Source organism: Pseudomonas vlassakiae (assembly GCF_014269035.2).
GTDB classification, from domain to species: domain Bacteria; phylum Pseudomonadota; class Gammaproteobacteria; order Pseudomonadales; family Pseudomonadaceae; genus Aquipseudomonas; species Aquipseudomonas vlassakiae.
This window is the reverse complement of record NZ_JABWRP020000008.1, coordinates 111,172-166,180: the sequence shown is the minus strand read 5'-3', so window position 1 is coordinate 166,180 and position 55,009 is coordinate 111,172. Positions and strand designations below refer to the sequence as shown.

Here is a 55,009-nt window from a genome sequence, read left to right as displayed (position 1 = left end):
CTTGCAACAGTTCGGTGAGGCTGCGCTCCAGCGCCACTTCAAAGCTTGGGTGCGCGCCGAACGAGGCGAACACGCCGCCCGTGCGCGGGTTCATCAAGGTCACGCACATCACCGGGAACTCACCGCCCAGCGAGGCGTCCTTGACCAGCACCGGGAAGCCCTGCTCTTCCAGGCCCTGGATGCCGGCGAGAATGCCTGGGTACTTGGCCAGCACCTCCTGGGGGACATCCGGCAGGGCCAGCTCGCCTTCGAGGATTTCGCGTTTCACCGCGCGCTCGAAGATTTCCGACAGGCACTGTACCTGGGCTTCGGCCAGGGTATTGCCGGCGCTCATGCCGTTGCTGAGGAACAGGTTCTCGATCAGGTTGGACGGGAAGTACACCACCTGGCCATCGGACTGGCGCACGAACGGCAGCGAGCAGATGCCGCGCTCGGTGTTGCCCGAGTTGGTGTCGTACAGGTGCGAACCGCGCAATTCGCCGTCCGCGTTGTAGATCGCCAGGCAGTGTTGGTCGAGGATCCCGGCCGGCAGTTCGTCCTTCGGCCCTGGCTTGAACCACTGCTCGTTCGGGTAATGTACGAACGGCGCGTTGGCAATGTCTTCGCCCCAGAACTGGTCGTTGTAGAAGAAGTTGCAGTTCAGCCGCTCGATGAACTCACCCAGCGCCGAAGCCAGTGCGGCTTCCTTGGTCGAACCCTTGCCGTTGGTGAAGCACATGGGCGACTGCGCGTCGCGCACGTGCAGCGACCAGACGTTGGGCACGATGTTGCGCCACGAGGCGATCTCGATCTTCATGCCCAGGCCGGCAAGGATGCCGGACATGTTGGCGATGGTCTGCTCCAGCGGCAGGTCCTTGCCGGGGATGTAGGTGGTGGTGTCGGCCACCGGCATCAGCAGGCCCTGGGCATCGGCGTCGAGGTTGTCGACTTCCTCGATGATGAACTCGGGGCCGGTCTGCACCACTTTCTTCACGGTGCAGCGGTCGATGGAGCGCAGGATGCCCTGGCGGTCTTTCTCGGAAATATCCTCGGGCAATTCGACCTGGATCTTGAAGATCTGGTTGTAGCGGTTCTCCGGGTCGACGATGTTGTTCTGCGACAGGCGGATATTCTCGGTGGGGATATCGCGGGTCTGGCAGTACAGCTTGACGAAGTACGCCGCACACAGGGCCGACGAGGCCAGGAAATAGTCGAACGGGCCCGGGGCCGAACCGTCGCCCTTGTAGCGGATCGGCTGGTCGGCGATCACCGTGAAGTCGTCGAACTTGGCTTCAAGACGAAGGTTGTCGAGAAAATTGACCTTGATTTCCATGCGGGGATTACCGTGATTTAAGCGTGCAAAACGAAATTGGCCGGCATTATCCGGGTTTTCGCCGCGGAAGTCCTGTTTGTCTGTGCTGCCCCGTGGCCAGGGCTGGCTTGCGCATTCCGCCGGATTGCTTGCCTGATCCTCTGAACCTGCGCCTGCCACGGGCCCCGTGCGGGGCCCCCTGTGCTAGCGTTTCTGGATCGGGGAACAACGGACTCCCCGGCAGACAATAAAACGCCATCAACCGATGATCAGCAGGTAAGCCATGGAACTTCATATCAACCAGAAGACCTACCAGGTCGACGCCGATGCCGACACGCCCCTGCTGTGGGTGCTGCGTGACGACCTGGGCATGACCGGCACCAAGTATGGCTGTGGCCTGGCCCAGTGCGGCGCCTGCTCGGTGCTGGTGGATGGCAATGTCGTACGCGCCTGCGTCACTCCCGTGGCCGGCGTGGTCGGGCGGGAGGTGACCACCATCGAAGCGGTCGAGGCCGACGCGGTGGGCAAGCGTGTGGTGGCGGCCTGGGTCGAGCACCAGGTGGCCCAATGCGGCTACTGCCAGTCCGGCCAGGTGATGGCGGCCACGGCGCTGCTCAAGCACACCCCCAAGCCCAGCGATGAACAGATCAGCGCGGCGATGGTCAACCTTTGCCGCTGCGGCACCTACAACGCCATCCATGCCGCCGTGCATGCGCTGGCCCAAGGGGAGCAGGCCTGATGAACACGCCCGTCGACACCCCCGCAGAACTGCTCAGGCTGCAACTGGGCGAAACCGTCAACCTGTCGCGCCGACGCTTTCTGGCCAGCACCGCGGTCGGTGCCCTGGTGCTGGGTTTCGGCCTGCCGATGGGCGCGCCCCGCGCGCAGGCAGCGGCGGCAGCCACCCCTGAGCGCGGCACCCAGGTGCCGGCATTTCTGGAGATCCGCCCGGACGGCACGGTGCGCCTGCTCAGCCCGTTCATGGAAGGTGGCCAAGGCCCGTTCACGGCCATGGCCCAGATCGTCGGTGAAGAACTCGACGTCGACCCCGCCAGCTTCCTGGTGGAAAGCGCGCCGCCCGGTGAAGCCTACGTGGTGATGGAGAACGGCATGCGCATTACCGGTGGCAGCATGTCGGTGCGCATGAGCTACCCGACCATGCGCCGCCTCGGCGGCCTGGCCCGTGCCATGTTGCTGCAGGCAGCGGCCGAACAATGGGGGGTACCGGTCGGCGAGCTGTCCACCGAGCCTGGCAAGGTCATTCACGCCGCCTCGGGCCGTTCGCTGGCCTATGGCGAGCTGGCCAGCCGTGCCATGGACCTGCCAGTACCGGACCCTGCCAGCATCAAGCTGCGCGACCCCAGCCAGTTCCGCTGGATCGGCAAACCGGTGCGGCGCCTGGACGCCTATGACAAATCCACCGGCAGGGCCCAATACTGCATCGACCTCAAGGTCGACGGCATGCTCCACGCCGCCGTGCAGCACGCGCCCCGCCTGGGCATGACCGTGGGCAGCCTGCGCAACGAGGAGCAGGTCAAGGGCATGAAAGGGGTGCACTCGGTGCATCAGTTGCCGGGCGCGGTGGCCGTGGTAGCCGAACGCTGGTGGCACGCCAAGCGCGCAGTGGAAGCGATCCAGGTGGACTGGAAAGAACCGGGCGCCGACAGCAAGGTCCGGCCGATGCCGGCAGATTTTTCCAGCGACGGCTGGCGCGAGCACCTGGCCAGCGTTGAAGGGCCGGCCCGCGACGAAGAAAACCAAGGCGACATCGCCGGTGCCCTGGCCAATGCCAAGACCAAGGTCGAGGCCAGCTACCACAACCAGTACCTCAACCATGCCCAGCTGGAGCCGCCGTCTGCCCTCGCTCGCTTCAACCCGGACGGCACCCTGGAGGTCTGGCTGCCCAACCAGGCGCCAGACATGTTCCGCGACGACATCGCCAGGCGCACCGGCCTGGACGCCGCGCAAATCACCCTGCACTCGCCGCTGCTCGGCGGCTTCTTCGGCCGCCATTTCCTCTATGACTCGGCCAACCCGTATCCCCAGGCCATCGCCCTGGCCAAGGCCGTCGGCCGCCCGGTCAAGCTGATCTGGAGCCGCGAAGAGGAGTTCCTGCGCGACGTGCTGCGCCCCGTCGCGGTGGTCAAGTTCCGCGCCGGGCTGGATGCCGACGGCCTGCCGGTGGCCATCGAAGCGGTAAGCGCCACCGAAGGCCCGACCGAAGCCCTGGCCGGCAAGCAAGGCGACAAGATCGACCCCACGGCGCTCGAGGGGCTGTCGGGCAAGTCCTACGCCATAGCCAACAAACGCATCGCCCAGATCTACGTCAAAGGCCCGGCCATGCTTGGCTACTGGCGCTCGGTAGGCAATTCGCTGAACGACTTCTTCTATGAGTCGTTCCTTGACGAGCTGGCCGACAAGGGTGGCAAGGACCCCTACGAACTGCGCCTGCACCTGCTGCGTGACAATCAGCGCCTGACCAACCTGCTGCATGCGGTGGCCGAGTTGTCTGGCGGCTGGAAGCGCGGGCCGTTCACCGCAGAAGACGGCAGCAAGCGCGCCCGGGGCATTGCCATGGCCTCGCCGTTCGGCTCCGAGGCCGCGGCAATCGCCGAAGTGTCGATCGACAATGGCCAGGTCAAAGTGCACGACATCTGGCAGGCGATCGATCCTGGCAGCATCGTCAACCCGGCGATCATCGAGCATCAGGTCAACGGTGCGGTAGCCCTGGGCCTGTCGCAGACATTGGTGGAAGAAGCGGTGTTCATCGACGGCAAGCCGCGCGCGCGCAACTATGACCTGTACCCGATCCTGCCGCCCTCGCGCATGGCCCGGGTGCATGTGCGCATCGTCGAGAGCGGGGCGAAGATGGGCGGTATCGGCGAGCCGCCGTTGCCCGCGGTAGCGCCTGCCGTGGCCAACGCCGTGGCGCAGCTCACCGGCCAGCGCGTGCGTAGCCTGCCGCTTAGCCGCCACACCTTCAGCTGACCGGACAAGGACTGCCCCATGACCCACAGCCGTTTTGCCCGCACTGCGGGCTGGCTGGCCGTGCCGTGCCTGGTCGCGGCCGGCCTGCTGGCCTGGTACGTGACCCGCGAACCCGCCTCGCCATTCGCTGCCGAACAGCCCCCCGGCCTTGACCCCGCATTGGTCAGCCAGGGCGAATATGTCGCCCGCCTCAGCGACTGCGTAGCCTGCCACAGCCTGCCCGACGGCAAGCCGTTTGCGGGCGGCCTGCAGATGGCCACGCCGCTGGGAACGATCCACGCCACCAACGTCACGCCCGACCGCGAGACTGGCATCGGCAACTACAGCTTGGCCGACTTCGACCGCGCCGTACGCCATGGCGTCGCGCCGGGTGGCCGACGCTTGTACCCGGCAATGCCCTACCCTTCGTACGCCAAGCTCAGCGATGACGATGTGAAGGCGCTGTACGCCTTCTTCATGAAGGGTGTACAGCCGGTACAACAGCCGAACATCCCCAGCGATATTCCCTGGCCGCTGAACCTGCGCTGGCCCATCGCATTGTGGAACGGCGTGTTTGCCGCCGACACGCCTTATGCGCCCAAGGCCGGCCAGGACGCGTCGTGGAACCGCGGCGCCTATATCGTCCAGGGGCCTGGCCATTGCGGCAGCTGCCATACGCCACGGGGCCTGGCCTTCAACGAGAAAGCCCTGGATGAGGCCGGGGCGCCATTCCTCGCCGGCGCCCTGCTCGATGGCTGGTACGCGCCCAGCCTGCGCAGTGACCCTAACACCGGGCTTGGCCGCTGGAGCGAGGCCGAGATCGTCCAGTTCCTCAAGACCGGGCGCAACCAGCACGCCGTGGTGTATGGGTCGATGACCGAGGCCTTCAACAACTCCACGCAGTTCATGAGCGATGACGACCTGAGCGCCATTGCCCGCTACCTCAAGTCGCTGCCCGGAGATCCACAGCGTGACGGTGCGCCCTGGCAGTACCAGGCGCTTTCCGCGGCAACGCGCCCGGACAGCCCTGGCGCTCATATCTACGTCACCCGCTGCGCCAGTTGCCACGGCCTGGACGGCAAGGGCCAGGCCGAATGGATGCCCCCGCTGGCCGGTGCCACCTCGGCATTGGCCAGGGAAGACGCCTCGGCGATCAACATTACCCTCAATGGTTCGCAGCGCATCGTCGCCGCCGGCCAGCCGGATGCCTACCGCATGCCAGCGTTCCGCGAACAGCTGTCGGACCAGGAAATCGCTGATGTGCTGAGTTTCGTGCGCAGCACCTGGGGCAATACGAGCGCCGCGGTGGATGCGCAAGCGGTCGGCAAACTGCGCGGGCACACCGACCCGGCCAGCAGCAGCCCGATCATCTTGCACATGCGGTAAATGATGGTGCCTGTACTGGCCTCTTCGCGGCCAAAGCCGCTCCTACAGGGGCATCACAAGGCTCAAGTGCTGCACTGTACCTCTGCGAGCGGCTTTAGCCGCGAACAGGCCGGCGCAGGTATCAACCGAATCTGGATTTTCAAGAGGCTCCCATGGAAAGCATCGACCTGTTGGTCTTGCGCACCGCCCGTGACTGGCTGTTGGCCGGGCAACGGGTTCTGCTGGCCACCGTGGCTCGCACCTGGGGTTCATCACCGCGGCCCGTGGGTTCGATGATGGCCCTGCGCGGCGACGGCCGGGTGGTCGGCAGCGTCTCCGGCGGCTGCATCGAGGACGACCTCATCCACCGCTACACCACGGCCTATCAGGGCGGCGGCATGCCGCATGGCCTGCCGCACGTGGTGCAATATGGCGTCAGCGCCGATGAAGCGCAGCGCTTCGGCCTGCCCTGCGGCGGCACCCTCGAGCTGATCCTCGAATTCGAACCGGCGCTGGCAAGCCTGGAGCAACTGCTGCCCCTGCTGGACAGCGGCAACCTGGTGCGCCGCGAACTGGACCTGGACAACGGCCAGGTTCACCTGACCACCACCGGCGCACCGGAGCAGTTCGGTTTCGATGGCCGGCACATGCTCAATACCTTGGGCCCGGGTTATCGCATGCTGCTGATCGGCGCCGGGGTGCTGGCCGAGTACCTGGCGACCATGGCCCTGTTCAATGGCTTCAAGGTGGCAGTCTGCGACCCGCGCCCCGAATACATGGATGGCTGGAACGTGGCGGGCGTGGAGAAGATCGTCGGCATGCCGGATGACGTGGTGCGTGGGTTCGCCCCGGACCTGCGCAGCTGCATCGTCGGCCTCAGCCACGACCCCAAGCTGGACGACCTGGCCCTGCTCGAAGCCTTGCACAGCCCGGCGTTCTACATCGGCGTGATCGGTTCGCGGCGCAATAACCAGTCGCGCCGGGAGCGCCTGATCGAGCACTTCGGGGTAAGCGAGGCCTCGTTACGACGCTTGCACGGGCCGATCGGGATCTATATCGGCAGCAAGACGCCGGCAGAAATTGCCGTCAGTGTCATGGCCGAGATCCTGGCGACCAAGAACGGCGTCGCCTTGCCGGGTGAGGTCAGCGTGAGCGAGGCCAAGCGGGCGCTGGAGGTTGATGGGTAAGCGGGTGGGGTTCGCCTTGAGGTTTTTGGCGCCTGTGGGATCGAGCGCGGCGCTCGGTCCCACAGGCGCTAAGGCTGCCCCACTGCCTGCTGCTGCCTCCATAATTCCAGATTCTTTTCAACCAGTTGCTCCGGCACCGGCCCGGCAACCAGCGCTTTCATCGCCTGCGCCAACCGCTCGCGCAGCTCTGGCCGATTGCACGTCGATTGATGCGACAGCGCCAGATACAATCCCTCGCTGGACACTGGCGGGTCGAGCAGCTTCAACTGCGTATCCCAACCCTGCGTGCGCGCCAGGGCCATGCCGGGGTACTGCTCGTAGATCAGGTAATCATTGCGCTTGAGCAACAGTTTTTCGAACGCCTGCCTGGCGCTAGGCACCGCTTCGAGCTGGAGGTTGGTCCTGGCGTAATCGTCGAACTGCTGGCCGTGACTGTTACCGACCAGCGTCCCGCCGTTGCGGCCCTTGAGGTCCGCCCAACCCTGATAGGCAAATGCACCGTCCTGGCGGACCCAGACCACACTGCGGGTCCGCAGGAACGGCGGGCTGATGAAGTCCATCCGCTGCTGACGCTCCTGGGTCATGAAGTACCCCGCCATCAGGTCGATACGCCCGGTACGCACCTCTTCCTGAGCCCTTGACCAAGGCCCGCCATAGACCACCTTCACCTCCAGCCCCAGTGCCTTGCCGACTTCCTTGAGCAAGTCGGCATTGGCTCCGATCAGTTGCTCAGGGTTGCTCGGGTCACGCCAGAGATACGGCGGGTATTCCGGATTGCCAGTCGCAGTCAGCTGGCCGCACGACGGCTCTGCCAGCGCGAGGTCGGGCAGCAGGAGCATCAACAGCGGCAACAGCCAAGACTGGCAACGACAACGCTCGACCATCGACCCCCTCCTGGGCTGATCACTCGGCAGGCTGGTACACGCAGACCCGTCCGCGCTCACGCTTGGCCTCGTACATCGCCTGATCGGCTGCCTTGATCAGGGCATCCACCTCGCTGGCATGGGCAGGCGCAAAGGCAACGCCGATGCTTGGCGTGACGAAATCGATGCTCACACCCCTGACGCTGACCGGCTCGCCCAACACCTTGAGCAAGCGCTGGGCCAGCGCGCTGGCCGCCTGGCACCCGGGTGCCGGGACAATCACGGTGAATTCGTCTCCGCCCAAACGATAGGCCTTGTTCGGTTGACGCAGCGCATTGCGAAGGCGCTCGGCCATGCACGCCAGCAAGGCATCACCGACGTCGTGGCCAAAGCGGTCATTGACCTGCTTGAAACGGTCCAGATCGAGAAAGATCAGCGCCAGCGGCATGCTGGCGCTGTGCAGGTACCGGGCAAGGTCCTCATGAAACGCCTTGCGATTGCCCAACCCGGTCAGGGCATCCTGATAGGCCAGGTCAAAGAGTTGCTGTTGATGCAGCACATGCTCGCTGACGTCATGCAGGATGCCGCGGTAGCCGATCAGCCGCCCCCCGGCGTTGTGGCGCCTGGAGATCTGCGTCTCGAAGTGACCGATGCTACCGTCGGCACGCCGCAGGCGAGCCGAAAGTGGCGCGCCGGGCTCGGTTTCGGCGATCACCGGTTCTGTCGTCGTGGTGGGCGCTGGTTGTGCCTGCAGCGATGCAAAGGTGCGTCCCAGCACCTGCGCCGCCGAATACCCAAGCAGCCTGCAGAAAGCCGGGTTGACCGACTCGATCCTGGCCTGATCGTCGAGTTCGAAGTAGCCGTCCTCAATGGCATCGAGGATCGCCCGGTCACGCGTTTCGCTCTGCTCCAGGCGGTCAAGCGCACGGTTTGCCTCGCGCGCCAGTTGGCCCAGCTCATCACGGCCGTCATCGGTCAGGCGCCGCCCTGCCGCCGCCGGGCCAATGGCCAGAAGCTCGTGATGCAAGCGGGCAATGCGCCGCAGCAAGGTGACGTCCAGGGCGAGGTAGATCAGCAGCCAGGCCAGGCCGATGAGCCCGCCGGTCACGCCGAGGAATACAGCGAGCTGCTGTTCGCCTTCGAGGTACAGATGGCGCTCGCGGGTCAGTTGCAGGCGCAGCTGAGGCTCGCCCAGGCTGTCCTGGAACAGCAGGTCGATACTCTGAAGGCGGGCATCGACCACCCGACGGTTGCCGATGCTCATCAGTTCAGCCTGCAGTACCGGCCGCTCCTGCCCGCTGGTCGACGGCAACCAGGTGAGCTCACCGCCCAGCTGTTGCTGCAACATGGCGATGCGCTTGCTGTCAAGGAAGGTGCCCGCCAGCAGCACACCGCTGGCCCTGTCGCCGCTGCGCGCGGTATCCACGGCGACCAGAATCAGCGGCACCCTGAGCACGGCCAGCAGTTGCGCAGGCGGCGCCACATCCTGAGGCTGCAGCAGGCGCGCCAATTGCTGGGCAACGCCGTCATGCAGCGCCTTCAGGTTCAGCGCCGGCGCGCCGGCCGGGCGCTCAAGCGCTGCGAGGTCCAGCGGACGCCAGCTCACCCGCTGCTCACCATTGGCAAAGTACAGGATGAAGTCGAAGCCGCTGCGGCCCAGCGTGGCGGCATCGAGCGGAAAAGCCGACGGTACCGTACCCGGCATCGCCTGGGCCCATTGCCGCAGGCGGTTGGCGTCGCGCTCGAAGCTGTTGCCCAGCAAGGCACGCAGGCGCTCGGCCTCGGCCACCAGCAGCCGCTCGTCCTGCTTGTCCAGCCGTGCCAGCAGCATGCCCTGGGCTGCGAAGTAGACAAGCGACAACACCAGCAGCAACGGCGGTACGAACAGCCAGAGCAATCTCGTGCGTAACGTCATGCGGGCTCCCCGTACCCGTATTCACCTGCATCAGGTGGTTGGGCAGGGCCTGCCTGGCGCCGCCGTTGCGCGCACCGCTTCGGCCAGCTTGCGCAAGTTGGCCTGGTGGGCGTTGACCAGGTTGTTGATGCTGTTGTCGGCGGCGGTCTGCACCGACGTCCGGCAGGTGATTGCGGGCTCGCCTGGCCGTTTCAGGCGCCACAAGGTATCGAGCGAGGCGTATTGGCCGGGCACACTGTCGAAGCGCTGCACCTCGACCCTCAACACAGTGCCGGGCCCAGACACCGGGCCGCCCAGCATGTCCTGCAGGGCACTGCGAAACTCGTCCACCAGGTTGGCGCCCCACCACTCCGTTTCCAGGATGGCCAGGCCGCTGCTGCCCTGGCGCACCACCAGTTGCGGACGGTCCACTTGCGGTGGCAGGCTGACCCGGCTCACCAGCACATGCTGGCTACCCCCTTGAACCGGCTGGGCCGGGACCAGGGTGTGGTAGTTGTTCGGGGTACTGCTGCAGCCGCTCAGCCAGATCAGCAGGCTGGCCCCACACAGGTTGCGCACTCGATGCATCAGCTGACACTCCTTTGGCCTGCCAGTTTCAAGGTCTCAAGTCTTGCGCCCCGGCCGCCTTCGGCCGGCCTTGAATCAGCGACTCGGGGTGGCGCCCCAGGTAGTCGGTCAGGTCGCGCAGCGAACGCGACATGCGTTCCAGCTCGTCCAGTGTTTCACCCAGCCGTTCGCGCTCCGGTGAGTTGTCGGCAATGGTCGCGTTGGCCGTCTTCAAGGTTTGCTGCATATCGTCGAGGGTGGCTTTCACCCCAGGCAGCGTCTGGCTGTTGAATGTCTTGAGGTTGGCGCGCAGGTCGCGCAGGGTGCCATCGAGGTTGCTGGCAATGCTCTCCAACGGCAACTTGCCGATGCGCTCGACGAAATGCTGCAACTGCTCCTGCAGCATCTCCAGGCTGCCGGGCATCGTCGGGATGACGATAGGGTTGGCCTCCCGGTCGAACGCGACCTTGGGCGCGTTCGGGTAGAAGTCCAGGGAGACGAACATCTGCCCGGTGATCAGGTTGCCACTGCGCGCCTGCGCCCGCAGACCATGCTCGACGAAGGTACCAATCAACTGCCGGGCACCATTGAGGTCACCCTCGGTGTGCTTGAACACTGCCAGCATCTTCTGATGCACAGGGCCCAGGCGTTGCGGGTAGACCACTGCATCCACCACCACCGGGAATATCTGCTTCACCGGGTCGTAATCCAGCTTGATCGCCGTGACCCGGCCAAACTCGACGCCCTTGAATTCCACCGGGGCTCCCACCGACATACCGCGCATGGACTGGTCGAACCGCAGCTGCAGGTACTGGCCCTTGCCGAAAGGCGGTGCCAGGGCAGCGTCGCGGTCGGCGAACAGTTGGAAGCGTGCCTGGTCTGCGGCCGGCTGAGCATCGGCGCTGAAGTCCGGTGAACCGAATGCCAGCCCGCCCACCAGGATGGACGACAGCGACTCGGTATCGACCTTCAGGCCATTGGCGCCGATCTGCATGTCGACGCCGCTGGCATTCCAGAACCGGGTATCGCCAGTGACGAAGTTGTCGTAGGGCGACTGCACGAATATGCCGATATCCACGCCCTTGCCATCATCCTGCAACGCATAGGACACCACCTCACCCACCGGGATCTTGCGGTAATAGATGGAGGCGCCGATATCCAGCGAACCGAGGTCATCGGCGCTGAGCATAAAACGCTTGCCCTTCTCGCCATAGGTGATCGCCGGTGGCAGTTCCAGGCCCGTAAAGTTCTTTTCAGCGCCTTTCGATTCACCGGCATCGGCGCCGATGAAGCTGCCAGAGAGCAAGGTGTCGACCCCGGATACCCCGCCCGCGCCGATCCGCGGGCGGACTACCCAGAAGCGCGCGCCCTGGGTGGCGAACGAACGCGCGTCATTGGACAGCTGCACCTTGACGATGACGCTGTTGTGGTCCTCGGCAAGGTCCACGGTGGTCACTTCGCCAATCACCACGCTGCGGTACTTGACCTGTGTCTTGTGCGCCACCAGCCCTTCACCGGAACGAAAGGAAATCGAGATCACCGGCCCCTGCTGCATCCAGTTGCGTACCACCAGCGATGCCCCGACCAGGATCGCCAGGATCGGCACGATCCACACCAGTGAAACATTCCAGCGCCGGGTGCGTACATCTGCCTGCCCGGCGCCATTTCGCGCGTCACTCGCTTGCGCCATCGGTGCGGCCTCCCTCATTGCCAGGGTGATCCCAGATCAAGCGTGGGTCGAAGCTCATTGCCGAAAACATGGTCAGCACCACGACCATGCCGAAAAACAGGATGCCCGGGCGCGGCTCGATGGTGCCCAGCCCGCGCAGCTGCACCAACGCGGCCACCAGTGCGACGACGATGACATCGAGCATCGACCAGTAGCCGATCAGCTCGACGCCGCGATACAGTTGCGAGCGCTGCCGGCGGGCCCAGCTTGAACGGCGCTGGGCGGTATACAGCAGCAGGCCGAGGGAAAAGAACTTGATGGCCGGTACGCCCATGCTGGCGATGAAGATGATCAGGGCGATGTCCCAGGCACCGTGTTCCCAGAATTCCACCACGCCGCCACCGATGGTGCTGTCGCTGCCACTGCCCAGCATTTCGGTATGCATCACCGGCAGCAGGTTGGCCGGCACGTAGAACACCAGCGCGGCCACCAGAAAGGCCCAGCCACGGGCGATGGCATTGGTCTTGCGCCGGTGCAGGGGCGCGCCGCAGCGCGCGCAGGTGTGCACATGACCGCCGTGCTCGCAGGCATACCCGCAGCCATGGCACAGGCACAGGCCCAGTTCGTCTGCCAGCGCGGGCGAACTCATAGCGGGTCCCACAGGTCGCGGATATCGCGCCCGGCAATGTAGATGATCAGCATGCTCAGCGCTGCCAATGCGATCAGGCCGATGCCCGGGATCACTTCGAGCAGGCCGGCCAGCTTGATCACCGCCACCAGTGCGCCCAGCAGGCCGACTTCCAGCATGCTCCAGGGCCGCAGCCCTTCCAGGCAGCGCATGCACATGGCAAAGCCAGGCGCCCGCTGCCCGGCCAGGGCGAAGCTCAGCACCCAGCAAAGCAAGGCAATCTGCAGGACTGGCGCGAAGATGATGGCCAAGGCCATGACCAGGGCAATGAAGGTGATGCTGCCGCTGCTGAGGATCAGCACCGAATCCCAGAGCGTCGCAGAGTTGGTCAGCCCCTGCATGCCAATGGTCATGACCGGATAGGCATTGGCGAATATCAACAGAATCGCGCCGGTGACACTGAGCGCCAGACGCTGCTGGATGGTCAGACTTGCATGGCGATACAGTACGCCGCCACAACGCACGCACAATGCACGTTGATGTTTGTGCACCGGCGTACGTTCATACACCGCGTCGCAGTATTCACAGATGATCAGTGTCTGGCTCTGGCTCATGGTCTTCCCCAAAGGCCCGCGTCACTCCATGCCGTCACTCAAAGCCACTACTCGATGCGCGTGATACATGAAGATTTGACCGCAGCGCCTCTCCAGTAAAGTCGATAAACGGCGGATGCGCTCGTCTTCATCGGAAGGGAAAAGCCTGTTTCGAAAGTTCGGCCCTGGCGGCTTACCTGGTTGACCCTGAAGGTTTTTTTGCGCGGTTCTGCCGCCGGTCGCGACAGCGCTTGAAAAACAGGAAGTTAGCCAATGACATAAGGCATTGGCGAGAAAGCCATAGCCTTTGAGTCATGTATGCGCAGGTTGCCGCTATCCATTGCGAAGAGCGGCAAGGTCAATAAAGCGGTAGTTACCTGCACATACGCTTGATCGCGCGCTCCGCTGCGGCCTGGAACACTCGGCGCAGTGCTTCCAGTTGCTCCTGGGTAAGTGCCTTGGCGCAGGTCAGCCCCTGCAGAAAACCGATCCCCCAGCCTTTGGTTTCAGCCAGTTCCTGACGGTTCTCGGCGTCAGCGATATCACCCAGGTGCAGGGCGGCGGGATGTTCATAGCGGTCTTCGAGCGCCAGTTTACGCAGCTCCTCCAGAGCCACCTTGAACTCGGCAGCGGCAACATCGTCCAGGCCCAGGTGCTCGTACTGCAGCAGGCTCAGACGGTCGGTGGCGGTCATCTTCGAATCTCCGTTTCACAGTAAAAGGAGCAGGTGCAAGGGAATCACCAGCCAGCCGCGACGCATCCGGGCGCCTGCGAAGCTGGTGTCAACTAGCGTGTTGTACCACAACTGAGGGCGCTCTCCCTAGTGGCGTGCGCCATCCGGGCGCAGTGCAGCGACACCTTCTGTCGGCCGCCCGTGGCAATCATTAAATTTAAATTGAATTTAGATTCAGCCTGAATCAGGCTGACTGCCATTCCACCGATCCGAGCCCCCGCCCATGGCCATTACTCAACGTGAACCGCGCAAGGACGGCGAAGCGACTCGCACGCGCATCCTCCAGGCCGCCGGCGAGCTGTTCGCCGCTGTGGGTTATGCCGAGGCCAGCAACAAAGCCGTCGCTGCCAAGGCCGAGGTCGACCTGGCCTCGATCAACTACCACTTCGGTAGCCGCAGTGGCTTGTACCTGGCCGTGCTCGATGAAGCGCGGCGGCGCTTTCTGGACATCAGCGACCTGCAACGGATCACCGCCGGCGAGCAACCGGCAGCGCAGAAGCTGCGGGCACTGGTCGAACTGGTCGTACGCAAGGCCACGCAGCGCCGCGACATCTGGCACCTGCGGGTGCTGGCGGCGGAAATCCTCGCCCCCAGCCCGCACGGCCAGGCGCACCTGCAGGCCGAGGCACCGCTGAAGCTGTCGCTGCTCAAGGGCCTGTTCAGCGAAATCACAGGCATCCCCCAGAGCGACCCGGCACTGACCCGCTGCATCCTCTGTGTCACTGCGCCTTGGGCGATGCTGTTGATCGGCCCGCGCGGGTCCACCGGGACCCTGCACGAAATACTTGGCATGCCAGCCGCAGACGTGTCTGCCCAGCTGTTCAGCTTCGCCCTGGCCGGCCTGCAGGAAGCCGGCCGCCAGCATGCCCAGGGCAAAGGCTGCTGACGCCCATGGACACTCAGTCGCCCTCACCGGCTCAAGGCAACCGCATGCAACCGACATCTGCTGACGCGCCCTCCTCCGTACAGGCCGAACCCGGCACTCAAGCCTCCATCCCGCTGCTGCTCGGCGCCCTGATGCTGGTGATGTTCCTCGCGGCACTGGACCAGACCATTGTCTCCACCGCGCTGCCCACCATCGTCAGCGACCTCGGCGGGCTACGCTGGCTGTCCTGGGTGGTCACCGCCTATTTGCTGGCCTCCACCGTCGTCGTGCCGCTGTATGGCAAGTTCGGCGACCTCTACGGGCGCAAGCGCGTCCTGCAGATTGCGATCGCCTTGTTCCTGCTCGGCTCGGCGCTGTGCGGGCTGGCCCAGGACATGACCCAGCTGATCCTGTTCCGCACGCTGCAGGGCTTGGGCGGCGGCGGCCTGATGGTGGTGGCCATGGCGGCCATCGGCGACGTCATTCCACCCGCCGAACGGGGCCGCTACCAGGGCCTGTTCGGCGGCGTGTTCGGCCTGGCCACCGTGGTGGGCCCGTTGATCGGCGGGTTTCTGGTCGAACACCTGTCATGGCACTGGATCTTCTTCATCAACCTGCCGCTGGGCCTGTTGGCGGTGCTGGTGATCGGCAGCGTGTTTCGTCCCCCTGTGGCGCCGGTCAAGCATGTGGTCGACTACATCGGCGCGTTCTTCCTCACCATTACCCTGGGCGCGCTGGTGCTGATCACCAGCCTGGGTGGCAGCTTGCTGCCCTGGGCCTCGCTGGATGTGCTGTGCCTGGCACTGTTCGCGGTCATCGGCCTGGTCGGTTTCGTGTTCGAACAACGCCGCGCGGCCGAACCGATCATGCCGCTGCACCTGTTCCGCCACCGCACCTTCGTGCTGGCCGGGTTGATCGGGCTGATCGTCGGCGTATCGCTGTTCGGTTCGGTGACGTTCTTGCCGTTGTACATGCAGGTGGTGAAAAACGCCTCGCCCACCAGCGCCGGCCTGCAGATGCTGCCATTGATGGGGGGCTTGCTGGTGGTGTCGGCAATCACCGGGCGTCTGATCAGCCGCTGGGGGCGCTACCGGGTGTTCCCCATCGTCGGCACGCTGCTGCAGGTGGTCGCGCTGGGGCTGCTGAGCCGCCTGGAACTGGGCACGTCGATGTGGCGCATGAACCTGTACATGGGGCTGCTTGGCGCAGGCCTGGGCATGGTGATGCAGGTGCTGATCCTGGCAGTGCAGAACAGTGTCGAACGCCGGCACATGGGGGTGGCAACGTCAGGGGCCACGCTGTTCCGTTCGATTGGTGGTTCGGTGGGCGTTTCGGTGTTTGGCGCGTTGTTTTCCCATGCCCTGCTCGACGGCCTGCCGAGTGATTTCGCAGCCAGCAGTGGCGGTGCCGCAAGCCTTTCGCCAACGGCGGTGCACGCCTTGGCGGCACCGCAGCAGCGGGCCTATCTCGAGGCCTTCTGCGCAGCCATGCATGGGGTATTTCTGCTGGCGGCGATCGTTACCTGTGTGGCTTTTGCCTTGTCGTGGCTGTTGCGCGAGGTGCCCCTGCGTACTGCCCATTGAGCCTTGCACAGCCGGTACCCGCCCAAAAAGGCCAGTACCGGCAAACGCTACTGATCAGCCGGCAACTGCACACCGCCAGCTACCGTAGCCCCGGCTATCCTGTGAGATGCAATTCCCATCCGCTGGAGGTGTGCGATGCGTGCGTTCACGTGGAGTTACCTGCTGATGCTGCTGTGCGCGGCGTCTGCAGCCCAGGCCCAGTCGGTGGTGCCGCTCAAGGGCCAGAGCAGCCAACAGATGCAGCTGGACATCAACGACTGCAACACCGTGGCGACTAACGCCGCAAACAGCGCCAGCAGCAGTTCCACTGGCAGCCATGTCGGCGGCAGGGTCAAGGGCGCGGCGGCCGGAGCCGCAGCGGGTGCGGTTGGCGCTCAGGTGCGGGGCAACCAGCACGACGAGGTGTATGACCGGGTCGGCGACAATGCCAAGGAGCAATATCGGCAGAACCGTGCAAGCCAGGGGGCAGCCGCCGGCGCTGCGGTAGGTGCCTCGCGGCAACGCCAGGAGCGCCGCGAAGACCGGCGCAACCAGGGCCAGGCGCAAAGTTCGGCGCACGCCAGTGCCTACAGCGGGTGCCTGCAGGGGCGTGGCTATCAGGTCAACCCTTGAGGCCTCAGGCACTGTCTGCACGGCAACAGCCGATCAACAGAAAGTACAGCTGCGTACAGCCCAGGCGCCCAGCCACGTAGCCTGTGGGAGCAGGTTCACCCGCGTATGCGTCGGTCTCTACCACACGGCATGCGTGGGTCAACCGGCTACCACAGGGATGGCGCCAACGCCTGGGGCAAGTGCATGGCCAAATGGCATGCCCCCTGCAATCGAATGAACACACCTTCATTCGACTGGATTCTGCAATGCGCCTCCCTCTCAAGACCCTCGCCGCTGGCCTGGCCGCGCTCCTTCTCAACCCCACCGCCCACGCTGAAGAGGCCCCCAAGGAAGTACGCCTGGACTACGCCTACTACTCGCCGGTCAGCCTGGTGCTGAAGCACTTCGGCTGGCTGGAGCAAGCCTTGCCCGACGCCAAGGTCAGCTGGGTGTTCAGCCAGGGCAGCAACCGCTCGCTGGAGTACCTCAATAGCGGCGGTGCCGACTTCGGCTCCTCCGCCAGCCTCTCCGCCGTATTGGCCCGCGCCAACGGCAGCCCGATCAAATCGGTGTATGTGTACAGCCGCGCGGAATGGACCGCGCTGGTGGTGGCCAAGGACTCACCGCTGAACAGCGTCAATGACCTCAAGGGCAAGAAGATCGCCGCCACCAAAGGCACCGACCCGTACCTGTTCACCTTGCGCGCCCTGGAACAGGCCGGCCTGCAAAAGGACGACGTCGAACTGTTGCACCTGCAGCACCCGGACGGCCGTACCGCCCTGGAAAAAGGCGATGTCGACGCCTGGGCGGGCCTCGACCCGCATATGGCCGCCAGCGAGCTGCAGGCGGGCTCGCGCCTGCTGTACCGCAACAAGGACTTAAACAGCTACGGCGTGATCAGTGTCACCGAGACCTTTGCCAAACAGCACCCGCAAACCATCGCCACGGTCATCAAGGCGTATGAAAAGGCCCGTCACTGGGCAATCGCGCATCCAGGCGAATTCGCACAGTTGTTGGCTGACGAGTCCAAACTGCCGCTGGACGTCGCCAGGCTCCAGCTGTCGCGCACCGACCTCTCCGCCCCGCAGCTGACTGCCGACGATGCCAAGGCCTCCAAGGCGGCGGCGCCCATCCTGGTCTCCGAGGAACTGGTCAAGCGCGGTGCCGACGTCAACCATGTGATTGACCAGTTGATCGATCCGTCCTTCGGCGAGGCCAACATCGAATGACCGCCACCACCTTGCCCGTGCCTGCACGGCGTCAATGGCCGCGCCGGGCCAAGGGCCTGGCCTTGCCGCTGGCGCTGATCGTTGTGCTGGAGGCCGTGGTACGCCTTGGCTGGATCGCGTCCTACCAAATGCCAGCCCCCAGCGAGGTTGCCCAGACCTTGCTGCAACTGGCGGACGGTGCCTTGTGGAAACACATCGGCGCCAGCCTGAGCCGCGTGCTGGCCGGGTTCGCCATTGGCGCCCTGCTCGGCCTGGTGTTTGCCGCCTGGGTCGGGCTCAGCCGCGAAGCCGAAGCCTGGCTCGAACCGACCTTCGCCAGCCTGCGGGCTATTCCCAGCCTGGCCTGGGTGCCGCTGTTGCTGCTGTGGCTAGGTATTGGTGAAACCTCCAAAGTCACGCTGATTGCCATCGGCGCGTTCTTCCCGGTGTACCTCAACGGCGTGGCGGCGATCCGCAACATCGACCGCAAACTGGTCGAGGTGGCCCGCATGTACGGCTTCGGCCCGCTGCGCCTGGCCCGGCGGGTGCTGTTGCCAGCCGCCATCCCCGGTGTATTCACCGGCCTGCGCAGTGCACTGAGCCTGAGCTGGATGTTCCTCGTGGCCGCCGAGCTGATCGCCGCCACCCGCGGCCTGGGCTACCTGCTCAGCGACGGGCGGGAAACCTCCCGGCCAGACCTGGTGCTGGCGGCAATCATCGCCCTGGCCCTGCTTGGCAAGCTAAGCGATGGGCTACTGGCCGGGCTGGAGAAACGCTGGCTGGCCTGGCGCGACACCTTCGACGGCACCGACACAAAGGCCTGAACCGATGAACCAACCCCTAAGCACACTGCCCGTTGCGCCGCTGCTCGATATACAGGTCGAAGCCAAGTCCTTCGGTGCAACCCCGGTCCTCGGGCAGATCGACCTGCAGTTGCAGCCCGGCGAAATTGTCAGCCTGCTCGGCCCCAGTGGCTGCGGCAAGAGCACACTGCTGCGGCTGGTGGCGCAGCTTGACCCGCACTTCAGCGGCCGTCTGCACCGGCGCCCTGAGCAGGTGGGTTTCGTATTCCAGGAACCCAAGCTGATGCCCTGGCTGAGCGTGGCCGACAATATCGGCTTCAGCGAGGACAACCGCTACGACCGCGCCAGGGTTGCGGCGCTGCTCGAAGAAGTCGGGCTTACGGACTTCGCTGATGCGCTACCCAAAGCCCTGTCGGGCGGCATGGCGCAACGCGTGGCCATCGCCCGCGGCTTGTATGGCCAGCCGCAACTGTTGCTGCTCGATGAACCGTTCAGCGCGGTGGACGCGTTTACCCGGTTCAAGCTGCAGGACTTGCTGTTGCAACTGGCCCACCGGCACGGGATTGCCTTGCTCGTGGTGACCCACGATGTGGACGAGGCACTGTACTTGAGTGATCGGGTATTGGTGATCGGCAACCGGCCCGGCACGGTCTGCCGGGAATTGCGGGTCGGGCTGGAGTACCCGCGTGACCGGCGCGACGAACGCCTCTCGCGGCTGCGCGGGGAAGCGCTGGAAGCCCTGTATCAGGCTCGGGTGATTTAATTCCGGTGCATTGAGTGATGGCTTGCGGGTGTTCGCTGCAAATACCGCGGCGAACACCACAACGCAAGTTGGATCCAGTCCTGAAAAAGCGCTACCCTTGCCCGCCGCGCGAGCCATTGCGCTGGCGCCCCTCCCCCCTACGGAGTTTCATCGACATGAACGTCTCATTCCGCCGCAACTGGTTACTCGCCCTCGCCCTGCCCCTCGCCCTAGCCGCCTGTGGCGACAATGAACCCAAGCAGCGCGCTGCCTTCAGCGAATTCCTGCAAACCCGTATCATCGACAAACCCGGCGTTCACGTGCCCAAGCCGAGCGCTGACGAGTCCAAGGCGTTTGGCCCCTACAACGACCATTACGCGGTGATCACCGATTTCAACGGTGCCATGGATAGCGCGGTGAAACCGCTGGGCAGCCTGCTGCAGAAAGGTGCGGTGCGGTCGCTGAACGATATCACCAGTCGCCGTGACGACATCAAGGCGGTACAGACCGGTCTGAACGACATGGGTGTCCAGCTGCAGGCGCAAAAAGCCAAGGCCGACAGCGCCCATGCCCAGCTCAAGCAGCCCGATGACCTCAAGCTGGTCTACGACAAGGCCTACGACCGCACCGTCAGCGTCCCGGCCGAGACCTTCCTGCAGGTGCTGCCACAGATCAACGGCACCCTCGACAGCAGCCTGAAAGTCGCCGACTACGTGGATGCCCACAAGGCGCAGATCGAGATCAACGGGCCGATCGTCAAGGTCAACGACCCCAAGGTGCAGGCTGAACTGAATGCCTTGCTGCAAGACCTCACGGCTCAGGCGAAGACCGTACAGCAGGCTCAGGCGCAACTGCAGACCGTGATGCTCGGCCGCTGACCCCAGGCGCTCAGACGCATCAACCCAGGCGTGGCAACAGGATTGTCACGCACAAGCCATCGGCGCCGCTCTGCCCGCCCCGGTCGAACGGCTCGAAGAGGCTTTGCAGGCGGGCCATTGGTCTGGTTCAGCGACGTGTAGACGCTAAGCCGCTGAACGAACAGAACTTTTCCCCAATTACTTGTCTATCTGGACATGCTCACGCTCGCGGTGGGCGCCGCCTTACGGCGCTGCCCAACCGCATGTTCAATGACAACCTGGGGTTGCCTACGCCGATGAAACGCCATATCCCGAGAATCCTCTTTGCCGGCCTGTTCGCCTTGGTAGCCATGGGCTCTGCCTCAGCGACACCGATCCACGCGTCGAAAGCGGCCCTGGCCACTGAAACCATCGCCCCGTCGCCGACCAAGCCGGCCCAGAGCCCTTGGCCGAACCTGGCCCGCATCGCCGACGGCCAGCCAGGGCCACTGCTCGCCCATGATGATGACCGCTACTGGCGCGACGGCCGCTGGCACTACCACAGCGAAGACCGCCGCCGCGAAGAATGGCGCCGGGCCCAATGGCGGCGGGAAGAGGCGCGCCGTGAGGCGGAGCGCCGCCGCGACTGGGAGCGCCGACACGAGCGGGCCCACCATTACGATGCTGACCATCGCTACTACCGCCGCTGACCCTCAGTGGCAATTTGTGCCCTACAGTCCCTTCGACTCTGTTCACGGCAGCCAGCCACTGGCAGCCTATGTCGAAGGGCGCAGGCTCAAGGCGATCGTGATCAAGTATCAGTAAACGCATCACCGCTCGCACCTATCGGGTGCCGAGCACGACGCCCTGGGCTTTCAGGCTGTGCAGCAGCGCCAGGCCAGGTGCCGCGATGGCAGCGGGTTCGACGCCGGCAGCTGCGGCCAATGCCGCCAGATGTTCGCGCCCGCTCATGGGCTGGTCCTGCAACGACTGCAACAGCGCATGGGCCAGCGGCGCAAGGCGCGAAAAGGCCACCTTGTGGTCTTTACCTCGATGAGCCAGCAGCAAGGTGGGCTCATCGGGCGCCTCGCCCGGCAGATGGTCCGGCCCGATATGGCTGACCGGCCAGGCATAGGCCAATGGCATAGCCAGGCTGGACAGCACCGGCACGCCAACCAGCAGATCACCCTCCGGGGCATGCTCAGGTTCGGCGGCATCACTGAGCAACAATGCCGTCTCTATCCACTCGTAATGGGCAAGCTCGGCGATCCACCCGGGCTGCTCGCCTCGCCCTCGCAGGTATTCGACCCACTCGCTGCCCACTTCGGTGAACAGCGGCGTGTGGCAGCGATGGTTGGCGTAGAAGTCTTCGCACAACCCCTGCCAGTGCTCGGCAGCGAGACTGGCGTGCAGCACCGGAAAGCTGCCGGCCAGCAGTGCCTGCAGGTTGCCGAAGAACAGCTGCCGATACACCGCCAGGCGCCGCGCTTCGATACCAGGCGGTGGCGGATTGGCCTGCGGATCGCGGATATGGCCAGCCATGCGCAGCAGCTGTTCATGCAGTGAATCAGCCATGGCGCACCGCCAAGGCCTGCGCTGTTGATTGCAGGCTGCGAATGTACTCCACCTCGACCAGCAGTTCGGCCAGCGGTGGCAGGTTGAAGTCGCGCTCAAGCAAGGTCGGCACCGGCCCCAAGTGCTGGTAGGCACTGGCCAGCAGGCCCCAGACATCAGGCCTGACGCTGGCACCATGGGTGTCGATCTTCAGGTCCGGCGCTTGGTCGTAGTGCCCGGCCACATGCAGGCAGACCACCCGTTCGGCCGGCACCTGGGCCAGGAACCCGGCAGCGTCGTAGCCATGGTTGCAGGCATTGACCACGATATTGTTGATGTCCAGCAGCACGTCGCAGTCGGCTTCACTCAACACCGCCTGCAGAAACTCGATTTCGCTCATCGCCTGATACGGTGCGGCGTAGTAAGAGATATTCTCCACGGCAATCCGCCGACCCAGGGCATCCTGGACTTCAGCAATGCGCTGGGCAGTATGGCGCACGGCTGCTTCGGTGAACGGCATGGGGATGAGGTCGTACAGATGGCCGTCATCGGCGCAGTAGCTCAGGTGTTCGCTGAACAGCGGCACCTGGTGACGGTCGAGAAAGGCGCGAATCTGGCGCAGGAAGCCATGGTCCAGCGGTGCCGGGCCGCCCAGCGACAACGACAGGCCATGACAAGCCAGCGGATAGCGCTCGGCCAGTTGCGCCAGGCCTTCGCCGAAGGCGCCGCCGACGCCGATCCAGTTGTCTGGCGCGCATTCGAGAAAGTCCACGGCTGTGCTGTCCATGCTCAGCAGCTCTGGCAGCAGTGCACGGCGCAAGCCCAGGCCGGCGCCCTGCAGGTTGGTTTGAGTACTCATCGCAGGCTCCTTGAGGTGCAGCGCCCTCCCCGGCTGGCAGCCTGGGGAGGATGCCGCTGCGGGTCAGTGCTTTGCCTGGCTCAGCTTGCTGTACAGGTCGGTCGGGAAGGGTTTGCCGTTGGCGTCGAACTGATGCTTGCGGAACTGGTAGACCTCGGCTTCGGAAAGGTAGCCGTCGTGGTTGGCATCGATGGCATCGAACTCGGCACCGGCCTTCGGCGCGACCGCCAGCAGTTCGGCGCGGGACACGCGGCCGTCATGGTCGGCGTCCGTGCGGGCAAACGAAGCGTCGCCGCACTTGCCTTCACCGCATTTGCCTTCAGCCTGGGTAGCCTTGGCCCCGCTGGCGCCACACTTGCCCTCGCCGCACTTGCCTTCGGCCTGGGTGGCTTTGGCCTTGGCGCCACTGGCACCGCACTTGCCTTCGCCGCACTTGCCCTCGCCGGCCTTTTCCGCAGCCGCCAGCTGGTAGCCTTGCGGCAGTGCCTCGACGGCAAATGCCGAAGACGCCAGGTTGATACCGCCCACCAGGGCGATGCTCAGCAGGCCGAGGCGAGTCTTGTTGGGGAACTGGATACGGGACATGGTGTTTCTCCTGATAGTCGTACGGTCATGCCTCAAGGGCGAAGAGCCAGGGAACGCGAGCCGCAGGGCTTGTTCGTTCGGGCTGGTTCATTTGGCCCCAGGGATGTATCCCGGGCGTATCAGCAGAGCGAAGGTTTTGTAAGCAAGTAGGCGTGGCAGGCGCCTTGATACAGAACGATACAGGCGCCTGCCTGGGTGCAGATGTCAGCGGCGGTCCAGCAGCCTGGCCAGGGCAAAGGTGGCCGCCACGGCCAGCACCACGGCGGCGGCAATGGCCGGCACGCTGCCCCACTGCTCGATGAAGCTGTTCACTGTCAGGTAGAACCCCAGCACGCCCACGCCGCCAATGGCGTTGCCGCGCACGATCGCGCCCAATTCAGGGTGCCCGCCCTGAACATGGGCGAACACCGCCAGCGGCCAGGCGATCACCGGGATCGGCGCCAGCAGGCCGCTGGCCACCGGCCCGAGCCATTCGGCGCTGGCGGTGATCGCCACCAGCAGCGCGGTGGCCGTGAGCATGCGCATCGGGATCACCCAGCGCGGCAGTTGCACCACCTTGGCATCAGCGGCCGGCGCCGGTTGCGAGGTGACGATGATGATCAGGGTGAGCAGTGCCAGGGTCACCAGCACCGACAGCGCGAGCCAACCCAGGTGGCTCATCAAGGCTGCCATGGCCGCGTAAACCGCCAGCGCGGCGATGCAACCGGGCAATGCCCCGATCCGTCGCGTCACCTGGTAGTAGAACAGGTAGGTCGCCTGCACCGCCGCCAGGCCGGCCAACGCTCCAGGCACTGCCTGCAAGGCAAAACCAGGGCCCTGTTCGAGGCTCAGGAACAGCACGACCAAGGCTGAGGTAACCGGCAGCCCGGACAGCAGCCCGCCGATTTGCGTGCCCCAGCGCTTGGCCGCCAGCGAGATGGCCAACATGAGCGTGGGGGTGATCAGAAACTTGAGGTAGAAGGCAGTCATGGCAAGCCAGAGCATTTCGATAAGAGGGGGGCCAGGTACATCGGCGCCCCCATGCTAAACGATGCGCGCTGGCTTTTCGCGGTTTTCTCAGCAGCCCGACTGCGCGAGTTCGGCCATCACCTCGGCCCGCGTGGTCACGTTGCCGAAGTGGTGCTTCCAGAGGTCGGTCCCCAGTTTGCCAGAGCGGTCCAGTGATGAGCCGACGGTCAGGTCGGTCACCAGTGTCGGGCAGAGCCCGGCATCGAACAGCGCAAAGCCTGCTGCCAGTACGCAGGTTTCGGTCTGCATGCCGCACACCAGCACGCGCTCCACGCTCAGTTGGCGGATCTGGGCGATGGTCTCGGCGGTCTGGCCATAGCCATGCTTGATGAACACCTGGTCCACCTCGACCAGGCACTCGTCCTCGGCTGCCGGGTGCCAGCCGAGCTGGCGCTGGAACGGCGTCACCTGCTCATCGTGCAATTCGATCGAGGCGAACGACGGAATCCTCGCTGACAACAGACGAATCCCGTCCACCAGCCACTCGGGGGGGCTGAAGGTGGACTGGACATCAACGATGAGCAGAACCTGCTGCATGAACGACTCCTGAATGCTCGAAACGGCCGCGGAGTATATCTGTTTGCATGGCAACAGGTGGGCGCTTCAGACCCTGAACCGTCCCACCAGGGCGGTCATCTCCCCGACCAGCCCTGACAACGCCTGGCTGGCCTCGCTGGTCTGCTGCGCACCCGCCGCAGACTGGCTCGACAGCTCGCGGATGTTCAGCAGGTTGCGGTCCACCTCACGCGCCACCTGCGCCTGCTCTTCGGCTGCACTGGCGATCACCAGGTTGCGCTCGTTGATCTCGCCAATGGCACTGTAGATCCCCTCCAGCACCTGGCCTGAAGCCAGGGTCACGTCGAGTGTCGACTGCGCCCGGCTGGTGCTGGCCTGCATCGAGGCGACCGCCGCCTCGGTCCCCTGCTGCACGCGGCCGATCATCTGCTCGATTTCCTGGGTCGAGGCCTGGGTGCGGTAGGCCAGCGTGCGCACCTCATCGGCCACCACCGCAAAACCGCGCCCGGCATCCCCGGCGCGGGCCGCCTCGATGGCTGCGTTGAGTGCCAGCAGGTTGGTCTGCTCGGACACCGAACGGATCACCTCAAGCACCTTGCCGATATCGCGCACCTGCCCCACCAGCTGCTCGAGATGGCCGCTGCTGGTCTGGATCTCGCGGGTCATGGCCTGAGTGCCGTCGATGTTGTCGCTGACCTGCTGACGGCTTTTCTCCGCCAGCTGATTGGATTCATGGGTCGCCTGGGAGGTCGTCACGGCATTGCGTGCGACCTCTTCCACCGCCGTGGTCATTTCGGTGACGGCAGTGGCCGCCTGTTCCAGCTCCTGGCCCTGCTGGCGCAGGTTGTTGGCGCTATCCTCGGTGACAGCATTCAACGCTTGCGCCGCATCGGCCAGCTGCCGGGTGCAACTGCTGATCTTGCCCAAGGTATCGCGCTGGCTCTGCTGCATACGCTCCAGTTCATGGAACAGCTGGCCGATCTCGTTGCGTTGCTGAGCCTGCACCGGCACGCTCAGGTCGCCACTGGCAATGCGCTGGAAGTGCCGGCCCGCTTCACGCAACGGGTGCAGCACACGCTGGGCGATGAAGGCCCAGCACAGGCCGGCAAGCAACAATGTCACCGCCAACAACCCCAGGCTCAGCTGCTGCGCACGCTCCAGGCGACGGTCGGATTCCTGCATGATCTGCTGCCCGCGCTCGGTCAAGGCTGCAACCAGTTGCTGGCGCAGCGCCTGCAACCGGCCCATGGCATTGCCAGCGTCGGTATTGACCCTGAAATACTGCTCCAGCGAGCGTTGCCGCGTGGCTTCGCGCTGCCCGTCCACCGCCCTGGCGTACTCGGCAAAGGTGGCTTGCAGCTCGCTGGCCACTGCGTGCAGCGCCGGCTCGCGGGTGTTTTCGACGAACTCGTCGACCAGCTTCTGGCTCTTGTCGTTCAGCTCGACCGACATCGCCATGCGCTTGTTCGCACTCTCGTCGTGGCCACCCAGCTGCTCGATGAAGCCCGAAGACACGTTGGCGCTGGAGCGGATCGCCATCAGCAGGGCATTGTTCAGCCGGTCCGACTGGTGCGCGGTCTGATCCAGTTCGGTGATCTGCTCGTCGCTGCCCAGCGCCGCCCGCCAGGCACTGACGGTGGAAAACAACAAGGTCAGGCTGAACAGCAACAGCACCCAGAACATTCCGGTACGGATCTTCAGGTCGGCAAACATGCGTGCGGTACTCCTTTTGTGCTGGTTGACGCCACTTCTGGTCGAGGTTTCGACGGTGGGTCAGCAGCTATCGGAGTCGCCGCCGCAGGCTTGAGCGCGCCCATACGGCTTGTGTTCGGTAACCGAACACATGTTGATGGCCGTGCGCTTCGGGCTAGGGCCTGAGCGCCGGCAGCGCGTTGCTCGGCCCGAGCCGTTCGTCATAACGCAACAGGCGCCCGGCGTTGGTCAGCACCAACAGCGTACTGAGGTTGTGCAGCAGCGCGGCGATCATCGCACCCGCCGCACCCAGCAGGCCGAACGCGGCGGCTACCACAATCGCCAAGGTCCAACCCAGGCCGATCAGTACATTCACCTGCAGCGTGCGGCGGCACTGGCGGCTGAGGCGAATGCAGGTGGCCAGACGCCGCAGGTCGCCGTTGATCAGCACGATATCCGCCGCAGCCAGGGCAATGTCGGCACCGTTAGCCCCCATGGCCACCCCGACCACACCGGCCTTCAGCGCCAGCGAATCATTGATGCCGTCCCCCACGACCAATGGGCGGAAGCCCAGCTGCAGCTCCTGGTTGACGTGGTGCATCTTGTCTTCCGGCAGCGCTTCGGCCACAACGCGCGTCATGCCGACCTGCTCGGCGATGGCCTCGGCGACACGGCTACGGTCACCGGTCAGCAGCAACTGGCGCCCCAGGCCAAGCTCGCGCAGCTGCTGCATGGCCTCGGCAGACTCTGCCCGCAGGTTGTCGGCCAGCAGCAGCCAGGCGAGGAACTGCCCGTTTCGCGCCAGGCCGGCAATCGGGCCGTCATGCTCGGGCACGGGCGGCACCTGCAGGCCGAGCTGGCGGAACAGCTCCGGGCGGCCCAGGGCCGCTTCACCCTCGACCGTGTGCGCCACCACGCCAAAGCCCTGGCGTTCATGGATGTCCAGCAGCGCCAGGTGCTGCTCATGGGGTACCAGCGCCGCCAGGGCGCGGCTGACCGGGTGGCTGCTGGCGGCGCCAAGGCTGGCCGCGAGCTTGACGATCTCGCCCTGCGGCACAGTCGCCGCAGTACCGACCACACTGCGCAGACGCAGGTCGCCGTAGGTCAGCGTGCCGGTCTTGTCGATCACCAGTGACGACAGGTCGGCCAGTTCCTCGAGGAAGGCCGAACCGCGAATCAGGATGCCATGCCGGGCAGCGACGGCAATCCCCGCCACCGCTGTCGCCGGCGCCGACAGCACCAGCGCGCACGGGCAGGCAGCCACCAGCACGGCCAGCATGGCCTGGGCATCGCGGGTGATGAACCAGGTCACGGCGGCAATCAGCAAGACCAGCACCAGGTAGCGCCCGGCGTGGCGTTCGAGCAGCCGGGTGATGGGCGGCTTGGCCTGCTCGGCGCGCTGCATCAGGGCGATGACCTTGCCCAAGGTGGAATCATCGCCGACCCGGGTGACTTCTACCCGCAGCAACCCATCGAGGTTGATCGAACCACCGTGGATATCCATGCCACTGGCGACTTCCAGCGGCACCGCCTCACCAGTGATCGGCGCGGTATCCAGGCTGGCCTGGCCTTGCAGGACGCGGCCGTCGGCAGGCACACGGTCACCGGCGCGCACCTCGACCTGGTCGCCTGGCTTGAGGCTGGCATTATCGACCTCGCGCACCTGGCCATCGGCATCGATCAGCCGCGCATGGCTGCGGGTCAGTTGCCCCAACGCCGCAATGGCCTCTTGCGAACCCAGCACACTGCGCTCTTCGAGCATGTGACCGAAGATCATGATGATCGGCAGCAGCGCCGCCGTGGCCAGGTCGCCGGTCGCCCAGGCGCCCAGCATGGCCAGGGCGATCAGTTGATCGGTGAGGCCATGCAGGCTGGGGTGCAGCAGGCTGTACCAGGCCGAGCGCAATACCGGGACGGCAACCAGCAACGAGGCGCCGCCGAGCAGCAACTGGCTGATCCCCTCCTGGGTCGGCGCCAGCCAGCGCCAGGCCAGCCCCAGTGCCAGCAACCCCAGGGCCAGCATCGCCAGGCTCAACTGGCGTGCGGCTGAGCGCTGCTCGGCCTGCGACAGCAAACCGGAGGTGAGGTGAGTATGGGCGTGGTGATGGTGCCCGTGACCATGACAATGATGAGTACTCATCGCGAGCCGCTCCAGAAATGGGAATAAAGCGTCGAACTCATTGCGCTGGCCCCTGCAGGATCATGTGCCCGGTGTCATCCTTGTTGACGGTGGTGACCGAGCCGGCGCGCGCCAGTATCGCCGGTACCCGCTCGCGGTAGAGCCGCAGCAGCAATTGCGGATCCTGCTGCTGGGCCAGGCCAACGATCGTCGCGGTGGCGGCCTGGGCGCGGGACAGCCGCTCGCTGGCTTCGGCCTGGGCCACTTGCACGGTGCGGTCGGCGGCCTGGGTGGCCTGCTGCAGTTGCCGCGCAGCATCATTACGGGCCTTGGCCACTGCCTGCTCGGCCTGCTGGCTGGCGGTGAGCACCGCGTTGAAGGCGCTGACGGCCGACCATGGCAGCGACGACTGGATGTCGACCCGCACCACCTCGACTCCTAGGCTGGCACCGGCCGAACGCAGCCGGGCAAGGCTAGCGTTTATGCCCTGTTGCAGGTCGCCACGCAGACGCTCACGCTGGCTGGCCAGCCCGGCATCCGCGCCAACCAGCTCGGGGCGCGCGACCAGGATCGCGTCCATGTCGCGCGAAGCGCAGATTTGCACTGCATTGCGCTCCACCAGACGGTCCAGCGCGGGCTCCACATGCTGCCCCTGGCGCGCATAGGCGTAGGGATCGCTGACGGTATAGAACACCCGGACGTCCAGCTGCACCGCCCCGGCATCGCCAGTCAGCAGGTAACCGGAGCCCGCCGTGGCATCGCTGGCCAACGTGCCGTCCTTGTCCGACTTCTGTGCAAGTTCCGAGCGCAGCAGCAGCTCCACCCGGCGTTCGGTGACCCGCGCTGCCGAGGGCAACATCACCACCTGTTCGAAGGGCTCTGGCCAGGCCAGCAGCAAGCCTGCATTCTGGATGCGCTCCTCGGCTCCCAGGCGCAACACCACCGCACGGTTTTCCGGCCCTATCTGACGCACATTGCCGAACAGCCATCCCACCGCTGCCAACAGCGCCACCCCATACAGCGCCACGAAACCGATGCGCCCGGATTGCAGCCAGGGGCCGGCGGGCAGCCCGCCCGACAATGGCTCACGGCCGGCCATGGTCAACCCCCGCAGGCTGCACAGGCCCCTCAACCAGCGCGCGGAACGGTGCCGCGTCGGTGCGCAGCACCAGCTTCGTGCCGGGGTTGATGACCGACCCGAGGGTGTCGAGCGAACGCAGCAAGGTGTACAGCTGCGGCGCGCCGGCATAAGCCTTGGCGTAGATGTCCGCGGCCTGCACCTGCGATTGTGCCTGGATCTGCGCGGCCTTCACGCTGGCATCGGCCTGCAGGATGCGCGCATCACGCTCGGCGGCCGACTGGATCTCGGCCGCTTTTCGTTTGCCTTCGGCGGTGCGTTCGGTGGCGATGGTCTCGCGCTCGGCGCGCATGCGGTCGACGGTGGCTTCGAGGGTGACCTTGGGCAAGGTCAGGCGCTCGATACCCACCTGCACCACGCGCACGCCATAGCTGGTGATCAGTTGCTGCTCGATCTGCTCGCGCAGGCGCTGCTCGAAAGCATCGATGCGCACCCGGCTGGCATCGACGTTGACCAGGTCGGCCAGTTCGAAACCGCTGGCCGTGGTTTCCAGGGCCGAACCGACCAGGGTGCGGATCTGCCGCGCCGCCTCGTCGGGCTGGTTCTGCACCGCGCGCATGAACAGCTGGATGCTCTGTGGATCCGCTGCCACCTGCCAGGCGACATAGGCCTGCACGATGATGCGCAGGCCATCCCGCGTGCCGACATCCTGCAGCCCGCTGGAGGTCGTGCGCAGGCGCAGGTCGACCGGTACCGCGGCCTCGAACGGCACGGGCCAACGCCAGTTGAGCCCGGGCTCGATGAGCACCCGCGACGGGTTGCCGAAGCGCGTGATGACCGTTGCTTCGCCGACACGAACCTGCACCAGACAGGCCGTTGCGGCCATGATCAAGACCAGCAGCAACGCTACCCCGACCCGTACCCAGGCGGGCCGGGCACGGTCGGGGGTCTCAACATGATCTCGATGGTGGTCGTGATCGTGGTCGTGGTCGTGGTCGTGGTCGTGGTCATGACCATGTGCGGTATGGGAACTCACGGATTACGCTCCTGGGTACGGCCGGATGCGGGTTTCGGTTGCGAAGGGTCGATGGGTACGGCAAAGCTGCGCAGGTCCAGGGTCGGTGCCTGGTTTGCCGCCAGCCGGTGATCGATGATCAGGCTGCTCGAGTGCGCCATGCCTTGGGACAGCCGCTCCAGGTACTGTTCCAGGATGAACGCCTGGCCTGCATGCCGCCAGGCGGTATGCTCGGCGTCGAAGCGCAGCGCGGCAGTGTCGGCGCTGGTCTGGGTTTCATGGGCGTCGGCCACGGCCTTGTCGGTCAACGACGTGGCGTTCTGGCGGGCTTCGTCAAGCTTCTGTGCAGCCCGCCCACGGTCACGGGCGACCAACGCCTGGGCGGTGATCTGCGCGGCCTGCACGGCATGATAGGCGTTGGCCGCACCGGCTGGCGGGTGGATGGCCTCCACCGAGGTCGCCAGCAGCTCCACCCCGGTGTCCATACGGTCGAGGTCGGCCTGCACCGCACGACCGATGTCACGGCCAAGTTCGGCACGTTCGGCCCCTAGCAGGCCATCCAGCGAGCGACCGGCAAAATCATGGACCAGCACCCGATTGGCGACGCTGCGCAGCAATTGCTCGACATTCGCCGTGTGATAGGCCGCCGCCAGCGCGGCTGCGTCGCTCAGGCCGATGCGGTAGATGAAGCGCACATCCATGTTGACGATCTGGAAGCCCTGACGCCCGCCATCGGCACCGGCGATGACTTGCGAATTCTCGCTCAGGTGGGTGGCGTCCCACAGCCGGTTGGCGGTTGTCGGCGGCGCACCATCGGCAGCGGCCAAGGGTTCGCTGACGCCCTCGGCCGTCGTGGTCGCCAGTTCATGGATGATGCTGTTGTCCACCTGCAACACCTTGCCAAACGGCCATGGCAAGCCGACATGCAGGCCAGGGGGAGACACCGCCACGGGGTTGCCAAAGCGTTCGTAGACGCCGCGATTGTTCGTCGGCACCTCGATAATGCCGGTCAGCAACCAGCCGACCAAGGCCACCAGCGCGGCCACCGGCAGGAACGCCCGGCGCATGAACGCGAAAGCCCATACCTGGCGCAGGTCGATGCCCAGGCGCTCATGCAGTTCATCCTGCAACACTACCAATGGCCGCGGCGGCCATTGCAGCAAGTCGCCCGCAAGACTGCGCGCCACCAGCGCCGGCTCTTCACCCGGGCGCGAAGGGCGGAACATGGCCAGCACTGCCCGGGTCAGCAGTTCGAGCGCTGCCAGGCCGGGCAACAGGCCGATCAGCACGGCCACACGGGCCGGCCACAGGCGCTCGCCGTCAACACAGACCAGGCAGGCAATGCTCAGTACCTGCACAGCGATGACCAGCCGCAAGCTAGCGGCAAGCGCTGCGGCTTCGGGCCAGGTCGCCTCGCTTTCAGCCATCAGGTGGCGTTCGAGCACGACCAGGCAGAACGCAAAAACGGCCAACAGGCCGATGGCAACCCAGGTCACCTGCCCTGCCGCCGTCGGTGTCGGCAGGTCGAAGCGCCAGCTCCCCGTCACCAGCAGCAGTGCCAGGCACGCCAGGCCAATCAGCCAGGGGGCTTCTGCACCGAGCCTGCGCCATTGCCGTCGGCAGGCATCGGCCATTTGCCGGCACCAGCGATCGAAGCGGCTGAGCGACTCGGGCTCGACGCTTTCGCTGGCTGTGCGCCAGAACAGCAGCGGGGCCGGCACCTGGCCCAAGGCGCGAGCGCGCCAGCTGGCCACCTGCCAGGCCGACTGCGCGGCGCCCGCCAACAGCAGCAACACCGCGCTGTTGACCGCCAGCAGGACGCGCCAGTGCGAGTCAGGGCTGAAAATGCCGATCAGCCCCTGCAGTAGCGCCAGCAGCAGCGCAAACGCCAGCGCCAGATACAACAACTGCCTCAACCTGCGCGCATGAAGCATCGCGCGCTGAAATCGCGGGTACGCATCGAGGTCGGCGGCCTCAGTGTCTAGATCGACTCTCATTCAGACTCCAGAAATACCAGGCTTTGCCAGTCATGAGCCGAGGGCGCTGACGGCCACCGCTGACGAGCGGCGTAACGTTATAACGACAAACGTAAAAAATTTGTCGCAAAACGTAAAATTGGTATCTGGGCTTACAGGTGTATGCCGCGAGGGATGCAGTGCCTGTGAGATCGAGTGCCGCCCGGCCTCCCCCAAAACAACCTGCTCAGACGCTGCGCGTCACGCCACCATCCACCTTGATGTTCTGCCCGGTGATATAGGCAGCGCCATCGCTGGCGAGGAAGGCGATGGTGGCGGCGATTTCCTCGCTGGTACCGTAGCGCTTGAGCGGCACGCTGTCGCGGCGCTGCTCGGTGGCCGGCAGGCTGTCGATCCAGCCGGGGAGCACGTTGTTCATGCGCACATTATCCCCGGCGAAACTGTCGGCGAAGATCTTGGTGAAGGCGGCCAGGCCTGAACGGAACACAGCCGATGTAGGAAACAGGTCAACCGGCTCGAACGCCCAGGCGGTGGAGATGTTGATGATTACCCCGCCCTGCTGTTTTTGCATATGAGGCGTCACCAGCCGAGTCGGGCGGATGACATTGAGCAGGTAAGTGTCCATGCCCTTGTGCCAGTCCGCGTCGCTGATTTCCAGGATCGGTGCGCGCGGGCCGTGGCCGGCGCTGTTGACCAGCACGTCGATGCGCCCCCATTGCTCGACCACGGCCTCTACCAGGCGCTGCAGGTCCTCGACCGACTGGTTGCTGCCAGTGACGCCAATGCCGCCAAGCTCGGCGGCCAGCGCCTCGCCCTTGCCCGATGAGGACAGGATGCCAACCTTGAACCCGTCAGCGGCCAGACGACGTGCCGCTGCTGCGCCCATGCCGCTGCCACCGGCGGTGATGATTGCCACTTTTTCTACAGACATGTTGCCTCCTCGGGTAATGGAACAGTGCAGTTGCGAGTTCCATCACACTAGCAGCCACCCACTGGCCGAGGGAGGCAGTCAACGTTTGCGCAGGCAGTAGATTAACTATCGCCTACCTGGCTTTTCAGCCACGCTCTGACAAAACCCAGTGCTGGCGTCTCCTGCGCCTTGCGAGGCCAGACCAGGTAGAAGGCCTTGTCCAGCCGCAGCTGCTGAGCAAACACCTGCTGCAGCCTGCCTGCAGCGATGTCGTCCTTGACAAAGGCATGGCTGGCGAGTGCTACACCCTGCCCGCCGACGGCAGCGTCGATGGCCAGCGATGTCTGGTTGAATCGCACACTCTTGGCCGTCGGCTTCGGATGCGCAGGGAACAAGGCGGCGGTGAACTGCGGCCAGAAGTTGTGCCCATCGTGCAAGGCGACATAGCGCTGCAAGGCGGCAAAGCTGTCTGGCCTGCCCATTTCAGCCACCAGTGCCGGGCTCGCCACCGCGACGATGCGCTGCTCCATCAGCAGCTCTGCGTTCAGCCCGCCAGCGAACGGCGGCTGGCCGTAGCGCACGGCGATGTCGACACCATCGGTATGGAAGTGTGCGAGGCGTTCGCTGGCCAGCAGGCGCAGATCGATGTCGGGGTAGGCCTCGGCGAAGTGGCCGAGCCTTGGAATCAGCCACTTCGAAGCAAAGGTAGGCGTCACGCTGACCGTGAGCTGGGAAGGCGCCGGGCGCAGCAGCCGGGTGGCTTCGTCGATCATGCCCAAGGCGCTGCGGATACTCGCGGCATAGCCACGCCCGGCATCGGTCAGCCTGACGCCCCGGGGCAGGCGCTCGAACAGGCGTACCTGCAGGCTGGCTTCCAGCCCGCGCACCTGCTGGGCGACAGCCGCCTGGGTCACGCCCAGCTCCTCGGCGGCGAGGCGGAAGTTCAACTGACGCGCCACCACTTCGAACACACGCAGCGCATTGAGTGAGGGCAACCCGGGAAAACCAGCAGGCATGGGAATGGAATTTCTATCGGCGAAGGTCTACCGAGGCTACCGCCGTCACCGCAGGTTTGGAAGCGGTGCCAGTCGATCATTCATCGCAAAGGCCCCGACCAGGGGGTATCCTGCCCCCGAGGCTGGGGTCAGGGTTTGCTGCGCCAATAAAGGGTGAGCGCCACCGCATCCACGGCCAGCACGATCATCACCACGAGGAACATGAAGCAGTGGTCTTCCACGAGCATGGGCGTATCCCCCGCCTGGTGAGCTTTACAGCATTGCCAGCAATTCCTGTTCCATGGCGCTCAACCGGGGACGCGAATGTTTTCATCTGAACGATTGAAGGGTCTCGACGTCTTTGTCGCGGTCGCTGACCTGGGCAGCTTCACTGCCGCGGCCGAACGGCTGAACCTCACCGGATCGGCTGTGAGCAAGAGTGTCGCGCGCCTGGAGGAACGCCTTGGGGTACGGCTGTTCAACCGTACCACCCGCACCTTGGCGCTGACCGAGGCGGGTATCACGTTCTACCGCACCTGTACGTCGGTACTGGCCGACCTGGAGCAGGTCGAGCATGCGCTCAGCGCCCAGGGCGACGAGCCTCACGGCAAGGTGCGGATCGATTTGCCAGCCTCGTATGGCCGGTTGCATGTGCTGCCGCTGATCCTGGATTTCATCCACCAGCATCCGTTGCTGCGACCGCACATCTCGTTTACCGACCGCTTTATCGACCCGCAGCACGAAGGCATCGACATCGTCGTGCGCATCGGCGGCGCGGATGCCTGGCCAGCCAGCCTTGGCCATCAGTATTTCGGCGCCCAGCGCCTGATCTTCTGCGCCTCACCCGGCTACCTTGCGCAGCACGGCACCCCGCAAAGCGAAGATGATCTCGATCAGCATCACTGCGTCGGCTATGGGCACGGCGACGGCCAGGTCAGCCCATGGTTCTTCAAAGGCCGGCAGCCGGGAGAGATGGAGCGGCGTACGCCGCAGGCACGCATCGCAGTCGGCGATGGCGAGGGTGAAGTGGCCGCTGTGCTCGCCGGGCATGGCATTGGCCAGCTGCCGACCTGGCTGACCCAACGGCACCTCGACCAAGGCACGCTGGTCGAGGTGCTGCCAGAACTGGCAACGGACGGCCTGCCCATGAACCTGGTCTGGCTGAAAAGCCGCGAGAACCAGCCCAAGGTCCGCGCACTGCTGGACTACTTGCTGCCGCGGCTGACGCCCCATGGCAGCCGGCGTGGTGACAGCTGACCGCCCTGTCCTAACGCTCAAGGCGGAGAATGACCAGCGCCAGCAGCATCGCGAACAGCGCAACAGCTGCAGCCACATAGCCGAGGTAGCCGACGCCGAGGTTCGACACGGTCATGCCGCCGACGATCGCACCCACTCCAATGCCGGCATTGGCCGCCGAGACATTGCTGGTGCCCGCCAGCGCCTGTGCGTGGCTGACCGAATGCATGACCCGCACCTGGCTGACCGGGTAAAGCGCTGTATTGGCGATGCCCCACAGCCCAAGCGCAACACAGAACAGCCAGCCATCTTGAGCCAGCGGAACGGCCACGGCCATGCCCAGCGCAAGCAACGCGAGAAAGCCGATGGTGGCTTTGATCGGCGACTGGTCGACTGCCTTGCCACCCATCCAGTTACCCACCAGGCCAATGGCGCCAAAGCCCATCATCCACCAACCAACATCGGCAGGTGCCACGCCTGCGACACGCTCGAGGATGTCGGCCAGGTAGGTGTAGGCGATGAACATGGCACTGAACACCACCACCGAAAGCAGTACGTTGGCCAGGAAACGCGGTTCCTTGAAAATCCGTGCCTGCTGGAGGAAATCCACCTTGGCCGTGCGCGCCACGCTCGGCATGTAGATCCACATGGCCGCCGCCATGAGCAACGACAGCCCGGCGAGCAGCCAGAAAGCCCCTCTCCAGCCGATCGCACTGGCCGCCACGGTACCCAGCGGGATGCCCAGCAACATGGCCGCCGATATCCCCAGGTACACCCGTGAAATAGCCTGCCCCGCCCGCTGCGGCCCGGCCAGTTGCCCGGCGGTCTCGCTGGCTGTGCCCCAGAACACCGGCAAAGCCAAGGCAGGCACGACACGGGCCACGGCAAGCAGCCAGAAGCTGCTTGAGGCGGCGGCCACCGCGTTGGCCGCGGCGAACAGCAGCAAGATGCCGATGAACAGTTTCTTTCGCGGCAGGTGTGACAGCGCCGCCGTCAGCGGCGGACCGGACACCATCACGGTGAAGGCGAACAGCGTCACCAGTTGCCCGGCCATGGCAATCGAAATGCTCAGGTCCCTGGCCAGCGCGGGAAGCAGCCCTACGATGAGGAATTCGGTGGTAACGATGAGAAAGGCGGAAAAGGCCAGGATCGCGATGCTGATTCCTGCACTTCTGGGAGAGGAAGCAACCTGAGCGGTTGTTTCGTAAGCAGACATTGGGAGGCTCCGGTGGGTGGCCGCCCAGTTTATTCATTCCATTACCGTCAATTAATGGCCAATTCTCCTATATGGAAGGAACAAAATTCATCAATCCAATGGCGCCAGGCTTGGCTGATCCGCGCGTGTCACCTTGCCTGGCCGGTCACGACCACCCTGCCAGCGCTTCTGGCCTTCTGGGCAGCCTGGATCAGTTGGTAGTTGCGATTGCGCAGGGCGCTGTTGCCGCCAACCCGCTGGTTGGAACGCACCGCCAGCACTTCGGCCTGTTCATACTGCCCCTGCTCCAGGCGCAGCACGCCCAGATAGTGCAACGTGGCCGCGTTGCCTGGCTGGATCTGCAGGGCGCGCTCCAGCGTGGCGGCGGCTTGGTCCAGCCTGCCTTCTTCATACTGGCGCGAAGCGCGCTCGATCAGCTGGGTCGAGGCATTGTTGCTGCGTGCCGTTGCCGAGTATGAACCCGCCTGCACGACTTGGCAGGCAATGGTGCTGAACAACAGGAACAGTGCTGACAGCAGGCGCTGGTTTGGCATGGGAGTGGGCACTCGAAGGAGCGTCAGGTGAATTTGGCGAGAGGCTACAGACCGGGCCCGCAGCCTGAAGTTCCCGAGGTACAATGCGCGGCCTACGCTGCACATCAGAGATGGACAATGAACCGCCAGAAGAAACTCAAACAGCTGCTCAAGGCCCACCAGAAAAAGGCCAATGCCAAGCTGGCGCCCAAGAGCAACAAGCCCAAGTACATCAGCAAGGCCGACCGGGCGAAGCTGGATGCCGAGGCACAGGCCGCTGCCGGCGCCGATACCCCTGCCGTGCAAGCCTGAACCCAGGCAAGTGCCGATAGAGCAATCACGGCTAGGCACGACAAGGGCTGATCGGCAGATGCTAGTGCTCACCGCACTTCCAGAGACTCCGTACGTTGACTGACATACAGCCCAGCCCCGCCTACGCCAGACGGTTCGAAGCCGTGCTCGCCTACATCGACAGCCATCTCGAAGGTGACCTGTCTGTGAACGCCCTGAGCCAGATCGCCAACTTCTCGGCGTATCACTTTCATCGGCAGTTCTCCGCGTACATAGGCATTCCCGTTTCGCGGTATGTACAGCTGGTTCGGCTTCGGCGCGCGGCACATCAACTGGTCGCCTCGCCTGCAACCCCTGTGCTGGAAGTCGCATTCGCAGCGGGTTTCGAAAGCCCCGAAGCGTTTTCCAGGGCGTTCAAGCGGGCTTTCGGCAGGGCGCCCAGTGTGTTTGCCAAAGCTCCGAACTGGCAGGCCTGGAGTGCGGTATTCGTGGTCCCTCACTTGTCCAGGAGCATCAGCATGCAGATACGAATCGTGGAATTTGCCGAAACCCGCGTGGCGGCACTCGAACACCATGGCGCACCGGGCCTGCTCGGCGAAAGCGTCGAACGCTTTCGCCAATGGCGCCTGCACAGCGGTCAGTCACCGGTAGCCCAGAGCCGCACCTTCGGCATTCCGTACAACAACCCTGACACCGTTGCGGAAGACGATTTCCACTTCGCGATCTGTGGCGAGATAGCTGAAGCCATAATGCCCAATACCTTCAGCGTGCAGGAGCGGGTCATCCCTGCCGGGCGATGTGCCGTCATTCGCCATGCAGGCTCGCCTGACTACATCGGCGAAACCCTCTACCCGCTTTACCGCGACTGGCTACCCTCCAGCAACGAAGAGCTGCGCGACCACCCGTTGTTTTTCCATTACCTGAGTGTCTACCCCGAGACACCGCTGGAGCACTGGCAAACCGACGTTTACATTCCGTTGAAGTAGGCGACACGCAGGGACTAGAGTGGCGCCGAACCGGCCTGGCGGCGCATGGTCAGAATCGCCGCACCAAAGCCGATGAAGGTCGTGCCGACTACCCGGCTTACCCAGCGCGACAGCGCCGGCCGGGTGAGCACGCCCTTGGCCCGCGACGCCAGCGCCGCATACAGGGTCAGCGAGATCAGCGACAACGCCACGAAAATCCCGGTCAGGGTCAGGAACTGCGGCAGCAACGCCGTGCCCTGGTCGATGAACTGCGGGAACAGCGCAGTGAAGAACATGGTTGCCTTGGGGTTGGTGACGGCGGTCAGGAACGCCGACTTGTACAACTTCAGGGGAGTCGGCTTGCTCACCTTCGCTGCCGCCTGGTCGACCAGCATCGGGCCTTTCTTGAGCAACTGTCGGGCACCGAGGTAGAACAGGTAGCCAGCACCGATCAGCTTGACCGCGTTGAACAGCATTTCGGAACTGGCCAACAAAGCGCCGAGCCCGAGCATGGCTGCCGCCGACAGGCAGAACAGGCCCGTGCCATTGCCCAGCGACGACCACAGGGTACTGCGCTGGCCATGGTTGATACTGTTGTTGATGGCCATCAGCGTGGCAGGCCCCGGGCTGGCGATGGCAATTGCAGCGACCAGGGTGAAGGCAAGAAGCGAGTGGGTATCCATACGGCAAGCTCACGAACGTTGCGAAGCCTGCATCTTACACAGTCCAGCGGCTTCAGTCGTTGCCCTGGCGCTTGGTGTTCTTCTTGGTGATGGCCTTCATTCGCGTGGCCGCGCGTTGCACGGTGGCCATCTTCTCCGGGCGCTTCATGCCGCGCCACTTGCGGATTTCTTCACGGGTGCGACCGCAGCTCACGCACAACTCGCTGTTGAGCTGGCACAGCGCGACGCAGGGGTTTTCGATGTCTTTGGCCATGGAGGGCTCCAGTTGCGGGCGCGAATCATACCGTGTGCATCACAAGCCGCCGCAACCTGCGGAAAAAATCCTCGGCGTGGGCCAGCGTGTGGGCTAAGACAATTTTCACATCCGCTTCACTAACGGGCCACAAAGCCGAGGATAAGGTGCAGCCAGCCTTGTCCCCGGAGTGGCAGCATGCTGGAAAATGTAATTGCGACGCACCCGCGCCTTGTGCGCCTCAAAGGCCGTCAGCTGCCTGCTGCCTGGCTACTGGCCGTGGTGCTGGCCTTCACGGCGTTCGGCCTTTGGCATGTGCTGCGTCCGCATGTCAGCAACCTGGGCAGCGCGCAGCTGATGAGCGAGCACGGCGTCTACAGCGCCTGGAACAGCGGCCAGGTGATTGTCCTGATCCGTCATGCCGAACGCTGCGACCGCTCCAACCATGCCTGCCTTGGCGACCCTGCCGGCATCACCGTGGAGGGCAACCAGGCCGCGAGCGCCGTTGGCGAGGGCATCCGCCACCTGGGCCTGGCCGACGCCGATATCCTCAGCAGCCCGGAGGTGCGCACCCAGCAGACGGCATCAGCCGTGTTTGGCAAAGCCATCGAAACCCAGGACTGGCTGGCACGCTGTGACAGTACCTTTGCCAACGCTGCCCTGGCTCACAAGCGCGAGGGTCACAACCTGGTGCTGATCACCCACAGCGGCTGCATCGACCACCTCGAGCGGCAGCTGCGCGTCGCAGGCGGCGAACGGGTTGCCGGCTATGCCAGTGCACTGTTCGTCAGCAAAGACAGCAACGGCAAGGCCCACTTGCTCGGGCAACTCAACGCCAACCAATGGCAGACACTCAACAGCAGCACAGGGATGTAAGCATGCCCGTTTCTCCACGCACCGCGTTCTACGTCAACAATTTGCTATTGCCACTGCTGCTGGCAGTGATCACGTTCCTGCTGTTCGATCTCACCGAACTCGACCGCTGGATCAGCAACCTGTTGCTCGATCCCGTCAGCGGGCAGTTCCCGCTGCTGCATGACCAGCTGTTCGAAAAAGTGACCCACAAATGGCCACGCGTGCTGCCGAACTGGACCGGTGAGGCGGCGATCATCGGTTCGCTGCTGTCGTTCATCTGGCCGCGCCTGGCCAACCACCCCGACGCGCTGATCACCCGTGGCCTGAATGCCGTCAGAATCAGCCCGGTGCTGCGTTTCACCCACCGTCATCGCCGCGACTTTCTGTTCGTGGTGGTGGCATTTGCCCTGTGCACCACGGTCATTCACTACCTGAAAAGCCACACCAGTGTGTATTGCCCGGTGGAAACCACCCTCTACGGTGGCCCAGAGGCGCGCGTGGAGTGGTACGAGCAGTTCAGTTGGTTCAGCAAGGCCGGTGAAGGCCGTTGCTGGCCGGGCGGCCACGCGTCCAGCGGCTTCACCCTGCTGGCGCTGTACTTCGTGGCGCTGCGTTACCGCTGGCAGCATGCGCGCAAGCTGCTGGTGGCCATCCTGCTGATCGGCTTCGTCTATGGCACCACCCGCGTGCTGCAAGGCTGGCACTACATGTCGCATACCTTCTGGGCCGGCATCTTCGTATGGCTGACCACCTGGGCCACCGCCCTGGGCTTCTATGGGCGCGAGGCGCTCCAGGCGCCCGCTCGGTTCCCCGCGGACAAGGCGACGGTGAACGCCTATGCTTGAGCATTGCCACTGCTCAGGATCAGCGACATGCCCAACCCCGAAGACGCCCTGCTGCACAGCTGGCAGCACAACGCCCAGGCGTGGATAGAGGCGGTGCGTGGCGGCGCCATCGAAAGCCGCCGGCAGGTCACCGACTCAGCAATTTTGCTGGCGACCCTCGGTCGTCAGCCTGAGCGGGTGCTGGACCTGGGTTGCGGCGAAGGCTGGTTGCTGCGGGCGCTGGCTGATCGCGGCATCGAAGTGACTGGCGTAGATGGCGACGTCGGCTTGGTCGAGGCGGCGCGGGCCGCAGGCTCGACGCCCGTGCACCAGGCCAGCTATGCGCAGCTCGCCGCAGGTGAAGTGGATATCGGCCACGGCTACACGCTGATCTGTGCCAATTTCGCCTTGTTGCAACAAGACATCATCCCCTTGCTGGCGGCGATGAAGGCACGGCTGGCGCCCGGTGGCGTGCTGGTTATCCAGACCTTGCACCCCTGGAGCGTGGCCGGCGGGAACTATCAGGACGGCTGGCGCGAAGAGCCGTTTACCGGGTTTGCCGGAGACTGGCAGCCGATGCCGTGGTACTTCCGGACCTTGGCCAGCTGGCTGAATGCCCTGGACATGGCCGGGTTCCGGTTGCAGAGCCTGCAGGAGCCGCAGCACCCGCAGAGCCCGCTGCCGCAGTCATTGCTGATGATTGCCGAGTAGCCTGATCCCACCCTTTCACACCCGGGCCCTCGCCCCCGTTAACGCTGGGCTGTGGCCTGGTCCACGGACGGGCTCAGCTGCAGTATGCGATCGCGCCCGCCTTCGGCGAGCAGGTAGCCCCCCTTGCCATCAGCGATGATCGACTGCGGCGCCTTGAGGAAGGTCAGCACCACGTGCTGGGTGCCATCGGCGTCGACCCGCAGCAAACGTGCGCGGTGGGTATTGTCTTCGCTGATCCACAGGCCGCGCTGGTCGCACATCAGGAAGGTCGGATGGCGCAAGCCCTTTACCACCACCGGGTCCCTACCGTCCTCGGACAATGCACGCACGATGCCGGTGCCCTTCTCGGTGTACAGCAGGCGGCCGTCGGCGCAACGGGTCAGGCCCTCGGTTTCGGTCAGCCCCGAGCGCAGTACGTCAAGCTGGCCGCTGGCCCACTCATAACGCATCAGGCGCCCATTGCCCTTGCGGTCTTCGATGGCATACAGGTGATCGCCATCGTTCCACAGCCCTTGCACGCTGTCGCCGTCGAACAGGCGGGTAACCTGGCCATCGCGGGACAGGCTGACCGGTGCCCGGCCCCCTTCCTGGCTGAACACCCAGCCACCTTGCGCCGCGACCATGCCGTCGGGCTTGGACAGGTTGTCGATCAGGACCACGCGGTCGCCGCTGGCGGTGATCTTGAGAATGCTGCCTTTGTTGTCATCCAGCTCGCGACTGACCAGCAGGCTGCCGTCAGCCTGGGGCAGCAACGACGCGGCCTTGGCCACGTCGCGGTGCAGCACGTCGACCCGCCAGCCACTGGCGGCCTGCACCGGATAGAACGATTGCCAGGCGAAAAAACCCAAGGTGGCGGCCACCAGGCCGGTAGTGGCAGCCAGGGCGATGCGGGTACTGCGCCGGCGCAGGATGGGCATGAACAGGACTCCTTGTGATGGGCCCGAATCCTAGCAAGAGGATGTGAAAATTTCGTCAACGACCAACAAATCACAAAAGGATATAAAAAGAACAAAACATTCTAACCAAATGGAATTAAAAAATTGAAAGCCATACGCCACCTCCTTAGGCTGGGCATACCGTTTCCCATCCTGCTCAAGGAGCGTCGCCCATGCCCTTTTCCCCCCTGCGCCGCCTGCTCGTCGGCGGTCTCCTGGCAACCGTCGCCTGCAGCTTGCTGCCCTGGTCCAGCGCCTTCGCCGAAGACACCAAGACCCTGCGTATCGGTTATCAGAAATTCAACAGCATCAACATCCTCAAAGGCAGCGGCGCGCTGGAAAAGGCCCTGGCCCCACAAGGCGTCAAAGTCAGCTGGCACGAGTTCGCCGCCGGCCCGCAACTGCTCGAGGCACTGAGCACCGGCGCCATCGACCTGGGCCACGCGGCCGACGCGCCATCGGTATTCGCCCAGGCTGCCGGCAAGCCGGTGGTCTACCTGGCCGCCGAACAACCCTACCCACGCGGCATCGGCCTGGTGGTGCGCGAGCAGGATCACCTCACCGCAGTGCAGGACCTCAAAGGCAAGCGCGTGGCCACCGGTCGCGGCTGGAACGCCCAGTACCTGCTGGCGGTGGCCCTGGAGCAGGCCGGCTTGAGCTATCAGGACATCACCCCGGCCTACGTCAACAACGCCGCCGATGCTATCGCCGCCCTGCAATCGGGCAGCGTGCAAGCCGTCACCCTGTGGGACCCGTTCCTCGCTGCGGCCGAAAGCCAGCCAGGCCTGAAAAACCTGCGCGACGGCAGCGGCCTGACCAACAACCGCACCTTCTACTTGTCTACCGCCACCTTCGCCGACCAGCACCGCGAGCTGCTGAAAACCTTCTTCAGCGAGTTGAGCAAGGTCAGCCAGTGGGCCAACGCCAAGCCCGCCGAAGTTGCCGCACTGCTGGCACCGCAACTGGGCATCAGCGCCAATGTGCTGGAGGTGGCCAGCGAGCGGCGCAACTATAACGCCGTGGCCATCACCCCGCAGATCATCGCCGAGCAGCAGAAACTGGCCGATACCTTCCAGGGCCTGGGCCTGATCCCGCACAAGTTGCAGGTCGCCGATGCAATCTACCCGGCTTCCGTATTGCCGTGACCAGGGAGTGAAGGCAATGCCCCGCCACATCCGTTTCAACGCTTTCAGCATGAACGCCGCCAGCCACCAGTCCCCGGGGCTGTGGCGCCACCCGCGCAACACCAGCGTGGCGTTCAACCGCCTGGACTACTGGACCGACCTGGCGCGCCTGCTGGAGCGCGGGTTGTTCGATGCGCTGTTCATCGCCGACGTGCTGGGCATCTACGACGTCTACCAGGGTGGCCCACAGGCCGCCCTGCGCGGTGGCGTGCAAGTGCCGGTCAACGACCCGCTGCTGCTGGTGCCGGCCATGGCCGGGGTCACCGAGCACCTGGGGTTCGGCGTCACCTTTTCGCTGACGTATGAACACCCTTATCCCTTTGCCCGGCGCATGTCCACGCTCGACCATTTGAGCAATGGCCGGGTCGGCTGGAACATCGTCACCGGCTACCTCGACAGCGCCGCGCGCAACCTGGGCCTGGCCCGGCAGCTGGGCCATGACCAGCGCTACGACCTGGCCGAGGAATATCTGCAGGTGCTGTACAAACTCTGGGAAAAGAGCTGGGAAGACGATGCCGTACAACTGGATCGCGAGACCGGACGCTACATCGAACCGTCGAAGGTGCACGCCATTCACCACGCTGGCGAGCACTTCCAGGTGCCCGGCATGCACCTGTGCCAGCCTTCGCCCCAGCGCACCCCGGTATTGTTCCAGGCCGGCGCCTCGGCGCGTGGCCAACAGTTCGCCGCCCGGCATGCCGAGTGCGTGTTCATCAGCGGCCCGACGCCCGCCGTCCTGCGCCGCTACGCCGACGGCATCCGCCATGCCAGCGAGGTGGCCGGGCGTGGGCGGGACGAGGTGCTGATCTATGCCCAGGCGCTGCTGATCGTCGCGCCGACCTCGCAAGAGGCCCAGGCGCGCTTTGCCCAATACCGCCGCTACGTCGACCTGGACGCCGCCCTTGCCCTGCTTTCGGGCTGGACCGGCATCGATTTCGCCGGCCTCGACCCCGATGCGCCCATCGAATACGTCGAAAACGATGCTGGCCGTGCGGCCCTGGCGGCGTTCACCGCCGCCGACCCGAACCGCCGCTGGAGCGTGCGCGAAGCCGCCGAATTCGTCGGCCTGGGCGGGCGTGGCCCGGTACTGGTCGGTTCACCCGGCGACATTGCCGACCAGCTGGAACACTGGCTCGACCAGACTGGCATCGACGGTTTCAACCTCACCTATGCCGTGCAACCGGACGACCTGGCCAATGTCGTCGATCTGCTGGTGCCGGAGCTGCAGCGTCGTGGCCGCTACCCGCTGAACTACACCGACGGCACCTTGCGCCACAAGTTGTTCGGCCACGGCGACCGGCTGCCCGACGGGCACGCCGGGCGCCAGGTTCGCATTCAGTAACTGAATGTCGAGTATTTCAACATTTAATTTGTGGATGACGCGGGCTGCCCCCTATGCTGTCCGCACATCCCCTGCACGCACCGGCCGGTGTGGTCCAAGGCACGGGGAGAGAACAACAAGTCGAGACTGCTCATGTCGAACCACTCCTACTTCGCCCCCCACGGTGGGCACCCAGCTCAGACCGAGCTGCTGACTGACCGTGCCATGTTCACCGAAGCCTATGCCGTCATCCCTAAAGGCGTGATGCGTGACATCGTCACCAGCCACCTGCCGTTCTGGGACAAGATGCGCATGTGGGTCATCGCCCGCCCGCTGACCGGTTTCGCCGAAACCTTCTCGCAGTACATCGTCGAAGTCGCCCCGGAAGGCGGCAGCGAGCGCCCTGAGCTGGACCCGAACGCCGAAGCCGTGGTGTTCATCGTCGAAGGCGAGCTGGACATCACCGTCGAAGGCAAGCACCACACCCTGACCCCGGGCGGCTATGCGTTCCTCGCCCCTGGCGCCGAGTGGAGCCTGCGCAACAACAGCAAGGCCAACGTTACCTTCCACTGGCTGCGCAAGCACTACCAGAAAGTCGAAGGCCTGGCCGTGCCGGAGTCGTTCGTCACCCACCGCGACAATGCCACCGTCATCGAAATGCCGGGTACCGAAGGCCGCTGGGTCACCACCCGCTTCGTCGACATGGCTGACATGCGCCACGACATGCACGTCAACATCGTCACCTTCCAGCCGGGCGGCGTGATCCCGTTCGCTGAAACCCACGTCATGGAGCACGGCCTGTATGTGCTGGAAGGCAAGGCGGTATACCGCCTGAACCAGGACTGGGTAGAAGTGGAAGCCGGTGACTTCATGTGGCTGCGCGCCTTCTGCCCGCAGGCCTGCTACGCCGGCGGCCCAGGCAAGTTCAGCTACCTGCTGTACAAGGACGTCAACCGTCACGTGCACCTGACCCTCAACCCACAGCGTTGAGTTCAGGCTGGTACCCCAAAGCCCGCCACCTGGCGGGCTTTCTGTTTGCCGCGCATACTGATTAGCCCTGCCCTTGCGCGGTACTCGCCATGAACCGCTGCCTGATGCTTGCGCTACTGCTTGTCTCCATTGCCAGCCTGGCGGCTGACGACTGGAAAATCGCCTACGACCGTGAAGGTATCCAGGTCTACCTGGCCGCGGCACCTGATTCGCCCTACCAGCAGTTTCGCGGCGTGAGTACCATGAAAGCCAGTGTGCGCACGCTCACCGACCTTCAGGAAAACCTGCGGGTGGCCTGCAAGTGGTTATATGCCTGCGAGCAGATGCGCCTGCTGCAGGTGGAAGGCGACACGACCTGGGTCTACCTGACCACCAATCTGCCATGGCCGACCCTGCCGCGCGACATCATTCTCAAGGTCCGCACCGAACGCCTGGATGACGGCGCGCTGGTGCGCCACCTGAGCGCCGAACCGAACCGCCTGCCAGAAGAGCCGGGGTTGATCCGCGTCCAGCACCTGTCGGGCGAATGGATCATGAAGCCGCTCGGCGAACGGGAAACCGAGGTGACCTACCAGTTGCAGGCAGACCCGGCCGGGGACGTACCGGGCTGGTTGGCCAACCGGTTCGTGGTAGACGCTCCGGTGGTGACGCTGCGTACCTTGCGAGCGGTAGCCGAGCGCCAGCCCTGAGCGGCTCCTGGCTTACTGAACCACCCCGCAGGCCACGCGGGCACCGCCACCGCCCAGCTTCTCGGGGTGATCACTGTGGTTATCGCCACCTGCATGCACCATCAACGCATGACCTTTGAAATCCGCGACTTTCAGGCGTGGCGCCAATACCGGGTAGATGGCCTTGCCGTCGGCACCGACATACAGCGCCGGCAGGTCACCCCGGTGGCCGCTGTCGTCATAGGGGCCCTTGTGGGCGTTGGTGGCGTCAGGGTCCCAGTGCCCGCCTGCCGCACCCGCTGGCACCGCCTTGCCGTTTTCCTCTGCCGCTGCGCATGAACCTTTCTGATGCAGGTGGAAACCGTGTACGCCCGGCGGCAGGTCCTTGAGATCCGGGGTGAGCACGGTGCCGTACTTGTTCTGCTCGATGCTGATGATCCCGATCGACTTGCCCGGGCCATCCGTCCCGGCCAGCTTCAATTCCACCGTTTGCGCGGCCTGGGCGAGACCGGCCGAGGCCAGCAACGCGGTGAAGATGACTGCTTTCATGTACGTTCTCCAGGGTTAGGGTCAGGCGGGTTTCTTACCCGCGTAACGAGTGGGACTGCGCAGCTTGCCAGCCATTCCGTTCAGCCACAGACTGAAACACTTCCCTTGCTGCCCGGAGCCCGTTCGCGTGTCCCTCAAAGCCTTGCGCACCCTGGTGACCATCGCCCGCCACGGCACCTTCGCCCGTGCCGCCGACCTGCTCAGCCTCACCCCTTCGGCCGTCAGCCTGCACATCAAGACCCTCGAGGACGAACTCAAGGTCGCACTGTTCGACCGCAGCCGCCGCCAGGTGGTACTGACCGAGGCCGGGCAACTGGCAGTGGCCAGAGCCGAACACATCCTCAGCGCCTACGACGAACTGGCCGATACCTTGGCCAGCGGCCCAAGCCTGCGTGGCCGGCTGCGCCTGGGGGCGATCCACACCGTCCTGGCGCGACGCCTGCCCAAGGCCCTGGTCTGGATCAAGGCGCATCACCCGGAACTGCACATCAGCGTCAACTCAGGGATGTCGGCGGAGCTGGCACGGCGCGTCGAAGATGGAGAACTGGATGCGGCGATCACCACGGAACCGGTCAGCCCCTACCCGCAGAGCCTGGTTTTCACGCCCCTGTTCGAAGACCGGTTCTGGGCCATCGCCAGCTCCGACCTGGCGGGCCAGAGCCTGCCACAGCTGTTGGCCAGCCAGCCGTTCCTGCGTTTCGACAAGCGTGCCTGGGCCGGGCGGCAGATCGAGCAGGAACTTCGCCGCCAACATTTGCAGGTCAGCGAACAAATGGAACTGGACAGTCAGGAAGCGCTGGCGCGCATGGCGGTGATGGGGCTGGGGGTGGCGATCATTCCCATGGCCGACGACGACTTGCAACGCTTGCCGGCGGCCACCTGCCTGCCCTTTGGCGAGCCGCAGCTGGTGCGGCGGGTGGTGTTGCTGGAACACGAGAAGAGCCAGCGGCGGCATCTGACCGCCGTGCTGAGAGCTGCGATGGACGCCTGAACGTACAGTTTTTCTCAACGATCACTGCAGAAATCAACGTTTTTCCCAATCGGTCCGCCACGCTAACCTGTGCCCGTACCCGACCACGGAATCACACCCATGCTCCACCTGCTGCTGACCACCCTGGTGCCCATCATCTTGCTGATTGCCCTGGGCACCTTCCTGCGCTTGCGCGGCTTTCTCGCCGAGTCGTTCTGGCCGGGCGCCGAACGCCTGAGCTATTTCGTGCTGCTGCCGTCACTGTTCCTGCATGGCCTGGCGACGGCCAATCTCGATGGCGTGCCGGTGCTGGGCATGGTTGGCGTACTGATGCTTTCGACCCTGCTAGGGGCCTTGCTGCTGGTGCTATACCAAGGTGCGGCCAACCACGATGGCGCTGATTTCACCTCGGTGTTCCAGGGCGGCGTGCGCTTCAACAACTACATCGGTGCCACCCTCGCCGCCGGCCTCTTTGGCAGTGCCGGGATTGCCCTGGCCGCCGTGGCCAACGCCGCCATCGTGCCCTTGGTCAATCTGCTTTGCGTGCTGGTGTTCGCCCGCTTCAGCGCACGTCACAGCTCCCCGGCGACGGTGTTGCGGGCCATCTTTGCCAACCCGTTGATCGTCGGCTGCGCCGGCGGCCTGTTGCTGCGGGCCACCGGCCTGGGCCTGCCAGCGGGCCTGGAACCCACCGTCAAGGCGCTGGGCCAGGCCGCCCTGCCCCTGGGCCTGCTGTGCGTGGGGGCGGCGCTGGGCGGTGCCAGCCTGGGCCAGCAGGCGCGGCCACTACTGGCAGCATCGGCCTTCAAGTTCCTGGTCATGCCGCTGACCACCTGGGGCCTGTGCCGCCTGCTGGGGCTGGGTGGCCAGGCGGCGGCGGTGGCCGTGTTGTTCCAGGCCTTGCCGACTGCCTCGTCGTCTTACGTGATGGCGCGGCAGATGGGCGGCAACGCACCGCTGATGGCCACCATCATCGCCTTGCAGACCGTGCTGGCCGCCGTGACCTTGCCATTGATGCTCATGCTGGCGCTGAAATGAAGCCGCTTGGCTAGACTGTGAATCAGCCCACACTTCGGATACGCGACCATGCGCCTCTACTGGACGGTGATCTGCCTGATCTTGCCCCTGCTCGCCAGCCCTTTGCATGCCGCCGAAAGTGCCAAGGCCGCCGTGGCCGAAGACAAGGCAGAGAAGCTGGAGAAAAAGGTGGTGGATGATGCCCCGCCGCCCAGAAAAACAGAAACCATCACCCCTGCCGAGGTGCAGGCAGTGGACTCGGCAGGCCAGGCGCCGCTGGACGACAGCATTACCTGCCTGGCCCGCACCCTCTACTGGGAAGCCAAGGGCGCCGACGCCCAGGACATGAGCGCAGTGGCCAGCGTGGTGCTCAACCGCTTGGGCCAGGAAGGGTTTCCCGACACCATCTGCGGCGTGGTCAAGCAAGGCGTGGAAACCAAGGCCTGCCAATTTTCCTGGTGGTGTGACGGGCGTTCCGATCAGGTCGAGGAAGCGCAGCGCTACGATGTGGCCAAGGAGATTGCGCGCAAGGCCCTGAACCAGCAGCTCAAGGACTCGACAGGAGGCGCGCTGTATTTCCATGACCGCAATGTGCACCCGGACTGGGCCAAGGCCTATCGCAAGACGGCCGAAACCCGGCACTTCCTGTTCTACAAACCGAACCAGGCGCTGGCCCGCTGACACGCAATCGCACTTTTCTGGCGTTATCCGGTCTACTCCCTCTTTTGCCGCCCGCAAGTCCTTGCTGGCGTTTTCTTTGCTTTGCACGAGACCGGGCCAAAAGCCTCGCGCTTGTGTAGGATGAGCAGCGCATACCAAGACGCTGCCAGCCACAGGGAGATCCACATGCGCGTCCTGTCATCCGTTGCCGCCTTGTCGCTGGGCCTGATCATGTCGACCGGGGCCATGGCCGCCACCGGCGAAGAGGCGCAGCTGATCGAATCGATCAATGCCTACCGCAGCCAGGCCCAGCGCTGCGGGGACGAGGTGTCGGTGGAGCTGCCGCCGCTCAACAGCGATACCCGTCTGGCACTGTCGCCGGAAGGCACCCGCGACCTGCAACAGGCCATGAGCCGCGCCGCCTACCCCATGGTCAATGTCCAGGCCATCAGCCTGTCCGGCCCACGCGATGCCCGTGCGGCCATGCACGCCATCGAAGAGAGCTTCTGCCAGGTCGTGCTCGACCCGCAGTTTGTCGATATCGGCGTCAGCCAGGAAGGCCGCGACTGGCGCATCGTGCTCGCCCGGCCCTTGCTCAGCGGGCGCCTGGGCGATTGGCAAGCCGAGGGGCAAAAGGTGCTGCAGGCCATCAATGCCGCACGCGAGGCGCCCCGCCAATGCGGTGGCCAGCCGTTCGCTGCAGCGCCAGCGCTGACCTGGAGCACGGCGCTGGCAGGCGTGGCTGCCAGCCATACGCGGGCCATGGCCAACCAGAATTTCTTCGACCATATCGACAAGGACGGGCGCACCCCCGGTGACCGGGCGGAGCTGGCCGGCTACCTGTACCAGCAGATCGGCGAAGACATCGCCGCCGGGCGCGACACCGCGCAGAAGGTGGTGGATGGCTGGCTCGACAGCCCCGGCCACTGTGCCACCCTGATGAACCCGGATTTCCGCGAAATGGGTGCGGCCTATGCGGTCGACCCGAAGAGCGATGCGGGTATCTACTGGACCGGCCTGTTCGGCACGCCGCAATGACCGCCACGCCGGATCAACACACACGTGAACAGATGAGGCGCACACCATGGCGTTGAATACCTGGCTCCTCTACCTGCTGGCCAGCATCGGCCTGTCGCTGACGCCCGGCCCGAACAGCCTGCTGGCCCTGACCCACGGCGCGCTGTATGGGGCGCGCCGGACGCTGTTCACCATCGTCGGCGGGGTGTTCGGCTTCAGTGCACTGATAGCCCTGGCGATGTTCGGGTTGACCGCGCTGCTGCAGACGTCAGCCTCGGTACTGACCGTGCTCAAGTGGGTCGGTGGCGCCTATCTGGTGTGGCTGGGCATCCAGCTGTGGCGCAGCCCTGGCTTGCAGCTGGAGGTGACCGAGCGTACTGCCCGCCCGAGCAACCTGGGAATGTTCCGCCAAGGCCTGCTGTCGGCGATTGCCAACCCCAAGGTCCTGTTGTTCTACGGCGCTTTCCTGCCGCAGTTCATCGAGCCCCAGCGTGGGTTGTTGCTGCAGTTCGTGATCATGGCGGCGACCTTTGCCAGCGTGGAATGCGGGGTCGAATACGTACTGGCGCGCCTGGCCTTTCGTATCCGGCCGTGGCTGGCCAAAAGCGGCAAGGGGTTCAATCGCTGTTGCGCGAGCCTGTTCGCCCTGATTGGCGTCGCCTTGCCGCTGGGCCGGTAGTGCTCAAGCGCGCCGCGAAACCAGCAGGAAGACCAGCAGAGCCAAGCCGGGCAACGCTGCACCCACCAGCGCCACACCGTGCCAGCCGTACTGGGCAAACACCGCGCTGGCCACCGCCGAACCCACTGCCCCGCCCAGGAAGATGCTGGTCATGTACAGCGCATTCAGCCGCCCGCGGCTGGCCGGGTCCAGGGCATAGACCTCACGCTGGCCGATGACCATGTTCATCTGCACGGCAAAATCCAGCAGCACCCCGGTCAGCCCCAGGCCGATCACGCTGTAGCCAGGTGTGGTCAAGCCCACCAGCAGCGCCAGGGGCGCCAGCACCAGGGCCAGCAACGAACCGGCACGGGCATGGCCGGCGTCGGCCAGGCGTCCAGCCATCGGTGCGGCGATGGCGCCGACCGCGCCAACCAGGGCGAACAAGGCGATCTGGCTTTGGGACAGGCCATGCTCGCTGGCCAGGGCCAACGGTACTGCGGTCCAGTAGAGGCTGAACGCCGCAAACATCAACGCCTGATACAACGAGCGCTGACGCAGCACCGGGTATTGGCGCAGCAGGGCGACCAGCGACACCATCAGCCCGGCATAACTGGCCTTGTGCTCAGGTGTCCGGCGCGGCAGGGTCAACGCCAACAACAGGATGATGGCCAACATCAGGCCAGCGGCGCCGATGAACACCGTGCGCCAGCCAAAATGGTCGGCGACCAGGCTCGACAACGGCCGTGCCAGCAAAATGCCCAGCAGCAGGCCACCCATGATGTTGCCGACCACCCGCCCGCGCTCTTGCTCAGGCGCAAGGTGAGCGGCCAACGGAATGAGCATCTGCACAGCCACCGAACTGAAACCGATCAGCAAGGCATACATCAGGAACAGTTGCCCCTGCCCGCTGCTGCTGGTCCCTGCCAGCAACAGGCTGACGCAGGCCAGCACGGCAGTGGTGATCATCAACCGGCGGTTTTCCACCAGGTCGGCCAGTGGCACCAGCAACAAAAGGCCCAGCGCATAGCCCAGTTGGGTCAACGACACGATCAGGCTGGCGCGCTCGGTAGACAGGCCCAGGTCCGGGGCGATCAGCCCAACGATGGGCTGCGCGTAATAGATATTGGCGACGATCGCGCCGCAGCAGAACGCCAGCAGCGCGACCAGGGCACGGCTCAGGCCGGCATGGGCTGGCTGGGCAGCAGCAAGGGAGGGATTCATGCGAGGCACCTCGGCATCGGGTTGGAATATGCCAGGCACCTTACCGAGCGCTTGCCTGCGAGAGAATCCGGCCCCGGCGCAACGAGGCTTTGCGCCAGGCGCAACGGTAGGGATCAGGGCTTGAGCAGGCCTTCGCAAAAGCCGATGAATGCGTTGACCCGCCGTGAGCCGCGATGGTTGGGCAAGTACAGGGCATTGATGCTGTCGTTGGCCGTGCCGGGGCTCGCCTGCCAGTCCGCAAACAGCCGCTGCAGGCGCCCGGCCGCGACGTCCTCGCGCACCAGCCAGTCGGCCAGCAAGGCAATGCCGCTGCCGGCCAGCGCCGCTTCGCGCAACAGGTCGGCGTTGGCACTGCGCAGCGGCCCGCTCACTTCCAGTTCCAGCACCTCGTCGGCCCGCTGCAGGCGCCAGGCGCGCGCCTTCTGCCCGTAGCGAAAACGCAGGCAGGCCTGCCGCAGCAGTTGCTCGGGGTGCAGCAACGCATCACCCCTGGCCAGGTAGTCGGGGCTTGCCACCAGCCAGCGCTGGAAGCGGCCAAGTTGCCGACACACCAGCTCGCCGTTTGGCGACGGGTCGCCGAGGCGAATGGACAGATCGTAGCGGCCATCGAGCAGGTCATCGAGCCGGTCGCTCATGTCGATGTCCAGCTCCAGCGACGGGTGACGGGCGAGGAATGGCCCCAGGTGCGGTGCGATCACGCGTCGGCCGAACTCGACCGGCAGGCACAGGCGCAGCACACCGACCGGCTCATCGCCTCGGTCGGCGACGCTGGCGTCGGCCTCATCCAGCGCGTCGAAGATGTCCCTCGCCCTCGCGTAATAACGTGCACCGGCTTCGGTCAGGCTGACCTGCCGTGTGGAGCGGTTGAGCAAGGTCGTGCCGAGCTCCGACTCCAAAGCATCAACCAGACGCGTCACCGACGAGGTAGCGACGCCGAGCCTGCGCGCTGCCGCAGAAAAGCCCTGGGCATCGACTGTTGCGGTAAACATCTTCATCGCCAGGAGCTTGTCCATAGCTACTCCAGTTTTCGAATTTCGGAACACTCCTACAATCGGCAAGGCGGGTCAAGAAGCGCACAACAGAGCGATCAGGTCCATAGTGGAAGCACCTCCGTCAGTGCGAGAACCGCCCATGCCCATTGCCAACCTGCTCAATGCCCTGCCCCATTGCGACCCCGCCGCCGCCGAGCGGGTCGATGTATTGCTGCAACGCCCTGGGCTGCGCATCGAACGCATCGTCTCTTGCGGCCAGGCCAGCCCGCACGGCTTCTGGTACGACCAGGCCGAAAGCGAATGGATCCTGCTGTTGACCGGCAGCGCCGGGCTGCGCCTTGAGTGCGAGAACTACTCCCGTTTGCTGCTGCCGGGTGATTGCCTCGACATTCCGGCGCATTGTCGGCATCGGGTGGAATGGACTGCCCAAGGGCAACCGACCGTCTGGCTTGCCGTATTTCAGGGTATCGACACGCCATGGCCACCTCATTGAGAGTCCCCATCGCCTGGCGCAGGCGTCCAGCTCATCAAAATTTACAGAGGGTTTAAACGCCGCGTTTACTGCAATTTTCAACGCGTGATCTACACTTTTAGCCACATCTTTGCA

56 protein-coding genes (1 of these 56 cut by a window edge) are annotated in these 55,009 nt (G+C 64.9%); 28 read left to right on the top strand and 28 right to left on the bottom strand.

Translation table 11 applies throughout. The features are described 5' to 3' along the window. Positions 1-1,312, bottom strand: partial view of an OsmC domain/YcaO domain-containing protein gene (locus HU738_RS12865; RefSeq protein WP_186602577.1) — the 5' portion only. 875 nt of this gene lie to the left of the window's left edge; only the first 1,312 of its 2,187 coding nucleotides appear in the window; it begins with the start codon at positions 1,310-1,312; its stop codon lies off the left edge, out of view. Positions 1,313-1,574: 262 nt separating this feature from the next. On the opposite strand from HU738_RS12865, the gene HU738_RS12860 reads away from it, so the two are divergent. The 4 genes from HU738_RS12860 (at position 1,575) to HU738_RS12845 (ending at position 6,810) form a co-directional block, all read left to right on the top strand. Continuing rightward, on the top strand, positions 1,575-2,030 hold the full coding sequence (locus HU738_RS12860) for a (2Fe-2S)-binding protein (protein ID WP_054887635.1): 456 nt from the start codon (positions 1,575-1,577) through the stop codon (positions 2,028-2,030). Next, positions 2,030-4,279 (top strand): xanthine dehydrogenase family protein molybdopterin-binding subunit, encoded by a 2,250-nt coding sequence (locus HU738_RS12855; protein ID WP_186602579.1) that lies wholly within the window; start codon positions 2,030-2,032, stop codon positions 4,277-4,279. The genes HU738_RS12860 and HU738_RS12855 overlap by 1 nt, the downstream gene beginning before the upstream one ends. Positions 4,280-4,297: 18 nt before the next feature. Next, on the top strand, positions 4,298-5,644 hold the full coding sequence (locus tag HU738_RS12850) for a c-type cytochrome (protein WP_186602581.1): 1,347 nt from the start codon (positions 4,298-4,300) through the stop codon (positions 5,642-5,644). 152 nt (positions 5,645-5,796) lie between these two features. Then, positions 5,797-6,810 (top strand): XdhC family protein, encoded by a 1,014-nt coding sequence (locus HU738_RS12845; RefSeq protein ID WP_186602583.1) that lies wholly within the window; start codon positions 5,797-5,799, stop codon positions 6,808-6,810. Positions 6,811-6,878: 68 nt separating this feature from the next. Here HU738_RS12845 and HU738_RS12840 read toward each other — a convergent pair whose 3' ends face one another. The 7 genes from HU738_RS12840 to HU738_RS12810 form a co-directional block, all read right to left on the bottom strand. After that, positions 6,879-7,694, bottom strand: coding sequence for a substrate-binding periplasmic protein (locus HU738_RS12840; protein ID WP_186602585.1), 816 nt, complete (start codon positions 7,692-7,694; stop codon positions 6,879-6,881). A 19-nt stretch (positions 7,695-7,713) separates the two neighbouring features. After that, positions 7,714-9,588 carry a diguanylate cyclase domain-containing protein gene (locus tag HU738_RS12835; protein ID WP_176506643.1) on the bottom strand — a complete coding sequence of 625 codons (1,875 nt, stop codon included), beginning with the start codon at positions 9,586-9,588 and terminating at the stop codon, positions 7,714-7,716. Positions 9,589-9,618: 30 nt separating this feature from the next. Then, positions 9,619-10,155, bottom strand: coding sequence for a PqiC family protein (locus tag HU738_RS12830; protein ID WP_176506644.1), 537 nt, complete (start codon positions 10,153-10,155; stop codon positions 9,619-9,621). A gap of 28 nt (positions 10,156-10,183) precedes the next feature. Beyond that, positions 10,184-11,824, bottom strand: a complete 1,641-nt coding sequence (locus HU738_RS12825; protein WP_186602587.1) for a PqiB family protein — start codon at positions 11,822-11,824, stop codon at positions 10,184-10,186. Next, the gene (locus HU738_RS12820; protein ID WP_186602589.1) at positions 11,808-12,452 is read right to left on the bottom strand and encodes a paraquat-inducible protein A; all 645 of its coding nucleotides are present in this window, start codon (positions 12,450-12,452) and stop codon (positions 11,808-11,810) included. The genes HU738_RS12825 and HU738_RS12820 overlap by 17 nt, the downstream gene beginning before the upstream one ends. Then, positions 12,449-13,045: a paraquat-inducible protein A gene (locus tag HU738_RS12815; RefSeq protein WP_186602591.1), complete on the bottom strand. Its 597-nt coding sequence runs from the start codon at positions 13,043-13,045 to the stop codon at positions 12,449-12,451. Before HU738_RS12815 ends, HU738_RS12820 begins: the two co-directional genes overlap by 4 nt. A gap of 352 nt (positions 13,046-13,397) precedes the next feature. After that, positions 13,398-13,718, bottom strand: coding sequence for a hypothetical protein (locus tag HU738_RS12810; protein WP_054887645.1), 321 nt, complete (start codon positions 13,716-13,718; stop codon positions 13,398-13,400). A gap of 262 nt (positions 13,719-13,980) precedes the next feature. Here HU738_RS12810 and HU738_RS12805 point away from each other — a divergent pair, with 262 nt between their 5' ends. The 8 genes from HU738_RS12805 (at position 13,981) to HU738_RS12770 (ending at position 21,095) form a co-directional block, all read left to right on the top strand. Further along, a complete protein-coding gene (locus tag HU738_RS12805; RefSeq protein ID WP_186602592.1) occupies positions 13,981-14,643 on the top strand; it encodes a TetR/AcrR family transcriptional regulator in 663 nt (220 codons plus the stop codon). Positions 14,644-14,687: 44 nt separating this feature from the next. Continuing rightward, positions 14,688-16,205 carry an MDR family MFS transporter gene (locus tag HU738_RS12800; RefSeq protein ID WP_186602594.1) on the top strand — a complete coding sequence of 506 codons (1,518 nt, stop codon included), beginning with the start codon at positions 14,688-14,690 and terminating at the stop codon, positions 16,203-16,205. 135 nt (positions 16,206-16,340) lie between these two features. Then, positions 16,341-16,817 carry a YMGG-like glycine zipper-containing protein gene (locus HU738_RS12795; protein WP_186602596.1) on the top strand — a complete coding sequence of 159 codons (477 nt, stop codon included), beginning with the start codon at positions 16,341-16,343 and terminating at the stop codon, positions 16,815-16,817. Between the two features lie 245 nt (positions 16,818-17,062). Next, positions 17,063-18,025: an aliphatic sulfonate ABC transporter substrate-binding protein gene (locus HU738_RS12790; protein ID WP_186602597.1), complete on the top strand. Its 963-nt coding sequence runs from the start codon at positions 17,063-17,065 to the stop codon at positions 18,023-18,025. Further along, positions 18,022-18,828 carry an ABC transporter permease gene (locus HU738_RS12785; RefSeq protein ID WP_186602598.1) on the top strand — a complete coding sequence of 269 codons (807 nt, stop codon included), beginning with the start codon at positions 18,022-18,024 and terminating at the stop codon, positions 18,826-18,828. Before HU738_RS12790 ends, HU738_RS12785 begins: the two co-directional genes overlap by 4 nt. Positions 18,829-18,832: 4 nt before the next feature. Beyond that, entirely contained in the window at positions 18,833-19,570 is a 738-nt protein-coding gene (locus HU738_RS12780) for an ABC transporter ATP-binding protein (protein ID WP_186602599.1), read from the top strand. Positions 19,571-19,725: 155 nt separating this feature from the next. Then, complete coding sequence (locus HU738_RS12775) at positions 19,726-20,427, top strand: DUF3053 domain-containing protein (RefSeq protein ID WP_176506654.1); 702 nt, start codon at positions 19,726-19,728, stop codon at positions 20,425-20,427. A 242-nt stretch (positions 20,428-20,669) separates the two neighbouring features. Beyond that, positions 20,670-21,095, top strand: coding sequence for a hypothetical protein (locus HU738_RS12770; protein WP_367616166.1), 426 nt, complete (start codon positions 20,670-20,672; stop codon positions 21,093-21,095). A 133-nt stretch (positions 21,096-21,228) separates the two neighbouring features. Here HU738_RS12770 and HU738_RS12765 read toward each other — a convergent pair whose 3' ends face one another. From HU738_RS12765 to HU738_RS12710, 12 genes are all read right to left on the bottom strand, one after another. After that, the gene (locus tag HU738_RS12765; protein ID WP_186602603.1) at positions 21,229-21,960 is read right to left on the bottom strand and encodes an HvfC family RiPP maturation protein; all 732 of its coding nucleotides are present in this window, start codon (positions 21,958-21,960) and stop codon (positions 21,229-21,231) included. Further along, complete coding sequence (locus HU738_RS12760) at positions 21,953-22,798, bottom strand: HvfB family MNIO-type RiPP peptide maturase (RefSeq protein WP_186602605.1); 846 nt, start codon at positions 22,796-22,798, stop codon at positions 21,953-21,955. Before HU738_RS12760 ends, HU738_RS12765 begins: the two co-directional genes overlap by 8 nt. A gap of 63 nt (positions 22,799-22,861) precedes the next feature. Then, positions 22,862-23,383, bottom strand: a complete 522-nt coding sequence (locus tag HU738_RS12755; protein WP_176506657.1) for an HvfA family oxazolone/thioamide-modified RiPP metallophore — start codon at positions 23,381-23,383, stop codon at positions 22,862-22,864. 204 nt (positions 23,384-23,587) lie between these two features. Then, positions 23,588-24,352, bottom strand: a complete 765-nt coding sequence (locus HU738_RS12750; RefSeq protein WP_186602607.1) for a hypothetical protein — start codon at positions 24,350-24,352, stop codon at positions 23,588-23,590. Between the two features lie 87 nt (positions 24,353-24,439). After that, positions 24,440-24,928, bottom strand: a complete 489-nt coding sequence (locus tag HU738_RS12745) for an isochorismatase family protein (protein ID WP_186602609.1) — start codon at positions 24,926-24,928, stop codon at positions 24,440-24,442. A gap of 66 nt (positions 24,929-24,994) precedes the next feature. Further along, positions 24,995-26,620: a methyl-accepting chemotaxis protein gene (locus tag HU738_RS12740; protein WP_186602610.1), complete on the bottom strand. Its 1,626-nt coding sequence runs from the start codon at positions 26,618-26,620 to the stop codon at positions 24,995-24,997. Positions 26,621-26,774: 154 nt separating this feature from the next. After that, a complete protein-coding gene (locus HU738_RS12735) occupies positions 26,775-28,739 on the bottom strand; it encodes a heavy metal translocating P-type ATPase (RefSeq protein ID WP_186602612.1) in 1,965 nt (654 codons plus the stop codon). Positions 28,740-28,776: 37 nt separating this feature from the next. After that, the gene (hflK, locus tag HU738_RS12730) at positions 28,777-29,817 is read right to left on the bottom strand and encodes a protease modulator HflK (RefSeq protein ID WP_186602614.1); all 1,041 of its coding nucleotides are present in this window, start codon (positions 29,815-29,817) and stop codon (positions 28,777-28,779) included. After that, the gene (gene hflC / locus HU738_RS12725) at positions 29,804-30,832 is read right to left on the bottom strand and encodes a protease modulator HflC (RefSeq protein WP_186602615.1); all 1,029 of its coding nucleotides are present in this window, start codon (positions 30,830-30,832) and stop codon (positions 29,804-29,806) included. The genes hflK (HU738_RS12730) and hflC overlap by 14 nt, the downstream gene beginning before the upstream one ends. Beyond that, complete coding sequence (hflK, locus tag HU738_RS12720) at positions 30,829-32,808, bottom strand: protease modulator HflK (protein WP_186602617.1); 1,980 nt, start codon at positions 32,806-32,808, stop codon at positions 30,829-30,831. Before hflK (HU738_RS12720) ends, hflC begins: the two co-directional genes overlap by 4 nt. A 205-nt stretch (positions 32,809-33,013) precedes the next feature. Next, the gene (locus HU738_RS12715; protein ID WP_186602619.1) at positions 33,014-33,718 is read right to left on the bottom strand and encodes an SDR family oxidoreductase; all 705 of its coding nucleotides are present in this window, start codon (positions 33,716-33,718) and stop codon (positions 33,014-33,016) included. A gap of 101 nt (positions 33,719-33,819) precedes the next feature. Then, a complete protein-coding gene (locus HU738_RS12710; RefSeq protein WP_186602621.1) occupies positions 33,820-34,713 on the bottom strand; it encodes a LysR substrate-binding domain-containing protein in 894 nt (297 codons plus the stop codon). Positions 34,714-35,016: 303 nt separating this feature from the next. Between HU738_RS12710 and HU738_RS12705 the strand changes: the two genes are divergently transcribed. Further along, positions 35,017-35,949: a LysR family transcriptional regulator gene (locus HU738_RS12705; RefSeq protein WP_186602623.1), complete on the top strand. Its 933-nt coding sequence runs from the start codon at positions 35,017-35,019 to the stop codon at positions 35,947-35,949. 10 nt (positions 35,950-35,959) lie between these two features. On the opposite strand, the gene HU738_RS12700 is transcribed toward HU738_RS12705, so the two are convergent. Further along, positions 35,960-37,144 carry an MFS transporter gene (locus HU738_RS12700; RefSeq protein ID WP_186602625.1) on the bottom strand — a complete coding sequence of 395 codons (1,185 nt, stop codon included), beginning with the start codon at positions 37,142-37,144 and terminating at the stop codon, positions 35,960-35,962. A gap of 128 nt (positions 37,145-37,272) precedes the next feature. After that, the gene (locus tag HU738_RS12695) at positions 37,273-37,677 is read right to left on the bottom strand and encodes a tetratricopeptide repeat protein (RefSeq protein ID WP_186602627.1); all 405 of its coding nucleotides are present in this window, start codon (positions 37,675-37,677) and stop codon (positions 37,273-37,275) included. 117 nt (positions 37,678-37,794) lie between these two features. Between HU738_RS12695 and HU738_RS12690 the strand changes: the two genes are divergently transcribed. Beyond that, a complete protein-coding gene (locus HU738_RS12690) occupies positions 37,795-37,968 on the top strand; it encodes a DUF2986 domain-containing protein (protein WP_176506670.1) in 174 nt (57 codons plus the stop codon). 95 nt (positions 37,969-38,063) lie between these two features. After that, positions 38,064-38,933, top strand: a complete 870-nt coding sequence (locus tag HU738_RS12685) for an AraC family transcriptional regulator (protein ID WP_186602629.1) — start codon at positions 38,064-38,066, stop codon at positions 38,931-38,933. Between the two features lie 14 nt (positions 38,934-38,947). On the opposite strand, the gene HU738_RS12680 is transcribed toward HU738_RS12685, so the two are convergent. Both HU738_RS12680 and HU738_RS12675 read right to left on the bottom strand, forming a co-directional pair. Beyond that, on the bottom strand, positions 38,948-39,595 hold the full coding sequence (locus HU738_RS12680) for a LysE family translocator (RefSeq protein WP_186602631.1): 648 nt from the start codon (positions 39,593-39,595) through the stop codon (positions 38,948-38,950). Between the two features lie 52 nt (positions 39,596-39,647). Continuing rightward, positions 39,648-39,848, bottom strand: coding sequence for a DUF1289 domain-containing protein (locus HU738_RS12675; RefSeq protein WP_186602633.1), 201 nt, complete (start codon positions 39,846-39,848; stop codon positions 39,648-39,650). 177 nt (positions 39,849-40,025) lie between these two features. Between HU738_RS12675 and pmrG the strand changes: the two genes are divergently transcribed. Genes pmrG through HU738_RS12660 form a run of 3 tightly spaced genes read left to right on the top strand, consistent with a single transcriptional unit; the run spans position 40,026 to position 42,217 of the window. Continuing rightward, positions 40,026-40,703, top strand: a complete 678-nt coding sequence (gene pmrG / locus HU738_RS12670) for a lipopolysaccharide core heptose(II)-phosphate phosphatase PmrG (RefSeq protein WP_186602635.1) — start codon at positions 40,026-40,028, stop codon at positions 40,701-40,703. Between the two features lie 2 nt (positions 40,704-40,705). After that, complete coding sequence (locus tag HU738_RS12665; RefSeq protein ID WP_186602636.1) at positions 40,706-41,527, top strand: phosphatase PAP2 family protein; 822 nt, start codon at positions 40,706-40,708, stop codon at positions 41,525-41,527. Positions 41,528-41,554: 27 nt separating this feature from the next. Next, complete coding sequence (locus HU738_RS12660; RefSeq protein ID WP_186602637.1) at positions 41,555-42,217, top strand: class I SAM-dependent methyltransferase; 663 nt, start codon at positions 41,555-41,557, stop codon at positions 42,215-42,217. 38 nt (positions 42,218-42,255) lie between these two features. Here the strand turns inward: HU738_RS12660 and HU738_RS12655 are convergent, their stop codons facing one another. Continuing rightward, a complete protein-coding gene (locus tag HU738_RS12655) occupies positions 42,256-43,134 on the bottom strand; it encodes an SMP-30/gluconolactonase/LRE family protein (RefSeq protein ID WP_176506676.1) in 879 nt (292 codons plus the stop codon). 191 nt (positions 43,135-43,325) lie between these two features. On the opposite strand from HU738_RS12655, the gene HU738_RS12650 reads away from it, so the two are divergent. The 4 genes from HU738_RS12650 to HU738_RS12635 all read left to right on the top strand — a co-directional run bounded on the left by HU738_RS12650 (position 43,326) and on the right by HU738_RS12635 (position 47,336). Beyond that, entirely contained in the window at positions 43,326-44,297 is a 972-nt protein-coding gene (locus HU738_RS12650) for an aliphatic sulfonate ABC transporter substrate-binding protein (protein ID WP_186602638.1), read from the top strand. 16 nt (positions 44,298-44,313) lie between these two features. Continuing rightward, a complete protein-coding gene (locus HU738_RS12645) occupies positions 44,314-45,678 on the top strand; it encodes an LLM class flavin-dependent oxidoreductase (protein ID WP_186602639.1) in 1,365 nt (454 codons plus the stop codon). 132 nt (positions 45,679-45,810) lie between these two features. Further along, complete coding sequence (locus HU738_RS12640) at positions 45,811-46,647, top strand: bifunctional allantoicase/(S)-ureidoglycine aminohydrolase (protein WP_027918838.1); 837 nt, start codon at positions 45,811-45,813, stop codon at positions 46,645-46,647. Positions 46,648-46,736: 89 nt separating this feature from the next. After that, positions 46,737-47,336: an START domain-containing protein gene (locus HU738_RS12635; RefSeq protein WP_176506679.1), complete on the top strand. Its 600-nt coding sequence runs from the start codon at positions 46,737-46,739 to the stop codon at positions 47,334-47,336. Between the two features lie 12 nt (positions 47,337-47,348). On the opposite strand, the gene sodC is transcribed toward HU738_RS12635, so the two are convergent. Beyond that, positions 47,349-47,864 (bottom strand): superoxide dismutase family protein, encoded by a 516-nt coding sequence (gene sodC / locus HU738_RS12630; RefSeq protein ID WP_186602640.1) that lies wholly within the window; start codon positions 47,862-47,864, stop codon positions 47,349-47,351. Between the two features lie 127 nt (positions 47,865-47,991). On the opposite strand from sodC, the gene HU738_RS12625 reads away from it, so the two are divergent. The 5 genes from HU738_RS12625 (at position 47,992) to HU738_RS12605 (ending at position 52,207) form a co-directional block, all read left to right on the top strand. Then, the gene (locus tag HU738_RS12625) at positions 47,992-48,855 is read left to right on the top strand and encodes a LysR family transcriptional regulator (protein ID WP_176506681.1); all 864 of its coding nucleotides are present in this window, start codon (positions 47,992-47,994) and stop codon (positions 48,853-48,855) included. A gap of 99 nt (positions 48,856-48,954) precedes the next feature. Beyond that, positions 48,955-49,872, top strand: coding sequence for an AEC family transporter (locus HU738_RS12620; protein ID WP_186602641.1), 918 nt, complete (start codon positions 48,955-48,957; stop codon positions 49,870-49,872). 48 nt (positions 49,873-49,920) lie between these two features. Then, positions 49,921-50,532 carry a cell wall hydrolase gene (locus HU738_RS12615; RefSeq protein WP_186602643.1) on the top strand — a complete coding sequence of 204 codons (612 nt, stop codon included), beginning with the start codon at positions 49,921-49,923 and terminating at the stop codon, positions 50,530-50,532. A 165-nt stretch (positions 50,533-50,697) separates the two neighbouring features. Further along, on the top strand, positions 50,698-51,549 hold the full coding sequence (locus tag HU738_RS12610; protein WP_186602645.1) for a CAP domain-containing protein: 852 nt from the start codon (positions 50,698-50,700) through the stop codon (positions 51,547-51,549). Between the two features lie 46 nt (positions 51,550-51,595). Beyond that, positions 51,596-52,207 carry a LysE family translocator gene (locus tag HU738_RS12605; RefSeq protein WP_186602646.1) on the top strand — a complete coding sequence of 204 codons (612 nt, stop codon included), beginning with the start codon at positions 51,596-51,598 and terminating at the stop codon, positions 52,205-52,207. A gap of 3 nt (positions 52,208-52,210) precedes the next feature. Here HU738_RS12605 and HU738_RS12600 read toward each other — a convergent pair whose 3' ends face one another. Both HU738_RS12600 and HU738_RS12595 read right to left on the bottom strand, forming a co-directional pair. Then, complete coding sequence (locus tag HU738_RS12600; RefSeq protein WP_186602648.1) at positions 52,211-53,410, bottom strand: MFS transporter; 1,200 nt, start codon at positions 53,408-53,410, stop codon at positions 52,211-52,213. A 113-nt stretch (positions 53,411-53,523) separates the two neighbouring features. Beyond that, positions 53,524-54,423, bottom strand: coding sequence for a LysR family transcriptional regulator (locus tag HU738_RS12595; protein ID WP_186602651.1), 900 nt, complete (start codon positions 54,421-54,423; stop codon positions 53,524-53,526). 118 nt (positions 54,424-54,541) lie between these two features. Here HU738_RS12595 and HU738_RS12590 point away from each other — a divergent pair, with 118 nt between their 5' ends. Next, a complete protein-coding gene (locus HU738_RS12590; RefSeq protein WP_186602653.1) occupies positions 54,542-54,895 on the top strand; it encodes a cupin domain-containing protein in 354 nt (117 codons plus the stop codon). Positions 54,896-55,009 lie beyond the last annotated feature (114 nt).

Excerpts from the sequence above, each read along its gene's own strand:
- HU738_RS12680 (WP_186602631.1), bottom strand. The coding sequence starts at position 39,595 with ATGGATACCCACTCGCTTCTTGCCTTCACCCTGGTCGCTGCAATTGCC.
- HU738_RS12755 (WP_176506657.1), bottom strand. The coding sequence starts at position 23,383 with ATGTCCCGTATCCAGTTCCCCAACAAGACTCGCCTCGGCCTGCTGAGC.
- HU738_RS12690 (WP_176506670.1), top strand. The coding sequence starts at position 37,795 with ATGAACCGCCAGAAGAAACTCAAACAGCTGCTCAAGGCCCACCAGAAA.
- HU738_RS12855 (WP_186602579.1), top strand. The coding sequence starts at position 2,030 with ATGAACACGCCCGTCGACACCCCCGCAGAACTGCTCAGGCTGCAACTG.
- HU738_RS12675 (WP_186602633.1), bottom strand. The coding sequence starts at position 39,848 with ATGGCCAAAGACATCGAAAACCCCTGCGTCGCGCTGTGCCAGCTCAAC.
- HU738_RS12600 (WP_186602648.1), bottom strand. The coding sequence starts at position 53,410 with ATGAATCCCTCCCTTGCTGCTGCCCAGCCAGCCCATGCCGGCCTGAGC.
- HU738_RS12835 (WP_176506643.1), bottom strand. The coding sequence starts at position 9,588 with ATGACGTTACGCACGAGATTGCTCTGGCTGTTCGTACCGCCGTTGCTG.
- pmrG (WP_186602635.1), top strand. The coding sequence starts at position 40,026 with ATGCTGGAAAATGTAATTGCGACGCACCCGCGCCTTGTGCGCCTCAAA.
- HU738_RS12735 (WP_186602612.1), bottom strand. The coding sequence starts at position 28,739 with ATGAGTACTCATCATTGTCATGGTCACGGGCACCATCACCACGCCCAT.
- HU738_RS12780 (WP_186602599.1), top strand. The coding sequence starts at position 18,833 with ATGAACCAACCCCTAAGCACACTGCCCGTTGCGCCGCTGCTCGATATA.
- HU738_RS12825 (WP_186602587.1), bottom strand. The coding sequence starts at position 11,824 with ATGGCGCAAGCGAGTGACGCGCGAAATGGCGCCGGGCAGGCAGATGTA.
- HU738_RS12700 (WP_186602625.1), bottom strand. The coding sequence starts at position 37,144 with ATGTCTGCTTACGAAACAACCGCTCAGGTTGCTTCCTCTCCCAGAAGT.
- hflK (WP_186602617.1), bottom strand. The coding sequence starts at position 32,808 with ATGAGAGTCGATCTAGACACTGAGGCCGCCGACCTCGATGCGTACCCG.
- hflK (WP_186602614.1), bottom strand. The coding sequence starts at position 29,817 with ATGGCCGGCCGTGAGCCATTGTCGGGCGGGCTGCCCGCCGGCCCCTGG.
- HU738_RS12805 (WP_186602592.1), top strand. The coding sequence starts at position 13,981 with ATGGCCATTACTCAACGTGAACCGCGCAAGGACGGCGAAGCGACTCGC.
- HU738_RS12640 (WP_027918838.1), top strand. The coding sequence starts at position 45,811 with ATGTCGAACCACTCCTACTTCGCCCCCCACGGTGGGCACCCAGCTCAG.
- HU738_RS12750 (WP_186602607.1), bottom strand. The coding sequence starts at position 24,352 with ATGACTGCCTTCTACCTCAAGTTTCTGATCACCCCCACGCTCATGTTG.
- HU738_RS12595 (WP_186602651.1), bottom strand. The coding sequence starts at position 54,423 with ATGGACAAGCTCCTGGCGATGAAGATGTTTACCGCAACAGTCGATGCC.
- HU738_RS12785 (WP_186602598.1), top strand. The coding sequence starts at position 18,022 with ATGACCGCCACCACCTTGCCCGTGCCTGCACGGCGTCAATGGCCGCGC.
- HU738_RS12605 (WP_186602646.1), top strand. The coding sequence starts at position 51,596 with ATGGCGTTGAATACCTGGCTCCTCTACCTGCTGGCCAGCATCGGCCTG.
- HU738_RS12665 (WP_186602636.1), top strand. The coding sequence starts at position 40,706 with ATGCCCGTTTCTCCACGCACCGCGTTCTACGTCAACAATTTGCTATTG.
- HU738_RS12850 (WP_186602581.1), top strand. The coding sequence starts at position 4,298 with ATGACCCACAGCCGTTTTGCCCGCACTGCGGGCTGGCTGGCCGTGCCG.
- HU738_RS12705 (WP_186602623.1), top strand. The coding sequence starts at position 35,017 with ATGTTTTCATCTGAACGATTGAAGGGTCTCGACGTCTTTGTCGCGGTC.
- HU738_RS12765 (WP_186602603.1), bottom strand. The coding sequence starts at position 21,960 with ATGGCTGATTCACTGCATGAACAGCTGCTGCGCATGGCTGGCCATATC.
- sodC (WP_186602640.1), bottom strand. The coding sequence starts at position 47,864 with ATGAAAGCAGTCATCTTCACCGCGTTGCTGGCCTCGGCCGGTCTCGCC.
- HU738_RS12695 (WP_186602627.1), bottom strand. The coding sequence starts at position 37,677 with ATGCCAAACCAGCGCCTGCTGTCAGCACTGTTCCTGTTGTTCAGCACC.
- HU738_RS12740 (WP_186602610.1), bottom strand. The coding sequence starts at position 26,620 with ATGTTTGCCGACCTGAAGATCCGTACCGGAATGTTCTGGGTGCTGTTG.
- HU738_RS12810 (WP_054887645.1), bottom strand. The coding sequence starts at position 13,718 with ATGACCGCCACCGACCGTCTGAGCCTGCTGCAGTACGAGCACCTGGGC.
- HU738_RS12610 (WP_186602645.1), top strand. The coding sequence starts at position 50,698 with ATGCGCGTCCTGTCATCCGTTGCCGCCTTGTCGCTGGGCCTGATCATG.
- HU738_RS12770 (WP_367616166.1), top strand. The coding sequence starts at position 20,670 with ATGTTCAATGACAACCTGGGGTTGCCTACGCCGATGAAACGCCATATC.
- HU738_RS12635 (WP_176506679.1), top strand. The coding sequence starts at position 46,737 with ATGAACCGCTGCCTGATGCTTGCGCTACTGCTTGTCTCCATTGCCAGC.
- HU738_RS12800 (WP_186602594.1), top strand. The coding sequence starts at position 14,688 with ATGCAACCGACATCTGCTGACGCGCCCTCCTCCGTACAGGCCGAACCC.
- HU738_RS12655 (WP_176506676.1), bottom strand. The coding sequence starts at position 43,134 with ATGCCCATCCTGCGCCGGCGCAGTACCCGCATCGCCCTGGCTGCCACT.
- HU738_RS12830 (WP_176506644.1), bottom strand. The coding sequence starts at position 10,155 with ATGCATCGAGTGCGCAACCTGTGTGGGGCCAGCCTGCTGATCTGGCTG.
- HU738_RS12795 (WP_186602596.1), top strand. The coding sequence starts at position 16,341 with ATGCGTGCGTTCACGTGGAGTTACCTGCTGATGCTGCTGTGCGCGGCG.
- HU738_RS12760 (WP_186602605.1), bottom strand. The coding sequence starts at position 22,798 with ATGAGTACTCAAACCAACCTGCAGGGCGCCGGCCTGGGCTTGCGCCGT.
- HU738_RS12815 (WP_186602591.1), bottom strand. The coding sequence starts at position 13,045 with ATGAGCCAGAGCCAGACACTGATCATCTGTGAATACTGCGACGCGGTG.
- HU738_RS12710 (WP_186602621.1), bottom strand. The coding sequence starts at position 34,713 with ATGCCTGCTGGTTTTCCCGGGTTGCCCTCACTCAATGCGCTGCGTGTG.
- HU738_RS12660 (WP_186602637.1), top strand. The coding sequence starts at position 41,555 with ATGCCCAACCCCGAAGACGCCCTGCTGCACAGCTGGCAGCACAACGCC.
- HU738_RS12775 (WP_176506654.1), top strand. The coding sequence starts at position 19,726 with ATGAACGTCTCATTCCGCCGCAACTGGTTACTCGCCCTCGCCCTGCCC.
- HU738_RS12615 (WP_186602643.1), top strand. The coding sequence starts at position 49,921 with ATGCGCCTCTACTGGACGGTGATCTGCCTGATCTTGCCCCTGCTCGCC.
- HU738_RS12845 (WP_186602583.1), top strand. The coding sequence starts at position 5,797 with ATGGAAAGCATCGACCTGTTGGTCTTGCGCACCGCCCGTGACTGGCTG.
- HU738_RS12715 (WP_186602619.1), bottom strand. The coding sequence starts at position 33,718 with ATGTCTGTAGAAAAAGTGGCAATCATCACCGCCGGTGGCAGCGGCATG.
- HU738_RS12745 (WP_186602609.1), bottom strand. The coding sequence starts at position 24,928 with ATGCAGCAGGTTCTGCTCATCGTTGATGTCCAGTCCACCTTCAGCCCC.
- HU738_RS12860 (WP_054887635.1), top strand. The coding sequence starts at position 1,575 with ATGGAACTTCATATCAACCAGAAGACCTACCAGGTCGACGCCGATGCC.
- HU738_RS12790 (WP_186602597.1), top strand. The coding sequence starts at position 17,063 with ATGCGCCTCCCTCTCAAGACCCTCGCCGCTGGCCTGGCCGCGCTCCTT.
- HU738_RS12590 (WP_186602653.1), top strand. The coding sequence starts at position 54,542 with ATGCCCATTGCCAACCTGCTCAATGCCCTGCCCCATTGCGACCCCGCC.
- HU738_RS12620 (WP_186602641.1), top strand. The coding sequence starts at position 48,955 with ATGCTCCACCTGCTGCTGACCACCCTGGTGCCCATCATCTTGCTGATT.
- HU738_RS12645 (WP_186602639.1), top strand. The coding sequence starts at position 44,314 with ATGCCCCGCCACATCCGTTTCAACGCTTTCAGCATGAACGCCGCCAGC.
- HU738_RS12820 (WP_186602589.1), bottom strand. The coding sequence starts at position 12,452 with ATGAGTTCGCCCGCGCTGGCAGACGAACTGGGCCTGTGCCTGTGCCAT.
- HU738_RS12650 (WP_186602638.1), top strand. The coding sequence starts at position 43,326 with ATGCCCTTTTCCCCCCTGCGCCGCCTGCTCGTCGGCGGTCTCCTGGCA.
- HU738_RS12840 (WP_186602585.1), bottom strand. The coding sequence starts at position 7,694 with ATGGTCGAGCGTTGTCGTTGCCAGTCTTGGCTGTTGCCGCTGTTGATG.